This window comes from Actinomycetota bacterium (assembly GCA_040754375.1).
Lineage (GTDB): Bacteria > Actinomycetota > Acidimicrobiia > Acidimicrobiales > AC-14 > JBFMCT01.
The window spans coordinates 56,791-112,826 of the sequence record JBFMCT010000005.1; the positions used below are offsets into that span (position 1 = coordinate 56,791).

61 protein-coding genes (2 of these 61 only partly in view) are annotated in these 56,036 nt (G+C 72.5%); 32 read left to right on the top strand and 29 right to left on the bottom strand.

All coding sequences use genetic code 11. From position 1 onward, the window contains the following. From ccsA to AB1673_03815, 11 genes are all read left to right on the top strand, one after another. A protein-coding gene (gene ccsA, locus AB1673_03765) for a cytochrome c biogenesis protein CcsA (GenBank protein ID MEW6153096.1) crosses the window boundary here: on the top strand, positions 1-788 show its 3' portion. 10 nt of this gene lie to the left of the window's left edge; 788 of the gene's 798 nt are visible here — the last part of the coding sequence; its start codon lies off the left edge, out of view; the stop codon is at positions 786-788. Between the two features lie 25 nt (positions 789-813). Then, positions 814-957 carry a hypothetical protein gene (locus tag AB1673_03770; GenBank protein MEW6153097.1) on the top strand — a complete coding sequence of 48 codons (144 nt, stop codon included), beginning with the start codon at positions 814-816 and terminating at the stop codon, positions 955-957. Beyond that, positions 954-1,388: a cytochrome c maturation protein CcmE gene (locus AB1673_03775; protein ID MEW6153098.1), complete on the top strand. Its 435-nt coding sequence runs from the start codon at positions 954-956 to the stop codon at positions 1,386-1,388. The genes AB1673_03770 and AB1673_03775 overlap by 4 nt, the downstream gene beginning before the upstream one ends. Further along, positions 1,385-3,478, top strand: coding sequence for a heme lyase CcmF/NrfE family subunit (locus AB1673_03780; protein ID MEW6153099.1), 2,094 nt, complete (start codon positions 1,385-1,387; stop codon positions 3,476-3,478). Before AB1673_03775 ends, AB1673_03780 begins: the two co-directional genes overlap by 4 nt. Next, positions 3,475-3,939: a cytochrome c-type biogenesis protein CcmH gene (locus AB1673_03785; GenBank protein MEW6153100.1), complete on the top strand. Its 465-nt coding sequence runs from the start codon at positions 3,475-3,477 to the stop codon at positions 3,937-3,939. The genes AB1673_03780 and AB1673_03785 overlap by 4 nt, the downstream gene beginning before the upstream one ends. Next, positions 3,936-4,673 carry a hypothetical protein gene (locus AB1673_03790; GenBank protein ID MEW6153101.1) on the top strand — a complete coding sequence of 246 codons (738 nt, stop codon included), beginning with the start codon at positions 3,936-3,938 and terminating at the stop codon, positions 4,671-4,673. The genes AB1673_03785 and AB1673_03790 overlap by 4 nt, the downstream gene beginning before the upstream one ends. A gap of 15 nt (positions 4,674-4,688) precedes the next feature. After that, entirely contained in the window at positions 4,689-4,937 is a 249-nt protein-coding gene (locus AB1673_03795) for a GlsB/YeaQ/YmgE family stress response membrane protein (protein ID MEW6153102.1), read from the top strand. Between the two features lie 121 nt (positions 4,938-5,058). Continuing rightward, positions 5,059-6,966, top strand: coding sequence for a metallophosphoesterase (locus AB1673_03800; GenBank protein MEW6153103.1), 1,908 nt, complete (start codon positions 5,059-5,061; stop codon positions 6,964-6,966). Continuing rightward, on the top strand, positions 6,963-9,395 hold the full coding sequence (locus AB1673_03805; GenBank protein MEW6153104.1) for a GMC family oxidoreductase: 2,433 nt from the start codon (positions 6,963-6,965) through the stop codon (positions 9,393-9,395). Before AB1673_03800 ends, AB1673_03805 begins: the two co-directional genes overlap by 4 nt. Before the next feature lie 2 nt (positions 9,396-9,397). Beyond that, positions 9,398-11,215: a metallophosphoesterase gene (locus AB1673_03810; protein MEW6153105.1), complete on the top strand. Its 1,818-nt coding sequence runs from the start codon at positions 9,398-9,400 to the stop codon at positions 11,213-11,215. Next, positions 11,212-12,261 carry an alpha/beta fold hydrolase gene (locus AB1673_03815; GenBank protein MEW6153106.1) on the top strand — a complete coding sequence of 350 codons (1,050 nt, stop codon included), beginning with the start codon at positions 11,212-11,214 and terminating at the stop codon, positions 12,259-12,261. Before AB1673_03810 ends, AB1673_03815 begins: the two co-directional genes overlap by 4 nt. On the opposite strand, the gene AB1673_03820 is transcribed toward AB1673_03815, so the two are convergent. Together AB1673_03820 and AB1673_03825 are read right to left on the bottom strand one after the other, a co-directional pair. Beyond that, positions 12,254-13,027, bottom strand: a complete 774-nt coding sequence (locus tag AB1673_03820; protein MEW6153107.1) for a polyphosphate polymerase domain-containing protein — start codon at positions 13,025-13,027, stop codon at positions 12,254-12,256. The genes AB1673_03815 and AB1673_03820 overlap by 8 nt on opposite strands. Continuing rightward, a complete protein-coding gene (locus AB1673_03825) occupies positions 13,024-13,692 on the bottom strand; it encodes a DUF4956 domain-containing protein (protein MEW6153108.1) in 669 nt (222 codons plus the stop codon). The genes AB1673_03820 and AB1673_03825 overlap by 4 nt, the downstream gene beginning before the upstream one ends. A 152-nt stretch (positions 13,693-13,844) precedes the next feature. Here AB1673_03825 and AB1673_03830 point away from each other — a divergent pair, with 152 nt between their 5' ends. After that, a complete protein-coding gene (locus tag AB1673_03830) occupies positions 13,845-15,296 on the top strand; it encodes a CotH kinase family protein (protein MEW6153109.1) in 1,452 nt (483 codons plus the stop codon). An 8-nt stretch (positions 15,297-15,304) separates the two neighbouring features. Here AB1673_03830 and AB1673_03835 read toward each other — a convergent pair whose 3' ends face one another. Then, positions 15,305-15,847: a nuclear transport factor 2 family protein gene (locus AB1673_03835; protein ID MEW6153110.1), complete on the bottom strand. Its 543-nt coding sequence runs from the start codon at positions 15,845-15,847 to the stop codon at positions 15,305-15,307. Between the two features lie 69 nt (positions 15,848-15,916). Between AB1673_03835 and AB1673_03840 the strand changes: the two genes are divergently transcribed. The 7 genes from AB1673_03840 (at position 15,917) to AB1673_03870 (ending at position 21,016) form a co-directional block, all read left to right on the top strand. Further along, the gene (locus tag AB1673_03840; protein MEW6153111.1) at positions 15,917-16,570 is read left to right on the top strand and encodes a hypothetical protein; all 654 of its coding nucleotides are present in this window, start codon (positions 15,917-15,919) and stop codon (positions 16,568-16,570) included. Between the two features lie 194 nt (positions 16,571-16,764). Continuing rightward, positions 16,765-17,703 (top strand): ATP-binding cassette domain-containing protein, encoded by a 939-nt coding sequence (locus tag AB1673_03845; GenBank protein ID MEW6153112.1) that lies wholly within the window; start codon positions 16,765-16,767, stop codon positions 17,701-17,703. Beyond that, the gene (locus AB1673_03850; GenBank protein MEW6153113.1) at positions 17,700-18,488 is read left to right on the top strand and encodes an ABC transporter permease subunit; all 789 of its coding nucleotides are present in this window, start codon (positions 17,700-17,702) and stop codon (positions 18,486-18,488) included. Before AB1673_03845 ends, AB1673_03850 begins: the two co-directional genes overlap by 4 nt. Before the next feature lie 21 nt (positions 18,489-18,509). Continuing rightward, positions 18,510-19,655, top strand: a complete 1,146-nt coding sequence (locus AB1673_03855; protein MEW6153114.1) for a sensor histidine kinase — start codon at positions 18,510-18,512, stop codon at positions 19,653-19,655. Beyond that, positions 19,652-20,338, top strand: a complete 687-nt coding sequence (locus tag AB1673_03860) for a response regulator transcription factor (protein ID MEW6153115.1) — start codon at positions 19,652-19,654, stop codon at positions 20,336-20,338. Before AB1673_03855 ends, AB1673_03860 begins: the two co-directional genes overlap by 4 nt. 70 nt (positions 20,339-20,408) lie before the next feature. Continuing rightward, positions 20,409-20,627, top strand: coding sequence for an AbrB/MazE/SpoVT family DNA-binding domain-containing protein (locus tag AB1673_03865; protein ID MEW6153116.1), 219 nt, complete (start codon positions 20,409-20,411; stop codon positions 20,625-20,627). Then, positions 20,624-21,016: a type II toxin-antitoxin system VapC family toxin gene (locus tag AB1673_03870; GenBank protein MEW6153117.1), complete on the top strand. Its 393-nt coding sequence runs from the start codon at positions 20,624-20,626 to the stop codon at positions 21,014-21,016. Before AB1673_03865 ends, AB1673_03870 begins: the two co-directional genes overlap by 4 nt. 88 nt (positions 21,017-21,104) lie before the next feature. On the opposite strand, the gene AB1673_03875 is transcribed toward AB1673_03870, so the two are convergent. From AB1673_03875 to AB1673_03890, 4 genes are read right to left on the bottom strand one after another with little or no spacing between them, the layout of a single operon-like run. Next, the gene (locus AB1673_03875; protein MEW6153118.1) at positions 21,105-22,541 is read right to left on the bottom strand and encodes a dyp-type peroxidase; all 1,437 of its coding nucleotides are present in this window, start codon (positions 22,539-22,541) and stop codon (positions 21,105-21,107) included. Beyond that, on the bottom strand, positions 22,538-23,149 hold the full coding sequence (locus tag AB1673_03880; protein ID MEW6153119.1) for a hypothetical protein: 612 nt from the start codon (positions 23,147-23,149) through the stop codon (positions 22,538-22,540). The genes AB1673_03875 and AB1673_03880 overlap by 4 nt, the downstream gene beginning before the upstream one ends. After that, entirely contained in the window at positions 23,146-23,763 is a 618-nt protein-coding gene (locus AB1673_03885; GenBank protein MEW6153120.1) for a hypothetical protein, read from the bottom strand. Before AB1673_03885 ends, AB1673_03880 begins: the two co-directional genes overlap by 4 nt. Positions 23,764-23,787: 24 nt before the next feature. Next, positions 23,788-25,368 carry an amidase family protein gene (locus tag AB1673_03890; GenBank protein MEW6153121.1) on the bottom strand — a complete coding sequence of 527 codons (1,581 nt, stop codon included), beginning with the start codon at positions 25,366-25,368 and terminating at the stop codon, positions 23,788-23,790. A 94-nt stretch (positions 25,369-25,462) separates the two neighbouring features. On the opposite strand from AB1673_03890, the gene AB1673_03895 reads away from it, so the two are divergent. Both AB1673_03895 and AB1673_03900 read left to right on the top strand, forming a co-directional pair. Next, positions 25,463-26,908 (top strand): hypothetical protein, encoded by a 1,446-nt coding sequence (locus AB1673_03895; GenBank protein ID MEW6153122.1) that lies wholly within the window; start codon positions 25,463-25,465, stop codon positions 26,906-26,908. Positions 26,909-26,918: 10 nt separating this feature from the next. Next, positions 26,919-27,836 carry an alpha/beta hydrolase gene (locus AB1673_03900; protein MEW6153123.1) on the top strand — a complete coding sequence of 306 codons (918 nt, stop codon included), beginning with the start codon at positions 26,919-26,921 and terminating at the stop codon, positions 27,834-27,836. A gap of 129 nt (positions 27,837-27,965) precedes the next feature. On the opposite strand, the gene AB1673_03905 is transcribed toward AB1673_03900, so the two are convergent. Continuing rightward, complete coding sequence (locus tag AB1673_03905) at positions 27,966-28,460, bottom strand: hypothetical protein (protein ID MEW6153124.1); 495 nt, start codon at positions 28,458-28,460, stop codon at positions 27,966-27,968. Between the two features lie 283 nt (positions 28,461-28,743). On the opposite strand from AB1673_03905, the gene AB1673_03910 reads away from it, so the two are divergent. Beyond that, complete coding sequence (locus AB1673_03910; GenBank protein ID MEW6153125.1) at positions 28,744-29,748, top strand: hypothetical protein; 1,005 nt, start codon at positions 28,744-28,746, stop codon at positions 29,746-29,748. Then, complete coding sequence (locus AB1673_03915; GenBank protein ID MEW6153126.1) at positions 29,738-30,919, top strand: S8 family serine peptidase; 1,182 nt, start codon at positions 29,738-29,740, stop codon at positions 30,917-30,919. The genes AB1673_03910 and AB1673_03915 overlap by 11 nt, the downstream gene beginning before the upstream one ends. Positions 30,920-31,028: 109 nt before the next feature. Here the strand turns inward: AB1673_03915 and AB1673_03920 are convergent, their stop codons facing one another. Beyond that, entirely contained in the window at positions 31,029-31,667 is a 639-nt protein-coding gene (locus AB1673_03920; GenBank protein MEW6153127.1) for a sortase, read from the bottom strand. 27 nt (positions 31,668-31,694) lie between these two features. Next, positions 31,695-32,015 carry a hypothetical protein gene (locus AB1673_03925; protein ID MEW6153128.1) on the bottom strand — a complete coding sequence of 107 codons (321 nt, stop codon included), beginning with the start codon at positions 32,013-32,015 and terminating at the stop codon, positions 31,695-31,697. A 105-nt stretch (positions 32,016-32,120) separates the two neighbouring features. Between AB1673_03925 and AB1673_03930 the strand changes: the two genes are divergently transcribed. Further along, positions 32,121-33,740, top strand: a complete 1,620-nt coding sequence (locus tag AB1673_03930) for a PQQ-dependent sugar dehydrogenase (GenBank protein MEW6153129.1) — start codon at positions 32,121-32,123, stop codon at positions 33,738-33,740. On the opposite strand, the gene AB1673_03935 is transcribed toward AB1673_03930, so the two are convergent. The 6 genes from AB1673_03935 to AB1673_03960 form a co-directional block, all read right to left on the bottom strand. Then, a complete protein-coding gene (locus tag AB1673_03935) occupies positions 33,727-36,165 on the bottom strand; it encodes an AMP-binding protein (GenBank protein ID MEW6153130.1) in 2,439 nt (812 codons plus the stop codon). The genes AB1673_03930 and AB1673_03935 overlap by 14 nt on opposite strands. A gap of 10 nt (positions 36,166-36,175) precedes the next feature. Continuing rightward, positions 36,176-36,787 carry a VOC family protein gene (locus AB1673_03940; GenBank protein ID MEW6153131.1) on the bottom strand — a complete coding sequence of 204 codons (612 nt, stop codon included), beginning with the start codon at positions 36,785-36,787 and terminating at the stop codon, positions 36,176-36,178. Positions 36,788-36,797: 10 nt separating this feature from the next. Beyond that, positions 36,798-37,943, bottom strand: coding sequence for a cysteine desulfurase family protein (locus AB1673_03945; protein ID MEW6153132.1), 1,146 nt, complete (start codon positions 37,941-37,943; stop codon positions 36,798-36,800). 56 nt (positions 37,944-37,999) lie between these two features. After that, the gene (locus tag AB1673_03950; protein ID MEW6153133.1) at positions 38,000-38,239 is read right to left on the bottom strand and encodes a hypothetical protein; all 240 of its coding nucleotides are present in this window, start codon (positions 38,237-38,239) and stop codon (positions 38,000-38,002) included. Further along, a complete protein-coding gene (locus AB1673_03955) occupies positions 38,240-38,875 on the bottom strand; it encodes a TNT domain-containing protein (GenBank protein ID MEW6153134.1) in 636 nt (211 codons plus the stop codon). It lies immediately after the preceding gene. Positions 38,876-38,952: 77 nt separating this feature from the next. Then, positions 38,953-39,687, bottom strand: coding sequence for a helix-turn-helix domain-containing protein (locus tag AB1673_03960; GenBank protein ID MEW6153135.1), 735 nt, complete (start codon positions 39,685-39,687; stop codon positions 38,953-38,955). 46 nt (positions 39,688-39,733) lie between these two features. On the opposite strand from AB1673_03960, the gene AB1673_03965 reads away from it, so the two are divergent. Genes AB1673_03965 through AB1673_03990 form a run of 6 tightly spaced genes read left to right on the top strand, consistent with a single transcriptional unit; the run spans position 39,734 to position 45,761 of the window. Beyond that, positions 39,734-40,876, top strand: coding sequence for an Mrp/NBP35 family ATP-binding protein (locus tag AB1673_03965; protein ID MEW6153136.1), 1,143 nt, complete (start codon positions 39,734-39,736; stop codon positions 40,874-40,876). A 27-nt stretch (positions 40,877-40,903) separates the two neighbouring features. Next, positions 40,904-41,824 (top strand): prolipoprotein diacylglyceryl transferase, encoded by a 921-nt coding sequence (locus AB1673_03970; GenBank protein ID MEW6153137.1) that lies wholly within the window; start codon positions 40,904-40,906, stop codon positions 41,822-41,824. Further along, positions 41,821-42,057 (top strand): DUF3107 domain-containing protein, encoded by a 237-nt coding sequence (locus AB1673_03975; protein ID MEW6153138.1) that lies wholly within the window; start codon positions 41,821-41,823, stop codon positions 42,055-42,057. Before AB1673_03970 ends, AB1673_03975 begins: the two co-directional genes overlap by 4 nt. A 49-nt stretch (positions 42,058-42,106) precedes the next feature. Then, positions 42,107-43,060 (top strand): ArsA-related P-loop ATPase, encoded by a 954-nt coding sequence (locus tag AB1673_03980; protein MEW6153139.1) that lies wholly within the window; start codon positions 42,107-42,109, stop codon positions 43,058-43,060. 1 nt (position 43,061) lies between these two features. Continuing rightward, on the top strand, positions 43,062-44,219 hold the full coding sequence (locus AB1673_03985) for an ArsA-related P-loop ATPase (protein ID MEW6153140.1): 1,158 nt from the start codon (positions 43,062-43,064) through the stop codon (positions 44,217-44,219). A 57-nt stretch (positions 44,220-44,276) separates the two neighbouring features. Continuing rightward, on the top strand, positions 44,277-45,761 hold the full coding sequence (locus tag AB1673_03990; GenBank protein MEW6153141.1) for a histidine kinase N-terminal domain-containing protein: 1,485 nt from the start codon (positions 44,277-44,279) through the stop codon (positions 45,759-45,761). Between the two features lie 78 nt (positions 45,762-45,839). Here AB1673_03990 and AB1673_03995 read toward each other — a convergent pair whose 3' ends face one another. The 5 genes from AB1673_03995 to AB1673_04015 form a co-directional block, all read right to left on the bottom strand. Further along, positions 45,840-46,130, bottom strand: coding sequence for a WhiB family transcriptional regulator (locus AB1673_03995; GenBank protein MEW6153142.1), 291 nt, complete (start codon positions 46,128-46,130; stop codon positions 45,840-45,842). Between the two features lie 180 nt (positions 46,131-46,310). Continuing rightward, complete coding sequence (locus AB1673_04000) at positions 46,311-47,237, bottom strand: diacylglycerol kinase family protein (protein MEW6153143.1); 927 nt, start codon at positions 47,235-47,237, stop codon at positions 46,311-46,313. A gap of 49 nt (positions 47,238-47,286) precedes the next feature. After that, positions 47,287-48,033 (bottom strand): SigB/SigF/SigG family RNA polymerase sigma factor, encoded by a 747-nt coding sequence (locus AB1673_04005; GenBank protein MEW6153144.1) that lies wholly within the window; start codon positions 48,031-48,033, stop codon positions 47,287-47,289. A 9-nt stretch (positions 48,034-48,042) separates the two neighbouring features. Further along, positions 48,043-48,423 carry a hypothetical protein gene (locus tag AB1673_04010; GenBank protein MEW6153145.1) on the bottom strand — a complete coding sequence of 127 codons (381 nt, stop codon included), beginning with the start codon at positions 48,421-48,423 and terminating at the stop codon, positions 48,043-48,045. 82 nt (positions 48,424-48,505) lie between these two features. Further along, positions 48,506-49,780, bottom strand: coding sequence for a Clp protease N-terminal domain-containing protein (locus AB1673_04015; GenBank protein ID MEW6153146.1), 1,275 nt, complete (start codon positions 49,778-49,780; stop codon positions 48,506-48,508). 51 nt (positions 49,781-49,831) lie between these two features. On the opposite strand from AB1673_04015, the gene AB1673_04020 reads away from it, so the two are divergent. Then, positions 49,832-50,176, top strand: a complete 345-nt coding sequence (locus AB1673_04020) for a helix-turn-helix domain-containing protein (GenBank protein ID MEW6153147.1) — start codon at positions 49,832-49,834, stop codon at positions 50,174-50,176. Positions 50,177-50,250: 74 nt separating this feature from the next. Here the strand turns inward: AB1673_04020 and AB1673_04025 are convergent, their stop codons facing one another. From AB1673_04025 to AB1673_04040, 4 genes are read right to left on the bottom strand one after another with little or no spacing between them, the layout of a single operon-like run. Beyond that, on the bottom strand, positions 50,251-51,294 hold the full coding sequence (locus AB1673_04025; GenBank protein MEW6153148.1) for a hypothetical protein: 1,044 nt from the start codon (positions 51,292-51,294) through the stop codon (positions 50,251-50,253). Beyond that, entirely contained in the window at positions 51,279-51,974 is a 696-nt protein-coding gene (locus AB1673_04030; protein MEW6153149.1) for an SCO1664 family protein, read from the bottom strand. The genes AB1673_04025 and AB1673_04030 overlap by 16 nt, the downstream gene beginning before the upstream one ends. Beyond that, a complete protein-coding gene (locus AB1673_04035) occupies positions 51,971-52,471 on the bottom strand; it encodes a DUF3090 family protein (GenBank protein MEW6153150.1) in 501 nt (166 codons plus the stop codon). Before AB1673_04035 ends, AB1673_04030 begins: the two co-directional genes overlap by 4 nt. After that, entirely contained in the window at positions 52,468-53,112 is a 645-nt protein-coding gene (locus AB1673_04040) for a histidine phosphatase family protein (protein ID MEW6153151.1), read from the bottom strand. Before AB1673_04040 ends, AB1673_04035 begins: the two co-directional genes overlap by 4 nt. A 28-nt stretch (positions 53,113-53,140) precedes the next feature. Between AB1673_04040 and AB1673_04045 the strand changes: the two genes are divergently transcribed. Next, complete coding sequence (locus AB1673_04045; GenBank protein MEW6153152.1) at positions 53,141-53,824, top strand: uracil-DNA glycosylase; 684 nt, start codon at positions 53,141-53,143, stop codon at positions 53,822-53,824. Here AB1673_04045 and AB1673_04050 read toward each other — a convergent pair whose 3' ends face one another. The 4 genes in view from AB1673_04050 to fdhD are tightly spaced (at most 24 nt apart) and all read right to left on the bottom strand, a layout consistent with a single transcriptional unit that may run on beyond the window. Beyond that, a complete protein-coding gene (locus AB1673_04050) occupies positions 53,825-55,003 on the bottom strand; it encodes a Coenzyme F420 hydrogenase/dehydrogenase, beta subunit C-terminal domain (protein ID MEW6153153.1) in 1,179 nt (392 codons plus the stop codon). Between the two features lie 24 nt (positions 55,004-55,027). Beyond that, the gene (locus AB1673_04055) at positions 55,028-55,306 is read right to left on the bottom strand and encodes a DUF6457 domain-containing protein (GenBank protein MEW6153154.1); all 279 of its coding nucleotides are present in this window, start codon (positions 55,304-55,306) and stop codon (positions 55,028-55,030) included. Between the two features lie 24 nt (positions 55,307-55,330). Next, the gene (locus AB1673_04060) at positions 55,331-55,954 is read right to left on the bottom strand and encodes an NTP transferase domain-containing protein (GenBank protein MEW6153155.1); all 624 of its coding nucleotides are present in this window, start codon (positions 55,952-55,954) and stop codon (positions 55,331-55,333) included. Beyond that, a protein-coding gene (fdhD, locus tag AB1673_04065) for a formate dehydrogenase accessory sulfurtransferase FdhD (GenBank protein ID MEW6153156.1) crosses the window boundary here: on the bottom strand, positions 55,951-56,036 show its 3' end. Its footprint extends 781 nt past the window's final position; 86 of the gene's 867 nt are visible here — the last part of the coding sequence; its start codon lies off the right edge, out of view — the gene reads right to left on this strand; the stop codon is at positions 55,951-55,953. Before fdhD ends, AB1673_04060 begins: the two co-directional genes overlap by 4 nt.

Consider the following 56,036-nt stretch of genomic DNA (forward strand, 5'->3'; position numbering starts at 1 on the left):
TCGGTACCCGTGCCCTCGGATGGATGGCCGGCGTCATGCTGGCCCTGGTCGCCGTTCTGGGCCTGGTGGTCACACCGCCCGATGTCGTGCAGCGCGACGCCGTGCGCCTGCTCTACATCCACGTGCCCACGGCCTGGCTGGCCATGTACCTCTCGTTCGGGGTCACCACCGTGGCCAGCGCCCTCTACCTGTGGAAGCGCACCCGCCGGCCTTTCTGGGACACGCTGGCCGGCGCCTCGGCCGAGATCGGCCTCGTCTTCATCGGCCTGACGCTGGTCACGGGCTCGATCTGGGGCCGCACCACCTGGGGCGTGTGGTGGACGTGGGACGCCCGCCTCACCAGCACGGCTGTCCTGTTCGTGACCTACCTCGGTTACCTGGCCGTCAGGCGCATCCCCGGCGACCCCCTGGTGCGCAGCCGCCGAGCGGCCATCGTGGCCTTGGCCGCCTTTCTCAACGTCCCCCTGGTCCACCAGTCGGTCGAGTGGTGGCGCACTCTCCACCAGCCGGCTTCGATCCTCGACCAGCGCCGCCTGGGCGACCCCCAGATCCAGGGTTCGATGCTGGCCACCCTGCTGCTGGCCGTGCTGGCCTTCACGCTCCTCTACGGTTGGCTGCTGGTCCATCGGTTCCGGCTGGCCTCCACCGAGGAACAGGTGGAATCGGCCCAGCTCGACGAGGCCCTGGCCGAACGGCGGGCCGAGGCCAACGCGGCCGACGCCGGACCGGGAGCCGGCGACCTGGGTGCCAGCCAGCTGGACGCGCCCGTGGGGGAGCGGTCGTCATGACCGGCCCGGGAGGAGGGCCCAACCAGTGACCCACGCGGCTTACGTCTACGCCGGTTACATCGTCACGGCCGGCACCCTGGGGGCTTACGCCGCCTGGGTGATCGCCAAGACCCGGCGCGCCCGGCGCTACACCACGGGCGGGGACCGGTCCGGGAGCCCGCCCCGGTGAGCGCGGCGGCCCGCAGCACCAAGAGGCTGTGGCTGGCCGGCGCGGTGGTGGCCGTGGCCCTGGGGTTCCTGCTCGTGCAGGGACTGGGCAACGCCACGTTGTACTTCCGCACGGCCGACGAGGCCGTGGCCCAGCGCGACAGCCTGGGTGAGCGGCGCTTCCGCCTCCAGGGCACGGTGGTGGCCGGGAGCGTGGACACCCGGGGCAACCAGGTGCTGTTCGACGTGACGGCCAACGACGTGACGGTGCCCATCGTCCACCAGGGTGACCCGCCCGAGCTGTTCCAGCCGGGCATCCCCGTCGTGCTCGAAGGCCGCTTTCAAGGTGAGCACTTCGCCAGCGACCGGATCCTGGTCAAGCACACCGAGACCTATGTGGCCGACAACCCGGCCCGGGTGACCTCCTCCTCGGTCCCCTTCCCCGACCGGTGAGCGCCGTCGCCGGGGCGGGGGCCGTGGCCCTGGCCCTGGCCTCGTCGGTGCTGGGCATGGTGACGCTGGCCATCGGCCTGCGCCGCAACGACGCCCGCCTGCTGCGGGGGGCGCAGCGCTACGTGTGGATGGTGCTGGCCGGGGCCGTTCTGGCCACCTTGGCCATGCAGTACGCCCTGCTCACCCACGACTTCTCCCTGCAGTACGTGGCCGACAACGGCAGCCGGGCCACCCCGCTGCTCTACCAGGTCACCACCATGTGGTCGGCCCTCGAGGGTTCGATCCTGCTGTGGGGGTTGGTGCTGGCCGGTTACCTGGCGGTCATGGCCCACCGCTTCCGCGACCGGGCAGCCGACCCCATGGTGGCCTGGGCCACGCTGTTCGGCCTGGCCGTGGCCGTCTTCTTCTTCGCCCTCATGGCCGGCCCCGCCAACCCCTTCCAGGTGGTGGCCGGCGAGGTGCCCCTCGACGGCCCCGGTCCCAACCCCCTGTTGCAGAACCACCCCCTGGTCGCCTTCCACCCGCCCATGCTCTACCTGGGTTACGTGGGTTTCACCGTGCCCTTCGCCTTGGCCCTGGCCGCCCTGGCCACGGGCCGCATGGGTGAGGGCTGGCTGGTCGAGGCCCGGCGCTGGACGCTGTTCGCCTGGGGCTTTCTCACGGCCGGCATCATCCTGGGCGCGTGGTGGTCCTACGAGGTGCTGGGGTGGGGCGGCTACTGGGCGTGGGACCCGGTCGAGAACGCTTCCCTGCTCCCGTGGCTGACGGCCACCGCCTACCTGCACTCGGTGATGGTCCAGGAACGGCGGGGCATGTTGCGGGTCTGGAACCTGTCGTTGCTGGTGGCCACCTTCTCGCTCACGATCCTGGGCACGTTCCTCACCCGTTCGGGGGTCCTCGAGTCGGTCCACGCCTTCACCGAGTCACCCATCGGGCCGTGGATCCTGGCCTTCTTCGGGGTGGTCGTGGCCGTGTCGATCGGGCTCATCGGCTGGCGGGGCGACCGCCTGCGCTCGCCCGGGGCCATCGACTCGCCCATCTCCCGCGAGGGCGCCTTCTTGGCCAACAACCTCGGCTTCGCGGCGTTCACGTTCGTCGTGCTGCTGGGGACGGTCTTCCCGCTGCTGGCCGAGGCCGTCAACGGTGAACTGCTGTCGGTGGGCTCGCCTTACTTCAACCGCATGACCGCCCCCATAGGGCTCACCCTGCTGTTCCTGATGGCGGTGGCCCCCGTGCTCCCGTGGCGCAAGGCCTCGGGGGAGGTGCTGCACCACCGCCTGGTGGCGCCCGCGTGGACGGCGACGGCCGTCGTGGTCGTGTGCGTGGCCGCCGGGGTGAGGGGCCTGGGCCCCCTGGCCGCCTTCGGCCTGGGGACTTTCGCGGGCACGACGGCCGTGCGCCAGCTCGGTCTGGCCGTGCGGGCCGCCCGCCGCCAGGGGACGCGGCTGGGCCGGGCCTTCATCGGCCGCACCAACGGGGGCATGATCGTCCACCTGGGGGTGGTGGTCATAGGCATCGCCTTCGCGGCCAGCTCGTCCTACGGCGAGAGCCGCCAGTTCCGGCTGGCCCCCGGCCAGTCGGCCACGCTGTCGGGTTACACCCTGACCTACCTGGGCCTGCAGACCGTCGAGCGGGCCAACCACACCAGCACCCAGGCCCGTGTCCAGATCGACGGGGGCAAGGTCTACGCCCCCAGCCTCAACCAGTACCCGTTCGCCACCCAGGCCATCGGTACCCCGTCGGTGCGCAATGGCCTGCGCGAGGACGTCTACCTCACCCTGGTGGCTGCCCCCGACGACCCCGCGAGCCCGGCCGTGATCGGCGTGAGGGTGCAGCCCCTGGTCGTGTGGCTGTGGATCGGCGGGGGGATCATGGCCCTGGGCACCCTGCTGGCGGCCTGGCCCGCGGGCCGCCGCCGGCGCCTGGAGGTGGCCGAAGGCCCGACCGAGGTCGACCCCGAACCCGCCCTGGCGGCGGGCACGGTCGAGCCCGCGACGGCCACAGCCGGCCCAGCGGCCGGGGGCGAGCCCGAAGCCCAGCCGGGGGCCGAACCCGCGGGGCCGGGGCGGCCGGCGGCGGTGCCGCGGTGAGCGTCGGACGGCGCCGGGCGTTGGGCCTGTCGTGGGGGGCCATGGCCATGGTGCTGGTCGTCGCTCTGGCCGTGGGCAGCCAGGGAGGTTCGGCGCCCCCGACCGACGCCGAGCGGGCCCAGAGCATCTCCGAGGTTGTCCGTTGCCCGACCTGCCGCAGCCAGTCGATAGCGGACTCCGATGCCCCGGCCGCCCGCCAGGGCCGAGACGAGATCCTGCGCCTGGTGGGTGAGGGACTCTCCGACGCCGAGGTCAAGCAGTGGTTCGTCGACCGGTTCGGCACCGACATCCTGCTCGACCCCCCCAAGCGGGGGGTGAGCGCCCTGGTGTGGGCCCTGCCCGTCGTCTCGCTGGGGGCCGCCGCGGCTGGCCTGGTGGTCGCCTTCAAGCGGTGGCGGCCGGGGCACCGCCGGGTCAGCGACTCCGACCGGGCGCTCGTCGAGCGGGCGTTGGACCAGTGAGCGACCGGTCCGACCTGGAGGAGGAGCGCCAGTTCCTGCTGGAGTCGTTGCGTGACCTCGACCGCGAGCGCCAAGCGGGCGAGATCGACGAGGCCGACTACCAGTCCCTGCGCGACGACTACACCTCCCGGGCCGCCGAGGTGCTGCGCGCCCTCGAGGCCCACGGCGACCGGCCCGACGACCGGCCCGTTCGGGGCGCCACCCGCCACTCGACCTCCCGCCGGGCGTTGGCCCTGGGGCTGATCGCGGCCTTCGTACTGGTGGCCGGGGCCAGCGTCTTCATGGTGGCTGCCGACCGCCAGCCCGGTGCACCCATCACCGGGTCCCTGCCTGAGACGCCCGCCCAGAAGCTGGCCCTGGCCCACGAGCTGGAGGCCCGAGGCGAGGCCCTGGAGGCCCTCAAGCTCTACGACTCGGTCCTCGAGGAGGACCCGGCCAACGTCGAGGCCCTCACCTACCGGGGCTGGCTGCTCAAGCTGGCGGGCCTGGCCGACGAGGCCCAGGCGTCCTTCGAACGGGCGATGGCCATCGACCCCCGCTACCCGGACGTGCGCTTCTTCTACGGCATGCTGCTCTACCAGGACCGCGACGACCCGGCGGCGGCCGTCGTCGAGTTCGAGACCTTCCTGGCCTCGAGCCCCCCACCGGGCACGGCCGAGGCCGTCCAGGGTGTGCTCGACCGCGCCCGCTCCGATGCCGATGCCCGGTCGGCGACGACAACCACCGCCCCATAGGGCAAGACTGGCCGGATGGGATTCATATCTGTCCTCATCTCCACGGTCATCGTCGGGCTGGTCGTGGGCGCGCTGGGCCGGCTGGCTCTTCCCGGCCCCAACCCCATGACCATCGGCATGACGATCCTGGTGGGTATCGGAGGCGCCTTCGTCGGGGGTCTGGTGGCATCTCTTCTGGGAGCCGAGGCCGGGATCACCCTGATCCTGCAGGTGGCCGCGGCGGCGGGCATCGTCTACCTGATGGAGCGCCGCCGCCGGGCGTAGGGCCCGGGGGGCCGCTCACCCTCGGTGGCGAGCGTGGCTACGCTGGCCGGTGCCCTGACGGGGAACCAGCCGGTGTGGCCCGGGCGGGGACCGAGAGGTGGTTATGGAGCCTTCCGAGCAGTTGCGCCCCAGAGACCTGGCCATTCCCGCGGCCGTACCGCCCCCCCGGCCGCGCCACCTCGACGACCTCCGCTTCCGGCCCCAGCCCGCCACTCGGTGGTTCAGCCCGGGCGTGCTGGCCCAGTCGGGCCTGCGGGTGGCCCTGTCGGGGGCGTTCGGGCAGTTCCTCGACAAGCGCGAGCTCCAGGCGTCGGTGGAGGCCGGGCCCCTCTCGTTCGGGGTGGCGCCTACCCCCGCGCCCCACTCCGCGGCCGCGAGCGACGAGCTCTGGGTCGACTTCATCGCCGACACGGGCGACGGGTTCGGCGCCACCTACACGGTGGCCTGGCTCTCGGCCCAGCACGAGCTGCGTTTCCCGGGGGTCGACCAGCCGTTGCCCCGGGCCGACGTGGTGGTGCTGGGCGGGGACGAGGTCTACCCGGTGGGCGACGCCGAGACCTACGAGCAGCGCTTCGTGGGGCCGTTCCGGGCCGCCCTGCCGTGGACGTGGGAGCCCCACCCCGAGCTGTTCGCCCTGGCCGGCAACCACGACTGGTACGACGGGCTGACGGCCTTCATGCGGATCTTCTGCCAGCGCAAGTGGGTAGGGGGCCGCCAGACCCGCCAGACCCGGAGCTACTTCGCTGTCGAGCTGCCCCACCGTTGGTGGCTTTGGGGCATCGACATCCAGCTCGACTCCTACATCGACGAACCTCAGCTCCGCTACTTCGAGGACGCCGTCAAGCGCATGCGCCCCGGCGACCGGGTGGTCCTGTGCACGGCCGAGCCCAGTTGGCTAGACGCCAGCCCCAGCTCGCGGGGGCGCAAGAACCTGGCCTTCCTGGAGAACCGGCTGATCCGCCCTAGCGGGGCCCGGCTGATGCTCACCCTCTCGGGCGACCTCCACCACTACTCGCACTATGTGGGCGAGGACGCCTCGCACAAGGTCACGGCCGGCGGCGGCGGGGCCTTCCTGCACCCGACGCACACCCTGGCCCCCGAGATCGAGACCCAGATCGACCCGGCCGACGAGAAGACCCGGCGGCGCTTCACCCGCACGGCCTGTTACCCCGACCAGGTGACCAGCCGGCGGCTGGCGTGGGGGGCGGTCTCGCTGCCGGTGCGCAACCCGTCGTTCATGGTGGTGCCGGCCGTCGTCTACGTGCTGCTGGCGTGGTCGAGCCAGTTCTCCCTGCGGGCCTTCGGCGGGCCGGGCGAGCCTGGTGAGATAAGCCGGGCGGCGCCGGGCTACGGCTGGGTCGACGTGGTCTTGGGCCTCGTTCGCAACCCCCTCTCGATCCTGCTCGTCCTCGCCTTCGCGGGCGGGCTCATCGCCTTTGCCAAACCACCCAAGCGATGGCCCGACAACCCCCACCGGCTGGCCGCCAAGATCGTGATGGGCACCGTCCACCTGGCGCTGCATCTGGCCCTGGTGGTCGTGCTCGGCCTGCTGGCCGTCAAGGTGGCGTCGGCCCTGTTCGACCGGGGGGCGTGGTTCACGGCCACGCTGCTGGTGCTCATGGGCGCCTTCGGGGGCTTCTTCGGGGGGCTGGCCACGGGGCTCTACCTGGCCGTGGCCAACGCCGTGCCCGGCACCGACGCCCACTCCAACGAGGCCTTCTCGGCCATGCGCCTGACCAGCTACAAGAACTTCCTGCGGCTTCACTTCGACGCCGCGGGCGTTCTCCACGTCTACCCCGTCGGGGTACGCCGAGCCCATAAGGACTGGGTGCTCGACCCCGACAACGCCGACGCCGAGGCGCCCTGGCTGGCGCCCGACGGCGACCCCCCGGTCGCCCATCTCATCGAACGGCCGTTCTCGATCGACGGGCGAACGGGCGGGCCGGTGGTGCCTCCGCCCCGGGACGACGACCGCCAACCACAGGTCCTGCCGCTCAAGAAGCCAGGGTCGGGGAGTATGGAGACGTGAGCGACACCCACTTCGACACGATCGTGGTCGGTTCCGGGTTCGGCGGGTCGGTGACCGCCTACCGGCTGGCCGAGGCCGGCCAGCGGGTCTGCCTTCTGGAGCGGGGCAAGTCCTACCCGCCCGAGTCATTCGCCCGCCGGCCCCATGAGATGGCCCGCAATTTCTGGGACCCGAGCCGGGGCTACCAGGGCCTGTTCGACGTGTGGAGCTTCCGGGGGATCGAGGCCCTGATCGCCAGCGGTCTCGGCGGCGGATCGCTGATCTACGCCAACGTTCTGCTGCGCAAGGACGAGCGCTGGTTCGTGCACGAGAGCCCGGTGGGCAAGGGCTACGAGAACTGGCCCATCAGCCGGGCCGACCTCGACCCCCACTACGACGCCGTGGAGTCGATGATGGGCGCCACCCGCTTCCCCTTCGGCCAGCCCGGGTTCGACACCCACAAGACCCAGGCCCTGAAGGACGCGGCCGCCACGTTGGACCTGGAGTGGGCGCTCCCACCCCTGGCCGTTAGCTTCTCGCCCCGGCCCGGCGAACCTCCCGTCATCGCCGAGCCCGTGGCCCCGGCCCCCTACGGCAACGTCCACGGCAAGCTGCGCACCACGTGCCGGCTGTGCGGCGAGTGCGACCTGGGCTGCAACTACGGCAGCAAGAACACCCTCGACCACAACTACATCTCCGCCGCCTGCCACCACGGGGCCGAGGTCCGCACCCGCTCGGAGGTCAAGCGCATCGGCCGCCGGCCCGAGGGCGGTTACACGGTCAGCTACGTCGAGCACCGGCCCGATCGCGAGGGTGTGGCCACCGACACGTCCAAGCTGCCCCAGACCACGATCACCGCCGACCGGCTCGTGCTGAGCGCCGGCACCCTGGGCAGCCCCTACCTGCTGCTTCGCAACCGCTCGGCCTTTCCCAACCTGTCCAAGGCGCTGGGCAGCCGCTTCTGCGGCAACGGTGACCTGCTGAGCTTCGTCATCAACGCCACCGAGGAGGACGGCGGCCGCCGGGTGCCGCGCAACATCGAAGGCAGCCGGGGGCCGGTCATCACCAGCTATCTGCGGGTGCCCGACCAGGTCGACGGCGGGACCGGTCGGGGCTACTACGTGGAAGACGCCGGCTACCCGGCGTGGCTCGACTGGGTGGTCGAGACCGCCACCCTGCCCCGGACGGTCTCGAGGGTGGTCCGCTTCGCCGGCCGCCGGGTACTCCACCACCTGACCCGTAGCCCCCGCAGCGACCTCAGCGCCGAGATCGGGTACCTGGTGGGCCCGTGCACCCTGTCGTCCACCTCGATGCCCCTACTGGGCATGGGCCGAGACGTGCCCGACGGGGTCATGAAGCTGCGCCGGGGGTACCTCGACATCGACTGGTCGACCAAGACCTCCCAGGACTACTTCGAGCGGGTCCGGGGCACCATGGAAGGCATCGCCTCAGCTCTCGGTGCCGACTTCAAGGACAGCTTCTTGTGGTGGCTCAAGCGGGTCATCACCGTCCACCCCCTGGGCGGCTGCCCCATGGGCCGCCACGAGGGCGAGGGCGTGGTCGACCAGTGGGGCGAGGTCTTCGGTTACCCCGGCCTGTACGTGGCCGACGGGTCGGTGATGCCCGGCCCCGTCGGGCCCAACCCCTCGCTGACGATCGCCGCCTTCGCCGACCGCATGGCCACCCGCATCCTCGAGTCGGCCCCGCCCGCCCGCCGACCTGTCCACCCGCCCGTCCCGGTCCCGGTCCCCGAGCCGGAGCCGGCGCCTCCAGGCCCGGAGCCCGCCCCCGAGCCCGGCGACGGCGCGACCACCTCGTTGGAGTTCACCGAGGAGATGAAGGGCCACGTCACCTTCGGGGAGACCGACTTCGAAAAGGGCGCCAAGCAGGGCCGCAAGGACCGCAACTTCTTCATGTTCCGCCTGACGATCGTGCTTGATGACGTGAACGCCTTCCTGGCCGACCCCGACCGCCAGGCCCGGGCCGGGGGCTGGGTGTCGTGCGAGGCCCTGGGCGGCCGGCGGCCCGTAGACCGGGGCACCTTCAACCTGTTCGTCGACACCGAGGACCCCGACCTGAAGAAGATGCTCTACCGGCTGTGGTTCACCGACGGCAGCGGCCACCCCCTCACGATGACGGGGTTCAAGCTGGTCAAGGACGACCCCGGCTTCGACCTGTGGTCGGACACGACGACGCTCTACGTCCGGCTGCTGGCCGGCCACGTCGAGCCCGACGGCGACGGGGCCGCCGAGGTCGTGGCGTCGGGCATCATCACCATCTACCTGAAGGACTTCGCCCGCCAGCTCACCACCTTCCGCACCCGGGGCGGCAGCCTGTCCGACCGAGCCACCGCCCTGGCCCGCTTCGGCAAGCTGTTCCTGGGCGATCTGTGGGACGTGTACGGCGGGCGGGCCAGCGATAGCGCCGGCGACAGTGACGTGAGGGCCTAGCCATGTCCGAAGGTCCCCCGCCCCGCCCGCAGTCGATGGCGGACACCGAGATCGGCTTCGTGCCCCAGCCGATGGTGTGCTGGCTCTCGCCCAAGGGCCTGGCCACCACCGGGATGCAGGTGCTGCTGTCGGGGATCTTCGGCTCGTACTCCGACAAGCGCGAGCTACAGGCTGCCCTCCAGCGCTGCGACGCCTTCGACCACTCCGAGGGTGAGGAGATCTGGATCGACTACATCTCCGACCTGGGCGACGGCTTCGAGCCCACCTATCACATGGCCCACCTGCTGGCCCAGGAAGAGCTGGCGGTCGAGAGGGCCGACGGCGGCGACGAGGGGGAGGTCCGCCTGCCGGCGGGCGAGATCCTGGTCATGGGGGGCGACCAGGTCTACCCCACGGCGTCCAAGGTCGAGTACGAGAACCGGCTGATCGGGCCCTACCGGGCGGCGCTGCCGTGGAGCTACCGCGGGCGCCACCTCTATGCCATCCCCGGCAACCACGACTGGTACGACGGGCTGACCTCGTTCATCCGGGTGTTCTGCCAGAACGACTGGATCGGCGGATGGAAGACCGAGCAGCCCCGCAGCTACTTCGCCCTGCAGCTGCCGCACCGGTGGTGGCTGTGGGGCATCGACATCCAGTTCGACAACTACATCGACGAGCCCCAGCTCCGTTACTTCAGCGACATCGTGGGGTCTCGGCTCCAGCCCGGCGACTCGATAATCCTCTGTTCGGCCAAGCCGAGCTGGGTCAAATGCCAGCTTGACCAGCCGGAGGCCTTCGTCAACCTCGACTACTTCGCACGCAAGGTGATCAGCCGGCGCGGCGCCGAGGTGCGGCTCTACCTGACGGGCGACACCCACCACTACGCCCACTACGAGCCGGTGGACCACGACGGCCCTCACTTCTTCACCGCCGGCGGCGGCGGGGCCTACCTGTCGGCCACCCACCACCTGCCTGACGAGCTCGAGCTGCCGCCGCCCGCGTCGCGCGACCCGGGCAAGACGGCCCCCTCGTCCCGGTTCCGGCTCAAGGCTGCCTTTCCGGAGAAGAAGGCTTCCAGCCGGATGCGCAAGGGCGTGCTCGACCTCCCCATCCAGAACGTCAGCTTCTGGGCGCTGGTCGCGGCCCTGCACATCACCTTCGGCTGGCTGGTGGCCTCCACCCTGCGGGGCGGCGGGATCAGCATCGCCGACCGGCTCCAGGCCCTGTCGCTGCACGGCCTGGCTGACGTGTTGTTCCGCAGCACCCTGGGTGTCGGGGCGCTGATCCTCCTGGTCATAGGGCTGACCACCTTCACCCAGAAGGAATCCCCCCTGAAACGGTGGCTGCTGGGCGGGGCGCACGCCCTCGTCCAGTTCGCGGTGATCGTGGCCACCATGAGGGTGGCGTCGCTCCTGCTCGCCGACCTGGAGGGCGTGGCCTTCTGGGTGCCGTTCTTCGCCTTCATCGGCGTCATCGGCGGCTTCGTCGGCAGCCTGCTGACCGGCTTCTACCTCTACGTGGCCGACGGCTTCGGCTGCAACAGCAACGAGCTGTTCGCGGCCCAGCGCATCGTCGACTACAAGAACTTCCTGCGCCTGCGGGTCTCGGCCGAGGGCGTTACGGTCCACCCTGTCGGGGTCGACAAGACATGCCGGTCGTGGGCCGTGAAGACCGACGGCGAACGCCACCAGCCCTGGTTCGAGCCAGACGGCCCTTACCACCCGCCCCGGCTCATCGAGGAACCCGTACTCGTCCGGCCGGCGACGCCCCCCGGCACACCCCCGTCCCCGCCCCCGTCCCCGTCGGCTTCCTCGTCACAGGAGGCTTCGCACCCATGACCGACTCTTCGACCACAAGGGGCACGTCCCGCCCGCTGCGGCTGGGCGACCCCGAGGTCCACGCCGTCCGCACACCTGACAACGTCGAGCTGAGGCTCACCCGCCACAAGGGTGGGCCCAAGGGCCCGGTGATCCTGGCCCCCGGGTATGGGACCTCGACGCTGGCCCTGGCCACCCCCACGGTGGAGACCAACTTTCCCGAGTACCTCTACGAGCGGGGCTACGACGTGTGGCTGTTCGACTACCGGGCCAGCCCGGTGCTGCCCTCGGCCGCCACCCAGTACTCGGCCGACGAGATCGCCACCCACGACTGGCCCACGGCCGTGAAGGCGGTGATCGACGCCTCGGGGGCGGGCTCGGTGCAGGTCGGGGCCCACTGCATCGGCTCGATGACCCTCAACATGGCCCTGGCCGCGGGGATGAAGGGGGTGCGGTCGGCCATCAGCTCCCAGGTGGCCCTCCACCCCAAGGTGGTGCCCATGGTGCGGGCCAAGGCCGTGCTGCGACTGGCCACCCTGCTCAAGCTGGTGGGGGCCAAGACCCTGAGCAGCAACTACTCAGGGTCTGCGGGCCACCGGGCCATGGACCTGGCCATGCACCTGTGGCCCACCCACGAGCGCTGCGACAGCCCCGTGTGCCGGCGCATCCTCTTCCTCTACGGCGAGGTCTTCCGCCACGACTACCTCAACGACGAGACCCACGCCACCGTGCCCGAGATGTTCGGCATCGCCAACCTCACGTTCTTCGAGCACGTGAGCCGCATCTGCGCCGCCGGCCGGGTGGTCGACGCCCAGGGCGAGGACACCTACCTGTCCCACGTGGACAACATGGACCTGCCCATCACCTGGGTCCACGGGGAGCGCAACAACTTCTTCCCGCCCGTGGGCACCAAGATGACCTACGACCTGCTGAGCAAGGTAAACGGCCCCGACCTCTACCGGCGGGTCGTCGTGCCCGGCTACGCCCACATGGACTTCTTCATCGGCCGCGACGCCCACCGCGACATCTTCCCCCTCCTCCACGAAGACATGGAGCGGTTCAACTGAGGACGTGAACGGTGCGGGCCCAGCGGTTGGCCGGCAGCGACGGGAACAGGGCGGCGAGCCCGGTCGCGTACTTGCTGATCGCCACCGGCCGGCGACCCATCGCCCACAGCACCCGGTCGGCGGGGGATCGGCCCAGCGCCGACTTGGTTTCGACGACGACGGCGCCGGGGGCGGCCACTGACTCGCCACCGGGCGACCGGCACGTCAGGCCGGAGTCGATCGTGAGCCGGTAGCCGGCGTCGAGGTCCACGAGCGTCGCCCGCTGGTAGGTGGTCACCAGGGTCGGTCCCAGGGCGGCTGCCAACCCGGCCCCCACCGCGTGCTCGGACAGGAACGCCAAAGCCGCCGGCCCGAGCCGGTCCTTCTCCGCCGCCGGGTGTGGGGTGCGGTGCTTCACGGTTTCGCCCCTCCCGCCCGCCAACTTCACTTCGAGCACGCACGACCCGCTGTCGAGGTATGTCCGGGCTCGCACCTTGAACCGCCGGCGCCGGCCATGGGCCGCTCCCCGGTACGAGGCCAGGTCGGGGGTGTCGAAGTAGACCGACTCGTAGGAGAACGACCGCCGGCCGTCGATCTCGAGGGCGGCGACACCGCTGGGCAGGGCCGCCACCAGTTCCGCGACCTCGCCAGCGCATAGGACGTACTTGCGGTCGGTGCGGTCGAGCAACGGGGCCCCGGCCAGCACCTGGTCGAGCGTCACCGGACCGAGGGCGGCGGTGGCGGCCAGTACGGGCCCGGTGGCCGGTCCCGCAACGCTCGGGTTCACAACGACCGGGCCTGGTGGTGCGCAGGGGGGCCGTCGAGAGTGTCGAGGTTGTGCCGGCGGTCACGCCCGTGGAGGGAGCGCCCGGCCCGGGCCCCGCCGGCTGGGCTCTTCGTCCCGGTTGGCGCACGGAAGCGCACGTCTACCACGGTCAGGTCGCGAACCAGGTCGACGTGGGTCACGACCGCCCTCCGGACGGGCGCCCCGACCATGGCCTCGATCACGGCGACGACCTGGGCCTCGTCGGTGTAGGCCGAGTCGAGGGTCATCGTCTGGCGGCGCCACCGCTCGAGCACGCGAGGGTGGTCGGCGATGGTCACCGTCGCGACGACGAGGGTGATCAGGGCCGGGGCGACCCAACGGGGCTGGGGCCCGAAGCCGGCCACCAGGCCCATCGTGAGCGAGGCGAAGTAGTAGGCGACCTCCTCGTGGGCGATCTCCGACGACCGCAGGCGGATCAGCGACAGCACCCCGAACAGCCCGAGCCCGAGCCCGAGCCCGAACCCGACCTCGGCGGTGGCGAGCACCCCGGTGACGGCCACCACCCCGACGTTGAGGCCGACGAAGGCCAGAGGCATGTCCGGTCGCCGGTGGCGCCGGAAGTAGACCCCGTAGGCCAGCACGGTGATGGCCACCAGGTCGAAGGCGATGATGAGCGGGTCGAGCATCGTCGGCTTACCTCCTCGGTCGGGCACTTTCTAGGTGGCGGTCCTCGGAGTTCCCTATGAACGGGCCGGGAAGTTGCCGCTGACGGGGGTCTCATGGCCAGTTCCCAGGCTGCTGCGATGGGCCTCCGAGGGCGGCGCGGTGGGATCTGACCATGACCAGCCCTCTGTTCCCTGGTGCACGACCTGGTGGGCTTCCCGCTCCTGCCCGCTTGCGGTGGCCCGCCTGGATCGCCGTCCCCACGCTGGCGGTGACCCTGGCCGGGGCGTGTAGCCCGGTGAAGGTCAGCCCGGCGTCGTCACCAGGAGTGGTGGCCGACCGGGCGGTCGTCGCCACCGGCGACCTTTTCGACGCGTCGACGGTGCGGGACATCGACGTCGTGTTCGACGCCGGCGACTACGGGGCCATGGTCGAGGCCTACTCGGCCACCGGCGACAAGAAGTGGGTCGAGGCCACCGTGACCATCGACGGCGTCACCTTCGAGCGAGCCGGCATGCGTCTCAAGGGCAACTCGTCGCTGCGGGGCCTCACCCGGGCGGGCCGGGCGGCTGCCGGGGAGGAGGCTGGGACCGCAGGACCGGCTGAACCGAGCACGCTGCCTTGGCTCATCCGACTCGACCGCAATGTCGCCGGCCAGAACTACGGGGGCATCAGCGAACTGGTCGTGAGGGCCAACGGCAGCCGGACGTCGCTCAACGAGGCCGTGGCCCTCGAACTGATCGGGTTGGCGGGGGTGCCAACCCAGCGGGCGGTGGCGGCCCGCTTTAGCGTGAACGGCTCTGGCGAAGTGCTGCGCCTGGTGGTCGAGCACCCCGACGACACGTGGCGGGACGCGTCGTTCGGCGGCGACGGCGTCCTCTACAAGGCCGAGAGCACCGGCGACTACAGCTACCGGGGCACCGACCCGGCGGCCTACGAGAACGTGTTCGACCAGGAGACGGGCAGCGAGGACGACCTCGGGCCGCTGATCGCGTTCTTGGACTTCGTCAACAACAGCTCGGACGCAGCGTTCGCCTCCGAGCTCGACCGCCACCTCGACGTGGCCGGGTTCGCCCGCTACCTGGCCGTGCAGGAACTGGTCGCCAACTGGGACGACATCGACGGGCCGGGCAACAATTCCTATCTCCACTACGACCCTGCTACCGGGCGTATGTCGGTCGTCTCGTGGGACCTCAACCTCGCCTTCGGCGTGTCCCCGGGCGGCGGGGGCGGCGGGGCTGGCCCCGGCGCGGCGGGCCCCGGCGGGGGCGGGGCCGGTCCTGGCGGGGAACCTGGCATCGGTCTTGGCCCTGGCCCGGGAGCCGGTGGTCCCGGTGGACGCGGGCCGGCCGGCCCTGGCGCCGGGGCGCCGGGGGGTCGCGGGGGCGGGCCGGGCGGGCGTTCGAACGTGCTGGTGCAGCGGTTCATGGCCACCTCCCCGTTCCTGGCCCTTTACCAGCAGGCGGTGGCCGAACTGAGGGCCGAGCTCTACGGCGACGGCACCGCCTCGGCGGTGCTGGACAGGTGGGTATCGGTTCTGTCCTCAGGTGCTGGCGACCTGGTGACGGCCGAGGTCGTGACCGCCGAGGCGGCGGCGATCTCCGCCTACTTCCGCCCCACGGTCTGAACCAGGTGTCAGTGCGGTTCGGTGGGGGCGGTGTAGCCGCCGAAAGCCCGTTTCATGGTGCGGGTCGCGCCCAGGGCGATGCGGGGGAGCGACGCCACGATCTTGCCGTAGCGCTTCTGGCGGGCGAACAGCTTGGGGGCCGACGCCCACCAGATGTCGTTGATCATCTGCTGGTCCCACTCGAACAGCCAGTACTCGTGGATCTTGCCGCCGCCCACCCGCAGCAGGCCGGTGGCCCGGCCCGGGAGCCACTTGCCGGCGACCACCTTGATCCGGTAGCTGAGCACCACGGCGTCGTAGCTGCCGTCGGGGGTGGAGGCCAGCGCCCGCAGCTTGCCGTCGAACAGTTCCTGGCCGAGGCTGGTGACGGTTTCGTAGAGGCCGCACACCTCCTCGACGCCGTGGTAGTCACCCGACAGGTAGTGCTGGCCCGGGTAGTGGAAGACGGCGTCGTCGGCGATGATGGGCCGCAGCAAGGGAATGTTGCCGGTGATGGTGGCCTCCCAGTACTGGCGGAGGACCTCTTCGTTGGAAGGGCTGTTGTCGCTCACGGTGGCCTTTCCTCTCGTCCCGCAACGATCCCCGGCAGCCTACCCAGCCCAGCCGGTAGCCTCCCCTGGGTGAGCGCCGCCCGCCGGCCCCGCGACCGGACGACCGCCGTCGTAGTGGCCTTCATCGTGGCCAAGAGCGTTCTGGCCAGCCGCCAGGCCAAAGACCTGGTCGAGCGCCGCCTGGGGGCCCGGGCCCGCAACGGTCTCTACCGGCCCCTCTACATCCTGTTCTCGGGGGTGGGGGCGGTGCTGATCGTGCGCAAGGTGTACCAGGGGCCCCACCGGGTGCTCTACGAGGTGCGCCCGCCGTTCTCGTGGCTCATGCGAGCCGGCCAGGCGGCGTGCGTGGTGGCCACCATGGAGGCCACCCGGGTCATCGGCCCGGGTTTCTTCGGGGCGCCTCAGCTCAAGGCCTTCGTGGGCGGGGGCGACCCCGTCGCCGAACCCGAGGCCCAGGGGCCGGGCCTCGAACCCGACGGGGAGCTGTCGAGCCGCACCGTCTTCGGCCTGACCCGCCACCCCAACAACTGGTTCCCGACCTCGATCTTCCTGCTGGAACCGAAGATGACCGACAAGCGGGCCGCGTTCTGCGCGCTGGTGGCCCTGCACGGCCTGGTGGGCTCGGTCCACGAGGAGTACCGCCTGAAGCGGGCCTACGGCGACGCCCCTTACCGGCGGTACATGGGCAAGGCCCCCTTCCTCTTCGGCCGCCGCCGCCCCTAGACGGGCGGCACCAGCCTACGAACGACGCGGACCGCGTCGCCGCTGGCCACTCGGGCGCTCTGTCGCGCCCGAGTGGCGTCCCGTACCGCCGTTCCGTGCCAGCAAGCCGTGCAGGGCTGCGTACTGCGTAGGTCGTAGCGGGCGACTGCGCCAGGAGGATTCGCCGAAGGTCGGTCCTTCGTACCGTCGAGGTCGTGATCGAGGTTTCGAGGGTGACGAAGCGCTACGGGCGGACCGTGGCTGTACGGGACCTGTCCTTCATGGTGCATCCCGGACAGGTGACCGGGTTCCTGGGCCCGAACGGGTCGGGGAAGTCGACGACCATGAGGGTGATCCTCGGCCTGGACGGCCCGACCGCGGGTGAGGCTCGGGTCGCCGGTCGCCGGTACATCGACTTCCGTGCGCCCCTGCGCGAAGTCGGGGCCATGCTGGATGGCCGAGCGGTCCACCCCGGACGCACAGCGCATGACCACTTGCTGGCGTTGGCCAGGTCCAACCGCATCCCCAGGGCGCGGGTGGGCGAGGTGCTGGGCACAGTCGGGCTGTCCGACGTCGCTGGTCGCCGGGCCGGGGGGTTCTCGCTGGGGATGAGCCAGCGGCTTGGGATCGCCGCTGCCCTCTTGGGGGATCCTGGCGTGTTGCTCCTCGACGAGCCGGTCAACGGTCTGGACACCGAGGGGATCCGATGGGCCCGCTCTCTGATGAAGGGACTGGCAGCCGAAGGCCGGACGGTGTTCGTGTCGAGTCACCTGATGAGCGAGATGGAGCTGACCGCCGACCGGCTGGTCGTGATCGGCCGGGGACGGCTCGTCGCCGAGGCCACGGTGTCGGACCTCATTGACGCACACTCCATGAAGGCCACCCTGGTGCGCTCACCGGAGGCAGCTCGCTTGCGGGGTGTCCTCGAGCAGGCTGGCGGCGAGGTGGACCTCGAGCCGAGTGGAGGGTGGCGTGTGCGCGGCCTTGACGCGGCCACGGTTGGCGACTTGGCGCTCGCGAACAGGGTGGTCGTGCACGAGCTGCGGCCGCTGCGGTCCTCGCTCGAGGACGTCTACAGCCAGCTCACCGACAGCAGCGTCGAGTACCGCGCCGAACGCGACGGTGAGGCACGCCGGCACGAGGCCCTTCGATGACCACGGTCGCAAGCGCCAGCCGCTTCGGCACGGGCCGCGCCGGCTTCCGGGAAGCGCTGTGGTCCGAGTGGACCAAGCTGGTCACCCTCCGCTCGACTTGGGCCCTGGTTGCCGTACTCGGGCTCGCCCTGCCCGTCTTGTCGGCGATCGTCTCTGCGACCGGCAGCCTGCAGGACGACGACACGATCCTGGGTGCCAGCCTGCTGGGCGGCGCGGTGCTGGCCCAGGTCCTAGCCGCAGTGCTGGGTGCCGGACTGATCACCAGCGAGTTCAAGACCGGGACGGTCCGCGTCACCCTGGCAGCCTGCCCGCGCCGGTTGGTGGTTCTCGGAGCCAAAGCTGCCGTGGCCGCGGCGATGGCGTTCTCGGTCACCCTCGTCTCCGGCGCGGTCGCCTACGGGATCGGGCTCGTGATGCTCGACCAGGACCGGTACGCGACCGGGGACGCCTGGCCCGCACTGGTGGGCGTGGCCATGGCGATCTCGTCGATCGCGGTTCTGGGCGTCGGCATCGGCACCGTCGTGCGCCACTCGGCTGGCGCGGTGGTCGTCGCCATAGGGGTCGTGCTTCTGCCGGGCCTGCTGGCGCCCGTGCTGGGCAGCTGGCGACGCTGGCTCGGCGGGGCTTCGTTGAACGGGGTGATGCAGAAGCTGACGCAGAGCTCAGACGCAACCCACGACGCGGTCGGCAGCCTCGGGGCGTGGCCGTCGATAGGCGTCGTGGCCGCGTACACGATCGGCTTCGTGCTGGCCGCGGTGTCGGTCCTTCGCAACCGCGACACCTGAGCCGGAGGGCTCGTACCGTTGATGGCTGTGCAGCTGGCAGCTCGCTTCCGATCAGCGTCGCCGCGGGCCGTCGATGCTCTCGTCGTGGCCGCGGTGGCGTTCCCGACGTTCATGGACGCGTGGTGGAACGAGCCGGGCACGCGCCAGGCCGACGCTGCCACCTATCTGCTCGCGGCAACTTCGGTCCTGGCCCTGCTGGTCCGTCGCCGTTGGCCCGTGCCGGTCGCCATCGGCTGCGGGGCGTCACTGTCGGGCCTGTACGTGCTCGGCCACCACGGTGAGCTGTTGAACCTGCCGGCGATGGTCTCCCTCTACACCGTCGCCGTGCAGACCGATCGCCGAGCGGCCGTCGTCACGGCGGTGGTCGCGAGCGCGTGGTCGGGGCTGCTCGGGTTCACCAGCGACGACCCCATCGGCGCCCGCGGTGGGTCGCCGGTGCTCGAGATGATCTGGCCACTCGTCCCGCTCGCGCTGGGCGAAGCCGTCCGGTCGCGCCGGCAGCTCGTCGAGTTCGCAGATGCTGAGCGTGAACGTGAGGCGCAACGCCGGGTCGAGGCAGAACGTCTGCGCATGGCCCGCGAGTTCCACGATGTCGTCGCCCACACCATGGCCGCCGTCAACGTGCAGATGGCTGCCGCAGTCGCCGCCTTTGACACCGATCCCGAGACCGCCCGTCGTGCGTTGCACCAGGCCCGCTCCTCCAGCAAGGCGGCCCTCCAGGAGCTGCGAGCGACGGTCGCGCTCAACCGTGACACCGAACCCATGGCGCCCGCACCCACACTCGAACGAGTCCATGAGCTCGTCGAACCGGCACGGGCCGCAGGCATCGAGGTCGCTTTCCGCGACGAGCACGCAAGAGCCGAGCTCTCCGGCGCAGCCGAGCTCGCCGCCTACCGCGTGGTCCAGGAGGCAATCACCAATGTCGTCCGCCACAGCAACGCCCACCACGTCGCCGTCTCGCTCCGCAGCGAGCCGGAGGGCCTCGTCATCGAGATCACCGACGACGGCCCGAGCGCGGCCTCCGGGCCGCCGGTGAACAGCGGCTTCGGGCTCACCGGCATGGCCGAGCGCGTCCACGCCGTCGGTGGCCGCCTCGAGCACGGACCGACCCCCTCAGGCGGCTACCGCGTGCGTGCCCTCCTGCCCACGACGTCGAGCTCGCTATGACCATCCGCGTGCTGCTCGTCGACGATCAGGCAGTGGTTCGCGCGGGGTTGCGGACGCTGCTCCAGATGGCGGCTGACGTGGTCGTCGTGGGCGAAGCCGCCAGCGGCCGTGAAGCGATCGATCTCGCCCGTCGCTACCGGCCCGACATCGTGCTCATGGACATCCGCATGCCGGACCTCGACGGCATCGAAGCGACCCGCGCCATCGTCGCCGACCCCCACCTAGGGGGCGTTCGCGTGCTCGTGCTCACCACTTTCGAGATCGACGACTACGTGTTCGGAGCGCTGCGCGCTGGTGCGAGCGGCTTCCTCCTCAAGGACCTCGACGCCGACGAGCTCCACGGCGCCGTGCGGACCGTCGCCGCCGGCCAGAGCCTGCTCGACCCCGTAGTCACCCGCCGGGTCATCGAGGAGTTCTCCGGTCGCCATGCCCCAGGCCCGATCGCCCCCGAACGCCTCGACGCTCTGACCGACCGCGAACGAGAGGCCGTGCGGCTCGCCGCCCACGGCCTCAGCAACGACGAGATCGCCACCGAGCTCATCATCAGCCCTCTCACGGCCAAGACCCACCTAAACCGCGCCATGACCAAGCTCGGTGCCCGAGGCCGCGCGCAGCTCGTCATCGTCGCCTACGAGACCGGCCTGGCCCGAGTCGGCGATCGCCGTCAAAGCGGTCAACCCTGAGAAGTCGCTCTTGCCAGGGACGCGACCGCGGCGTGGGCAGGAAGTTATACTGATAGGTATGACTCATCGGGTGGGGCCCAAGGGGCAGGTCGTCATTCCGAAGGAACTGCGCGACGAGCTCGGGATCCAACCCGGTGACGAGGTGAGCTTCTGGCGCCATGGGGACCACGTGGCGGTCCGCCCCGCGAGCCAGCGCCGGCCACTTCGCGGCCGGTTCCGAGGCTCGTCATTGGTCGACGATCTCGCCCGCGAGCGCGAAGCCGACCGCCTGCGCGAGTCGGCCTCGTGACGGTCGTGCTCGACTCCTGGGCGGTCCTGCGCTACCTCGAGGACACCGAGCCCGCGGCGGAGTTGGTAGGCGACCTCCTCGGGGTCGAACGACCATTGATGTCGTGGGTCAACCTCGGCGAAGTCCACTACGTCCTCCGGCGCTCCCAGGGTGAGGACGCTGCCACCGAGACCGTACGTGACCTACGCGACGTCATCGAAGTCCGCCTGCCCGACGAGCACCTCGTGCTCGGCGCCGCACGGGTCAAGGCCGACTATCCCATGGCCTACGCCGACGCCTTTGGAGCCGCTCTGTCCATCGCGCAGGACGCAACGCTGTGGACCGGCGATCCCGAGCTCCTTGTTGAAGGTTCGCCCTGGCACTGGCGCGATCTCCGCGGCTCCCCCTGACCAGGTCGCACGAATGTGGACAGCCGGCGGCGACGGTGGAGCGTATTCGTCCCGTCTCCTCCGTGGCCCGACGCCGGCCGCCTGCTGGTCACCCGCCCGCGGCCAGTGCGCGGAGGGCGGACAGGCTCGGCCTGAACAGGTACTCCCCACCCTTGATGACGCTGAACATGGGCTGGGGGGTGAGGATGAACGGGGGCGAACCCTGCACGGTCATCTTGTTGGTGGAGGTGCCGTCGCCGATCAGGAAGTCCTTGTCGGCCCCTGTGTGCAGGCCGTCACCGTCGTCCACCCACAGGGCCTGGATGGTCTCGAAGCCCCGGGCGATGCTGGCCTGGAAGCAGCGGAAGATGAGGCCCCGCTCGACGCCGTCGTCCTCGGTGACGCCGGCCGGCAGGGGCGGGCCGTAGGGCCGGCCCCGGCGGATGATGCGGTGGCGGTTGGAGAGCTTGCCGCCGAACATGCCGTCGTGGTCGCGGGGGTTGGTGCGCCGGATGTGGGCGCCCAAGGGGCATTTCACGCCCTCGGGGTCGTCCTCGTAGAGGAAGTCGTTGACCCGCTCGGGGTCGTTGGCGATGGCCGGGTCGGGCCGGTCGGGGGACAGGCTCAGCGGCGTGCCGTCGGGCCAGCGCCCGACGACCTTGGCGGCCAGCATCTCCGCCCCGCCCGGGTAGTGCCGGGCGGCCTCGGCGAAGTAGCGGCGGAACCCGGCCACGTCCATATGCATCTTGCGGTAGACCTCGAACGTGGCGTTGCGGTCGAAGGGCGGGGCCGGCGCCTCGGGCAGCCCCCCGTCCTCGTCCTCGTAGCCGAGCACGAACTCGCCGGCGCGGATCGAACGCCAACCCCCACCGGGGACGGGCAGGCCGTCTCCCGGGCGGGCGGCCAGCCCCGACCCCCTGATCGCCGGGCGGGCAATGCCGTCGGCGAACCCGAAGTGGTCGTGCCCGCCGGCCAGCAGGTCGGCCCGCTGGTCGTGGACCACCACCACCGCCCCGCCGGTGGCGTCGATGCCGGCGTGGAGCCAGGCGCACCGTTCGTCGAGGGTCTCGTTGTCGACGGCGTGGATATCGACCTTGACGTGGGCCTCGCCCGTGCCCAGCCCTTCGTCCCAGTTCCCGGGGGCGCTGGGGCCGCGGTCACCGAGCCACTGGTGGCGGGCCGCCATACCCTGGCGGAACTCCTCCGGGAAACTGTCCAGCACCCCCTGGTCGACCCCGAGGGCGGCCAGCCCCGTCCATGTGAACGAGATGTTGAGGGTGGTGGCGGGGACCTCCCGCCACGGTTCGGCGGTCGTCACATGTTCGAGCAGGCTGCCCAGCCATCGGCGAGCCCCGGCCGCGTCGGCCACCCGTACGAACACGTAGGCCGCGTCGGTGTGGCTGTAGCCGTTGATCACGTTGCCCTGGATGTCGGCGACCTCGAGTTCGGGCGCCCCGACGTGGGCCCGGTGGGGCAGGTGGGACCGGGCCAGGCCCGGGGGGTTGGCGGGCGAACCGGCTACGCCCCGGGGCTCGTAGCCGTTCACCGCCGCTCGCCCCGGTGGCCGAACTCGGCCAGGAACTCGCGGTGGAGGGTGGCCGTGTCCATGCCCTGGGCCCGGGCCGCGAACTCGGCTACCCGGGTGCGGGCCTCCAGCCCCTGGCGCACGTCACGCACGGTGGCGTCGGGGTAGTGGCCCAGGAAGTAGTGGTTGTCCACCTGGTTGTGGCGCACCCAGCCCCGGAACGCCCTGGCGTCGTCGGTGCCGGGGTAGCCCACGCAGTGGCGCCACAGGGCGTCGGCTTCGGTCGCCATCTCGGCCACCACGTCGTCGAGGAACTCGTCGAGCCCGCCGTCGAAGCTGGCCGTGAATACCAGGTAAGACGACTGGAGGGGCTCGGGCACCTGGGGATCGCCCTGGTAGACGAGCTCGTCGAGCACGTGCACCCGCGAGCAGTGGAGCTGGCGAAGGCGGGCCAGGGGGCTCTGGCCGCCGTCGCCCCACCCCGCCAGCTCGGCGGCCACCGCCTCGGCCTGGCCGGGCGCGATGGCGGCGAACATCGTGAGCCCGTAGGCCTGGCCCGACACGTTGCCGTCGGCGTGGCGCGCCGCCCGCCGCAGTGCCCCCACTGCCCGGGCCAGCGAGAGGCTCATATGTCCACCTGAACGTCGGTGAGGAACCGTTCGTAGGCCGCCCGGAACTGCTCGGGGCCCATTCGTCCGGCGTCGCGGACGAGCTGGTCGAGGCGCTTGCGTACCCGCAGGCCGGAGTCGACCATACGCACGCTGGCGTCGGGGTAGGCGTGGTAGTAGTGGTTGCCGGGCAGGGCGTTGCGGGCGATCCACCGCTTGAGGGGCTCGGCCGGCGGCGGGCCCGGGAAGGCGAACCCCCGGCCCCAGATGACCCTGATGTCGCGGGGGATCACGTAGGCGAAGGCGTCGATGTACTTCTGCCACGGCGTGTCGAAGTTGCTCTCGAAGAACAGGTACTGGTAGCGCAGCTTGTCGGGGACCTGCGGTGGGCCGTTGTCGGCCAGCTTGGAGAACACCGCCCACCGCACGTAGTAGATGAACCGGAACTGCAGGCTGTGGTTGCGGAAGTAGGAGTGGTAGCGCGACGTCCAGATGATGGCCCGCAGGAAGGTCCCCCACCCCGGGCGGACCGGGGTGAGCATGGTCAGCACCCGGGCGCGGCCCAACTGGTGGCCCCGAGGGGGTGCCGTGGGCTCCTCGGCGGGGGACTGGGCGAGCTGGGGGTCAGCTGGCATGGGACCTGACCGACGGTACCGCGCTCAGCACGGCGGGTCGACGGGGTAGTCGGGCTGGGCCCGGAAGTGGTCCTCCAGGGCGGCCATCACCGCCAGTGCGACGTCGTCGCACCAGTGCCAGGCGGCCACCTGCACGCCCACGGGAAGCCCGGCGCTGCCCTTCTCGGCTCGGCCCGCGGCCCGCTGCACCACGTCGAGGCCGCAACTGCGGTCGCTCTCCTCGCCGGGCCGCACCCGGGTGGCGGCCACCACGCCCGCGGGCATACCGAGCACGTTGAAGCGCACCGAGTAGCTGGTGGTGTCGAACAGCAGCCGGCTCTCGCCGTGGTGGAGGGCGGGCACGGCGTGGGGCGGGCAGATGACGGCCTCGAAGCCGCCCTCCCCGAGCGCGTGCAGGAAGCGGTGCTCCCAGCCGTCCCGCTCGGCCGACAGCCGCCAGAACCGGCGGGTGGACAAGCGCTGGGAGGCCATGATCGTGCGGGCCAGGCGCCGCTGCCCGGCGGCCCGCAAGGCGGCTGCCACGGGCGGCTTCAGGCGGTTGGGTACCGCCGCGATCTGGGCCACCATCCGTATACGGCTGTCGACCTTGTTCCCGGCCAGGTGGGGCTTGGCCCAGGCCAGGCCGTCGGCCATGAGGAACGAGAAGTACAGGCGGGCCGCCATCTCCGGCTCGGGAGGGCTGAACGGCTCGACCACCGCGCCGCGCGCCCGTAGGGCGTCGGCCGCTTCGTGGACGGCCCGGCGGATGGCCGGTGACGCCCCCCAGTAACCGTCGTCGTCGAACATGGCCACCCGCAGCCCCTCGACGGCTACCGGACCGGGTTCCCGCCAGGGGACGGGTGGGATGCGAGGGTCGACCCGTTCCTGGCCGGGCTGGGCCAGTACCCGCATGGCCAGGGCTAGGTCTTCGACGTGGCGGGCCATGGGCCCGGGGTCGAGGGCGATCTGGTTGAAGCCCGGGAAGAACAGCTCGGGCGGCGAGTCGAGGTTGGTCAAACGCCACGACGTCGGCCGGAACCCGGAGATGCCGCAGAAGTGGGCCGGGGTGCGGATGCTGCCGCCCACATCGGCGGCCAGGCCCAGGGGCGAGCCACCGGCGGCGATGATGGCGCCCTCCCCACCGCTGCCCCCGCCCGCGGTGCGGTCGAGGGCCCACGGGTTCGCCGTCCGCCCGAACAGGGGGTTGTCGGCCTCCTGGTAGAAGAGGAACTGGGCGACGTTGGTCTTGCCCATGATGACGGCCCCGGCCTCGCGCAGGCGGGCCAGCAGGGGGCCCTCGTGGCGGGCCACCCGGTCGCGACGGTTGGGCAGCCCGAAGGTGGTGGCCAGGCCGGCCACGTCGAACTGCTCCTTGACCGTCATGGGCACGCCCGCCAGCGGCCCGAGGGCCTCGCCCCGGGCGCGGGCGGCGTCCACGGCCATGGCCTCGGAGCGGGCCTCGGGGTAGCGGCGGGCCACGACCGCCCCCAGGCGCCCGTTGACCTCCTCGATACGGGCGATGTGGGCGTCGACGACCTCGAGGGCCGACAGCTCGCCACTGGCCACCGCCGCGGCCATGGCCGTGGCGCTCAGCTTGGTGATGGCCTGACCGCTCGAAGCCGACACTGGCCCGCTCCTACCCTGTAACCGTCGCCCGGCCGCAGCGATGGTAGCGGGGGCTACGCTCGGCCCGACGGACGAGCTAGCGAGGCGGATGCCCATGGACGCCAGAGAAGGACAGGGCCCGGCCGGCGGGCACCCCGGGTTGACCGACCTGTTCGCCTACCCCCTGATGGCCTGCTTGCAAGACCGGCGGACCCGGCGGGTGGCCCGGGGAGTTTCGATCACGGCCGGTGACGCCAGCCACCAGAGCACCAACGCCCCTTCGCCCTTGTCGCCTCTGGAGGAGGCGGTGCTCATCGGGTCGATCGGCGTCACCGGGGCCGTCATGCACGACGGGCCCACCGACTTCGGGGCCCAGAAGGAGCTGGGCAGCCCGTTCCTCAACGTCGTGGCCCGGGCCGCCAGCAGCCCCGACAACGCCCAGGCGACGTCGTTCTTCATGATCAACGACGAGGCCATCTGGCTGATCCGCCGGCTCAAGGGCCGTGAGGCCCTCGACTTGGCCAACAGCGTGCCGCCCCGGTGGGAGGACCGTAGCGAGGACGACTGGCTGGCGGCGGCCGCGGCCGTCAAGCAGAAGGTCCACGACGGGCGCATGGAGTTCCCCCGGGACTGGCCCTACTACCTGGGCTGGAACCGCCAGCACTCCAACGCCCCGGGCACGACCGTGTTCCTGCCCGTGGTCGACAACACCCGCCAGTACATCAACGCCCTGCTGATCCTGGCCTCGGAGCCCAAGGGCATCGCCCCCCTGTTCATCGACGACTACCGCCGGTTCACGCCCCGGGGCGCCATGGAGTGGCTGGCGTGGGCCGCCATGTGGGTGGGCCTGGCGCCCAACATCCCCTACCAGCCCATCGGGGGGGTCAAGCGCGTCCGCCAGGGCTACTTCAGCAAGGACAACCCGATCACCCTCAACGCCGTGGGATCGGCCCGCACCGACCACGAGGCCTTCCTGGCCATGCAGAACCTGCTGCTGGCGGCCGAGGGCCTGCGCCTGGGGGGCTGGGTCCACTCGGGCATCCTGCCGCCCCACATCTGGAAGCGCGACCCTTCCAAAGGCCTGCTGGGCCTGGGCTTTCGCGAGCACGGTCCGGCCAAGCCCGGCCGCTTCGCCCGCTGGCCCCCGGCGCCCGCCTCCCAGCCCAACATCGTGGGCCTCGACGGCGTGCTGGAGGGGCTGTGCCCCCCCTACGTGACGGACATGGACGCGGCCGTCGACCAGGTGCTGGATGACAAGTACGGCCCGGGCGGCGTTTATGGTGACAAGGAGCTGTTCGCCCAGGCCTACAAGGACCAGGCGGCGGCCGACGCTTACCTGCGCAACCAGGCGCCGCACCCTCCGGAGGCGGTGGCCTACACCAAGGAGATCTGCCGTTACCTCTACGAGACCTACGGGCGGTTCCCGGCCCATACCGACGCGTTCTACCTCCCCGGCCTCTGGGTCCAGGTCTCGCGGCTCGAACTGGAGTACTACGAGAAGTTCGCCAACCCGGCCCACTTCCGGCGCCAGGCCGAACGCCCGTCCGTCTGGGGGGAGTGACCGGCGGGGGTTGGCTCTGGCGGTCGTCGGGGCCGTCGGGGCCGTGCTCGCCGTCATGGTGGGCACCGTCTCGCCGGCCGCCGGGCAGGTGACCGTGGAGGTGAACCGGGCCGTTCAGTACGGCGAGGGCAGCGGGGCGCCGCTGCTGCTCGACGCCTACGTGCCGGCGGCCGAGGGGACCGACCGGCGTCCCGCGGTCGTGCTGGTCCACGGGGGCGGAGGGCGTGAGGTGTTCGACCGCGAGGCCCGGTTGATCGCGGCCAAGGGGTGGGTGGCGTTCACCATCGACTACCGCCCGGGGGCGGTCGCGGCCGTCGAGGACATGAGCGTGGCTGTCACCTGGGTACGGGCCAACGCCGACCGCTACCGGGTCGAGCCGGGCCGTATCGCCGCCTTGGGCGAGTCCTTCGGCGGCTACCTGGTGGGGATGGCCGCGGTGGTGGGCCGGGGCGACCGCAGCGAGGGCTCGCGGGTACGGGCCGCGGTGTCGTGGTCGGGCCCCATGGACCTGGCCGCGCTGGCCCGTGAGCAGGGCGAGGCGGCCGTCGCCCCGATGGTGGGGTGCCGGCTGGCCGACTGCCCCGACCTCTACGCCGACCTGTCCCCGATCACCCACGTCGACCCGACCGACGCCCCCCTCTACATGATCAGCGGGACCGGGGAACCGGTGATCCGGGCTCAGGCTACGGCCATGGCCACCCGCATCGAGGACGTCGGGGGCCGCACCCAGCTCCAGGCCGTGGAGGGCTCCCGGACGGCTCTGGAGTACCGCGAGGACGTCTGGGCCCCCACCGAGCTGTTCCTGGAGCGCCAGCTCGTCCCCCAACCGGCCACGTCCATCGGGACGCTGGTGTTCGCCCTGACCATGGCCCTGGTGGCGGCGGGCGCCGTCTACGGCCTCCGCCGGCGGGCCGGCTCCCGGACCTGACCCGGCCGCCACCCCACGAAACCCGCGCGGGAATCGTGGGCGTTTTGCCCACGATTCCCGCGCAGGTTTGGCCGTTTGTGGGGCGGAGTTGTCCTGGGGTTGGCTCAACCTGGCCGGCCGATGTGCCGACTAGGGCAGTAACGGATGTGAAGAAAGCACAGCCGAGCGGCCGACGGCCGTGGCGTACAGCGGCGGCGCCCGCCTCCGCGGCGCAGTCTGACGACAGGAGGACAGGGCGATGGCCGAAGACGGGATGACCGGCAGAGACGGTTCCCCTTCACGATCACAATCCCCGCTGGACCGTCTCCGCGAGGCGGCCGCTCGGATGGCCGAGGCCGACGGCGGTGCGGCCGCGCCCGGACCGGCACGGCCCGCGAACGCGACGTCGGCCGGCGCCGCGGCCAGGCCCACGAAGTCGACCAGGTCGGCCGCAGCCGGCGCTGCCTCCAAGTCGACCAGGTCGGCCGCAGCCAAGTCGGCCGTAGCCAAGTCGGCCGCCGCCCCCAAGTCCGCCGCCGCCAAGTCGACCAGGTCGGCCAAGTCGGCCGCCGCCGCCAAGTCCGCCGCCCCCAAGTCGGCCGCCGCCGGCAGGGTCAGCCGGTCAGCCGCCGCCGCCAAGTCCAACGGGCCGGCGGCAGCCGGTGGTCAGGCCGGGCTCGGCACCCGTGGACGAGCGGGGGCCAGCGACAGGCCGGTCCAGGCTCGAGCGGCTGCTCCCGAAGGCGCCTCCTCTACCGACGCCCGGATCCCTTCCGTACCGCCGGTCTCGCCCCGTCCCATGTTCCGTCCGCTGGGGGCTCCGGCCGAGGCCGGGTCGCCAGGTGGATGGTCGCCCTCCGTCGCTCCTGCCGCCGTGCCGGTCCAGCCGGCCGGGCCGATGCCCTCGTCCGGCCCGGGTTCGCGGGCTGTGGCCTGGGAGCCTCCGCCCCCGTCCGCCCCGCCGCCCTACTATCCGCCCCCGGCGACGCCGCCGTTCGGGGCTACCCCCGGGCCGGCCCCCTCCAACTACGGCGCCCCGCCCGAACGGGGCGGGCGCAAGACGCTCGTCATCGGGCTGGTGGTTGGCGCACTGGCCTTGGCGGGCACGGGCGTGGGCTTCACTCTGGCCAACCGGGCCCCGTCCAAAGCCGAGTACGTGGCGTCCGCCGAGCAGGTGTGCGCTCCGGCCAACGCCGAAGTGGCGGCCGTCACCCGGCCCACGAGTTACCCCGAGCTGGCCTCGGCCACGGGCACGGTGGCTGCCGCCATGGGCACGCAGGCCACCGCCCTGCGCGACCTCGAACGTCCTCGTGACGGCGGTGCCGCGCTCGACGCCGCCCTGGTGTCGCTCGACTCGTCCCGGGCCGCGGTCGAGCGCCTCGGGGCGGCCGCCGGCTCGTCCGACGACGGGGCCACGGTGGCCGCCAGCAACGAGGTGTCGGCCGCCTTTGCGGACGCGTCGACCAAGGCGGCCGCCTTCGGGTTCACGGGCTGCGTGATGGGCATGAAGGCCGGGTTCGACTCGATGGCGGGTGGCAGCCACGGCATCCTCAAGACGGCCTACGTGGCCCGGGCCGAGGGCTTCTGCCGGTCGGCGGCCAGCAGGATGGACGCCGTCCCCTTCCCCACGAGCGCTACCCCGGCCGCCCTGGCCCGGTTCCTCGGCCAGTTCGCGACCATCGCCGACCAACTCCTGGCCGACCTCAAGGGGATCACGGTGCCGCCCGGCGACGAAGCGGCCGTGGCCGACATGCTGGCTGCCCAGGAGCAGGTGAACGCCAAGGGCCACGAGCTGATCGCGGCCGTGAGGGCCGACGACGAAGCCGCCTTCATCGCTGTCGACCGGGACATGGTCCGGCTGGTCACAGCGGCCGATGCCAAGCTCGACGCGTACGGCCTCACGGTTTGCGGTTCCAACTTCGGTGAGTACTGAGCCGGCCTGCCGCCGGCTGGTGGTGGCGGCCGTGGCCCTGGTCACGGCCGTCACCGCCATGAACACGGCCGTTACCGCGGGGGCCAGCGACGACCCGCTCTTCGGCGACCAGTGGTCGCTGGAGCAGATCGGGGCGCCCGCCGCCTGGGCGGCGTCGACTGGCGAGGGTGTGCTGGTGGGCATCGTCGACACCGGCGTTGACGCCAGCCATCCGGACCTGAGGGACAAGATCGAGGCCCAAGTCACGTGCACGGGGGGAACGTGCCGGGAGGGCTCGGCCCGCGACGGCCACGGCCACGGGACGGCCGTGGCCGGTGTGATCGCGGCCAGCACCGGCAACGGCACGGGGATCGCGGGGGTCGCCCCCGGGGCCCGGCTGATCGTGGCCAAGGCCATGGACGACGACGGCCGGGGGGGGACCCTCGACATCAACGCCGCCATCGCCTGGGTAGTCGAGCGAGGGGCCAAGGTCGTGAACCTCAGCCTCGGTGACCCCGACCTGCGGCTGACGTCGCTGATCGGTTCGCCCCTGCGTTCGGGGATCGAGTACGCCTGGAGCCGGGGGGCCATCCCCGTCCTGGCTTCGGGTAACTACGACGACGGCGCGGCCGCCGGAGCGGGCCTCAGCGCCAACTACGGCGACCTCAACGCGGTGGTCGTCGGGGCCACCGACCGCAACGGCCGGGTGCCGAGTTATTCGACTTCGCTGGGCAACGCCAAGTGGGGCGTGGTCGCCCCCGGGGGCAGCGGGCGGGCAGCCGGAGCCGGGGTCCTGTCCACGGCCAGGTCGGGGCGCTACGGCTGGTCCTCGGGAACGTCGCTGGCCGCCCCCCACGTGTCGGGGGCTCTGGCCCTGCTGCTGGCCCAGGGCCTGCCGCCGTCGGTCGCTGTCGAACGGCTGCTGTCGACCGCCGACGGTTCACCGTGCGGCGAGGGATGCCAAGGCCGGCTCCGGGCCGATGCGGCCGTGGCCGTTGCCGCGGCCGGCGAAGTCGTGGCCGCCTCCCCGGACGGCTCGCCGCTGGCCGCCGCGGGTGCGCCCGGCATGGACGGCGCGGGGGGCGGGGGCGGCGCGGGCCGGGCGCCGCTCATCGGGCTGGCCGCCGTCTTGGTGGCGGCCGCCGGGGCGTCCACCGCAGCCACCGCCATCTGGTCTCGCCGCCGGGCCTGATCGCAGCGGCCCCACCGGCTGCCACCCCACGAAACCCGCGCGGGAACCGGGGGCGAAACGCCCACGATTCCCGCGCAGGTCGATGGGAGTGCCGGCTTTACCCAGGTCCTCAGGTGGGGACGGCGGCGGCCCAGACGACGAGGTTGGCCGAGTAGCTGCGGGCCCGGCGGTCGAACGAGCCGTCACACGTGATCAGGCGCAGCTCAGGGCCGGGCGTCGGGCCGTACACGAAGGCCGTGGGAAAGGCGTCCTTCTCGTAGGAGCCCGAGCCCCGTACGACGAACGTGACCGTGCCCTCGGCGTAGTCGACGTGGACGGCGTCGCCCGGATCGAGCTCGCCCAGCCGGTGGAAGACCGATGGCCCGCTCGTCGAATCGAGATGAGCGGCGATCACCGCCGGCCCGGTCGCCCCCGGCCTCGTCCCCAGCGAGTACCAGCCGGCGTCGTCGTAGCCGGGCACCTCCAGGGTGCCGTCGGGGTTGAGGCCCAGGAGGACGAGATCAGCCGAGACCCCGATGGCCGGGGCCCGGACCCGTAGGGGCTGGCCCTCGGGGACGACTACCGCCCAGGACGGCCCGGCCCGACCGAGCACGGCCCCGGGCGCGGGCACGGCCAAAGTGGCGGCCGCCGGTCCCGGGCCCCGGACCATCACCGCAGCCAGGGCGGTACACGCGGCGACGACCGCGGCCACCAGTAGGCCCACGGTCCGGCCGCTGGGCGGCTCCCGGGCGATCCCCAGGTTGGTCAACCCGCCAGGACGAACGCTGGTCGCCGGTTACCCGGCCGCCCGCCGCCGCCAGGCCGCTCCCGCGCCGGCCGCTACGGCCGCCGCCGCGGCTACGCCCGCGGCAGGCGCGAGCAGGCCGGGCCCGGCTTGGGTGGCGGTGCCCCCGCCACCGGTGGCCACCGCACCGATCGGCGCGGCCGGTGCCGGGATGGTCGTGGTGATGGGTTGGGCGGCAGTGGTGGGCACCGGGACGAAGCTCGTCGTCGGGGCCGTCTGCTCGTCGTCGTCACCGCACGCCGCCAAGGCCAGGGCCATCACCGCCGCCGCGGCCGCTGATCCCCACCGGGTGCTCCGTGGAAGGTTGCGCATGTCCGCCTCCTGTTCCCGCAGTTGCTCGGAACCCTACCCGCTGGCGCGGCAGCCGACTCCTGCCCTGGGGGCCGGCTTGGCTGACGCCCGTGGCACACTCGTGCGATGTCGCGAGCGACGGCGGCCCTCTTGGCCGTGTCCCTGGCCGCCGGGCCGGGCGTCTTGGTCCCGACGATGGCGACCGCCATGGCGCCGACTGCCCAGGCGGGCCCGGTCCCCGACGCCCCGCCCCTGCCGGCCGTGCCCGCCGGTTTCCGGGACGATGTCGTGGCATCGGTCGGGGCCCCGACGGCTCTGGCGTTCACGCCCGACGGCCGCATGCTGGTCACGACCCAGGGCGGCACCGTGCGGGTCATAAAGGACCAGACCCTCATGCCCACGGCGGCCCTGGACCTGTCCGGCCAGATCTGCTCCAACTCCGAGCGCGGCCTGCTGGGCGTGGCCGTCGACCCCGAGTTCGCCTCCAACGGCTACGTGTTCCTGTACTACTCGTTCCGCAAGACGGCTGTGTGCGACTCGACCACGGTCAACCGGGTGTCGCGGTTCGTGATGGACGGTGACACCCTGGCCGGTGAGGTCGTGCTCATCGACAACATCCCCTCGCCTGCCGGCAACCACAACGCCGGCGACCTCGACTTCGGCAAGGACGGCCTGCTCTACGCGAGCGTGGGTGACGGCGGTTGCGACTACCCCGGTGGCACTCCCAGCGGCTGTGGCGGCAACAACGACGCCGCCCGCGACGAGCACGCCCTGGTCGGCAAGGTCCTGCGCGTCGACCGCGACGGGGGGGTCCCGGCCACCAACCCGTTCCAGGGCCCGGGCACGGCCCGGTGCCACCAGAGCGGCGTGGTGGCCGCCGGCCTCAAATGCCAGGAGACGTTCGCCTGGGGCCTGCGAAACCCGTTCCGCATGGCCTTCGACCCCAACGACGCCGGCACCCGGTTCTACGTGAACGACGTGGGCCAGTCGACCTGGGAGGAGGTCAACCTGGCCACCGCCGGAGCCGACTACGGGTGGAACGTCCGGGAAGGGCCCTGCGCCCGGGGGTCCACGTCGGACTGCGGGTTGCCGCCTGCCGGGATGGTCAACCCCGTCTACGCCTACGGCCACGGTGACGGCTGCCGCTCGATCACCGGCGGGGCGTTCGTCCCCGACGGGTTGTGGCCGGCCGAGTACCACGGCAAGTACCTGTTCGCCGACTACGTCTGCGGGCGCATCTTCCGCCTCGACCCGGACGGGAGCGGTGGCTTTACCCGGGTCGACTTCGCCACCGGGCTGGGGGGCGGGTCGGCCGTCCACCTGCGCTTCGGGCCCTACCGGTCGACCCAGGCCCTCTACTACACGACCTACGCCGGGGGCGGGCAGGTGCGCCGCATCGCCCGCAGCAGCGACGTGCCGGCCGTCGAGGTCATCGGGTTCACGTGGTACCGCGACGGGGCGGCCTCAGCCTCGGGGCCCTCGCCGACAGCCATTTCGCTCTACGGCACGGGCCTGAAGGCCTCGACCGCCTACCGGCTGGTGACGGCCCCTCCCGAGGCCGAGGCCCACCTGACGTGCAGCCGCAACCTCCAGGCCGTGAACGCGACAGTGCGGATGTCGAGCAGCACCGGGTTCATCCCCGTCACCGGCGGGCCGGTCGGCCGGCCACCCGGGACGTGGAACGTGTGCTGGCGGTCGATCGACGGCACGTCGGCCAGCGCCCCGGTCTCGTTCACGGTGGGCTAGTGGGGGGGGCGGACCGGCGGTCGAGGTCGGCCCACAGAGAAGGGCCGATGGGGTCGGACGCCTCCTCGGCCAGGTGGGCCACCAGGCCGGCCGTACGGGCGATCAGGGCAAAGCCCCGGGCGCTGCCGGGTGGGACGCCCAGGTCGGCCAGGGCCGCCCCCGCGGCCCCCGCCCCGTTGATGGGCAGGGCCCGGCCCGTCGCCTCCGCGTAGGCCGCGGCCACCGCCTCCAGCAGGCGCATGTGGGGCCCGAGCAGCCCTTCTTCCCGGGCGAGTGCGTACAGCCGGGGGACGCGGGGGTCGAGCTGCCGGTGCAGCGGATGGCCCAGCCCCGGGACCCGCTGGCGGGCGTCCAGCCGGGCCGCCACCACCTCCCGGGCCAGCCCGGCCAGCGCCTGGTCATCGGGCCAGTCCCCGCCCTCGGCCTCCCCACGGGCGCCGCCCGCGGCCTCCCCACCCGCCCCACCCGCCCCACCCGCCCCGCCCGCGGCCTCCCCACCCGCCCCACCCGCCCCGCCCGCGGCCTCCCCACCGGCGCCGCCCGCGGCCTCCCCGCCCGCGCCGCCCGCCCCGCCCATCCGGAGGGCGGCGGCCAGCATCTCGGCGGTGTCCCCGGTGGGGCCGAGGAACACGCTGCCCGCGCCCAGCAGGCCGGCGGCCACGGCCGCCTGGGGTGCCTCGGGGGCGCCCGTGTAGGTGAGGCGGGCGGCCATGGCCGAGGGGGTGAGGCCGTGGTCGGCCAGCGACACCAGCACGGCGTCGAGCAGCCGGGTCTGGCCCGGGGCCGGGGCCCGGCGGGTCACGAGCAGGTAGGCCAACTCGGTCAGGGTGAGCTGGCCCATGACCTCGCCCGGCAGGTCCCGCCCGCCCACCGTTATCGACTCGGCGGTGGCCGACCCGATCCACGAGCGGGGCCCGGTCGCCGCACGGGCGTGCGGGCCTTGATCGGCCTCCATGTCGACCTCCTTCTCGGTACGCCCGGTAGGGAGCATGTGCTTGGCCAGCCGGCCGGTGGCGGTGTGGGGCAGGTCGTCCACCACCTCGAAGTAGCGGGGGACCTTGTAGCCGGCCAGCCGGGCCGCCGCGAACTCGCGCAGTCCGGCGATGTCCACCCCGCGCCCCCCGGGGGCGGGCACCACGAAGGCCTTGACGTCCTCCTCCGACAGGGCGGAGGGCACCCCCACGACGGCCGCCTCGGCCACTTCGGGGTGGCGTTCGAGCACGGCCTCGACCTCGGCGGGCGAGAGGTTCTCACCCCGCCGGCGGATCACCTGTTTCTTGCGGCCCACGAACGTGTACGTGCCGTCGTGGTTGTCGGTGACCAGGTCGCCGGTCCGCAGCCAGCCGTCGACCAGCACCTCGGCCGTCTCGGCGGCCATGCCGAAGTAACCGGCCATCACCGCCGGGTTGCGCAGCTCCAGCTCGCCGTCAGCGGCGACGCGGGCCTCGTTGACCCGGCCCAGCACCGGGTGCTGGCGGGGAGCGCCGAGCGTGCCGTAGGGGCGCTGGCCGCGGGGCCAGATGAGCCCGTAGGGGGTCTCGGACAGGGCGTAGCCGCACGTGACCTCCCAGCCGAACCGGCGCTCGATCTCCAGGTGGCGCTCCTTGTCCGGCGAGGGCCCGGTGTAGCAAAGGCGCACCGGGTTGTCGGCGTCGTCGGGCCGGGGGGGCTGGCGCATGAGGATCTCGACCATGGCCCCGATGGCGTTGAACTGGGTGGCCCCGTAGCGGCGGGCGCTGTCGAGGAACCCGCGCGCCGAGAACGACGGCAGGAGCACGAGGCTGGCCCGGGCTGCCATCGACCCCAACACTGAGTAGGCCGGGGCGTTGATGTGGAACAGGGGGAGCGAGGTCATCAGGCGGTCGTCGCCCGTCAGCCCCAGCCACCACGGGAAGCCCTCGGCCGCCATCACGTAAGCCCGGTGGGTCTGCATTACCAACTTGGAGCGGCCGGTCGTGCCCGAGGTGGGGATCATCACGGCCACGTCGCCCGGGCTCACGTCGGCGGGGCCGTCGTCATCGCCCCCGGCGGGCACCCCGAACAAGTCCTCGACGGCCACCACCGCCGTCCCGGCCGTGCCCGGCGTGGGGCCCGACGGCGTCACGACCAGCCGGGGCTCGACCTGGCGGACGAAGCCGGCCAGCTCCTCGTCGGTACCTCGCGGGTTGACCGGCACCTGCACGGCCCCCAGCTCCATGAGGGCCAGCCAGGTGAACACCGTGCGGGGCGTGCTGGGGGCCACCTCCAGCACTCGGTCGCCCGGGCCGACACCCGCCTCCCCCAGGGCGGCGGCCGCGGCCCGCACCTCGGCCAGGGCTTCGGCGTAGGTGTACTGCTCGTCGCCGAAGACCAGCCAGACCTTGCCCGGGGCGTCGGCCACCGCCCGCCGGAAGTGGGCGGCGATCCCTCCCTCGCCGGGCGTCAACTCCCGTTCGTCAATCGCCGGTGGGCAGCTTGTACAGGTCCTTGGTGACCTCGCTGACCAGCGTGGTGCGGGGCGTCCACTCCAGGCGGCCCGTGGCGCGCAGCTCGCGCACTGCCGGCACCGGGTCGGGGTCGGCGAAGAACCGGTCGTCGCCGTAGTCGACGGGCCGACCGGTGGCGTCGGCCGTCCACCACGACGCCTCCAGGGCGATGCCGTTGGGGTCGGTGAAGTAGATCGACCGCAGGGTGCCGTGGTCGACCACGTCGGTCACCTCGCAGTCGTGGGACTTCAGCCTGTCGCGCAGGCGGAGCAGGGCCTCCTCGTCGGCCAGGCCCAGGGCCAAGTGGTCGAACTGGCTGGCCTGCGGGAAGGGGACGCCCGCCGGCTTGGAGAACTGCTCGATGGGCTCGCCGACGTATTCGAAGAAGGCCAGCGCGTTGCCCGGGGCGATGTCGAAGAAGTAGTGCTTGAAGGCCGGCGTGGCGATGGTCATCACCAGCCGGGCACCGAGCACTCCGTGGTAGAAGCGGACGGTGGCGTCCATGTCGGACGTGACCAGGGCGAGGTGGTGGACGCCCCGCCAGTACACGTCATCGGTGGTGGTGTGGTCGGTGGCGGACATGCCCGTAATGCTACGCCCGCGGCCGTCCTTCGGCACCGGCGCGCCCCAGCGAGCGCAGCCGGCCCACCACCGCCGGCAGCGCCCGGGCGAACGCGGCCACGTCCTGCTCGGTGGTCGACCACCCCACCGATACCCGTAGGGACCGGGCCGCGTCCACGCCCATGGCCTCAAGTACCGGGGAGGGCTCCAGCGACTCGGACGAGCACGCGCTGCCGGAGTGGACGGCCACCCCGGCCTGGTCGAGGCCCAGCAGGACGGCCTCGGCCTCCACGCCTTCGACCCCCAGGCACACGATGTGGGGGAGGCGGCCCCCGGGGCTCGTGTCCCCATAGGCCACCACCCCGGGGACGGCCAGGGCGCCAGCCAGGGCGGTGCCGGTCAACTGGAGCTGGCGCTCGGCTTCGGCTTCCAGGCCCCCGGCCGCGATGTGGGCGGCGGCCGCCCCGAACCCGACGATCCCGGCCACGTTCTCCATGCCCGCCCGCCGGCCCCGTTCCTGCTGGCCGCCGACGAGGAGGGGCTCGAGCCGCAGCCCCCGGCGCACGACCAGGGCGCCCACCCCCTGGGGACCGCCCAGCTTGTGGGCCGAGACGGACATGAGGTCGGCCCCGGTGGCCGCGAAGTCGACGGCCACGTGGCCCGCGGCCGCCGCCGCGTCCACGTGGACGAGCACTCCCCGCTCCCGGCACGCCTCCACGACCTCGCGCACGGGTTGGACAGTGCCGACCTCGTGGTTGGCCCACTGGACGTGTACGGCTGCGGTCTCCCCGGGCCGTACGGCCGCGGCCACGGCCGACGGGCTCACCCGGCCCAGCCCGTCGACCGCCACCACCGTCACGTCATGGCGGGCGGCCGCGTCCCGGACGGCCGAGTGCTCCACGGCCGTGACCACCTGATGGGGCCCCCGCCCGGCGGCGCCCCACACGGCGGCCGCGATGGCCTCGGTCGCCCCGCTGGTGAACACCACCTCCCGGGGCCGCGCCCCCAAGAGGTCGCCCACCTGCTGGCGGGCCAGCTCCACCGCGGCCCGGGCCTCATGGCCCTCGTGGTGGGCTCGCCCGGGGTCGGCCGCGAACCCCAGCCACGACCACATGGCCTCGACCACCCCCGGCCGGGCCGGCGATGTCGACGCGTGGTCGAGGTAAGCCCGGCTCACGACCGCGACAGCCGATGCACGGCTTTCAGGTTACGTCCCGCGTCCCGCCCCGCCGGTCAGCGGCTCCCCGTGAGCATGGCGAAGAAGGCGTGGCAGGCCTCGTCCTCGGAGGGGAACCGGCGGGCAACCGTGTGGGCCCCCCGCTCGAACACACCGATCTCCCAGCTGTCCGGCCCCGGGCGCAGGAACAGGAAGTCGGGCGCGGGTGGAACGGGCTCGTGGGTACCGGCGATCTCGTAGATCCCATCGGGCACGCCCGCTCCCACCAGCGCGGCCCGCAAGGCGGCCGTGTCCATTCAGTTGGTGCGATCGAGGTAGCCGTTGTCGACCAGCCACAGCACGCTCAGCGGCGCCGGGGCCCCGGGCAGGAGGCTGGCGTCGAGCTGGTACTGCAGGCCGAGGCCCATCTGCTCGAACCACGGGGCGATGGGCCCGAGGCGTACCGGCAACCGCTTGGCCACCCGGTAGGTGTGGTAGTTGCACGGGTAGGCCGGGTCGAACGTGTTCAGGCTCTGCGGCGGGATGGCCCGCTGCTGGTAGCGGGTCAACCGGGGTGCCAGGAACGACCCGAACTCGCTGCCGAACCGGTCGACCTGGGTGCCGACCGGGAGCGAGCCCGCGACCATCACCGCCCGGTAATAGCCGTCGTCGGGCGGGAAGATGTAGCTCCCGCGGCCGTCGTTGGCCGCCGCGTCCCAATAACGATGGAGGAACTCGGCCGACGACAGGTCGCCGAAGCGCCGCCAGTTGCTGACCATGATGGCCACCGGCCCGGTCGTCGGCAGGTCGGACGGGCCGAGGCGCGGGTCGCCGTCGAGGGGGATGCTGCAGGCGACGACCGCCGCCGCCGTGCCCGCGGCGGCCGGCACGGGGACCGTGGCCAGGCAGAGGACCGCGCCCAGGACCGCTAGTGAATGCCGCAACCGCCTCATGGGGGCCGCCCTCCGTGCCGTGCCGGGGACCGCCCCCTGGCGCTGGTCAGCCTATGCGGGCAGGCAGGCCCGCGCCGCTACACGACTGTGACGCAGATCTGGTCGCCCTGGGGGCGGGAGGCCTCGGTCTCGGGGACGGTCTCGCCGTAGAGGGTGCCGAGCATGCCCTTGATGATGCCCCGGTCGACGGCGCAGATGAACGGGTGCTGGACGGCGGCGTCGCCGAACGGGCACTGCTCGGCGATTATGGCCAGCGAGCCACCCCGGGGCTCGGCGTGGGCCGCGAAGCCGTGGGCCGTGAGGGCGTCGGCCACGGCATGGAGCGAGACCCGGAAGGAGCGGTGGCCGTCACCCGGGGACATGGAGTGGGCCAGGGCCTCGCCGTACTCGATGCCCACCTGCTCGGCCACCTCCTCGGCCGTCTCGGGCGGGAGCAGGCGCAAGGCCCGCACGAGCAGGGTGATGAGCAGGTCGTCGCGGCGGGCCGGGAACTCGAGGCCGGTCTCTTTGGCCGTGGCCCGGTAGCGCTTGGACGGCCGGCCCGCGCCGGAGCCCTCGACCCGCTCGACCCCGACGTCGAGGTAGCCCCCGGCGGCCAGCTTGTCGAGGTGGTGGCGGGCCACGTTGGGGTGCAGCTCGAAGCGCTCGGCCACCTCCCCGGCGGTGACGCCTTGGTCGGCGTGGCGCAGGAACAGGTAGATCTCGCGGCGGGTGGGATCGCCGAAGGCGGCGGTGGCGGCGGCCACCCCGGCCGCGAACTCGTCGGCGGTCAGCGACGCCAGCGGTCTCAGCGGTAGGGGAGCGTCCACCATCTCGATATTGTAACTACGGACGTAGGAGAAATAGGAGCCCCACTGCATGGTCACCCGCGAGCAGGTCATCGACGCACTGCGACCGGTGCAGGACCCCGAGCTCCAGATGAGCGTCGTCGAGCTCGACATGGTCCGCGACGTGAGGATCGACGGGGGCGCCGTGGCCGTCACGATCGCCCTCACGGTGGTCGGCTGCCCGCTGCGGGCCGAGATCGAACGCCGGGTCACCGAAGCCGTGGGCCCGCTGGCGGGCGTCGAGAGCGTGTCGGTCGAGCTGACCGTCATGACCGACGAGGAGCGGGCCCAGGTCAAGCAGAAAGTCCAGGGCGGCCACGGCCAGGCCGGCCACGCTCATCCCCACGGCGGGGGGGAGGGTGCCCCCGAGGTGGTGCTGCCGTTCGCGGACCCGTCGTCCAAGACCCGGGTGCTGGGCCTGTCGTCGGGCAAGGGCGGGGTGGGCAAGTCGTCGGTGAGCGTCAACCTGGCCATTGCCCTGGCCCGGCTCGGCCACGAGGTGGCCATCCTCGACGCCGACGTCTACGGCTTCTCCGTGCCCAAGATGCTGGGCATCGACCACGAGCCGGTGGTCATCGACCAGATGATCGTCCCCCCGGTGGGCCACGGCGTGAAGGTCATCTCCACCGGCTTCTTCGTGCCCGACGACCAGCCCGTGATCTGGCGGGGCCCCATGCTGCACAAGGCCCTCGAGCAGTTCCTCACCGACGTGCTGTGGGGCGAGCCCGACTACCTGCTCATCGACATGCCCCCGGGCACGGGGGACGTGGCCCTGTCGATGGCCAAGTTCATGCCCCGGGCCGAGGTGCTGGTGGTCACCACGCCCCAGCCGGCGGCCCAGCGGGTGGCCCAGCGGTCGGCCTACGCAGCCCGCAAGGTCAACCTGGCGGTGCGGGGCGTGATCGAGAACATGAGCTGGTTCACCGGCGACGACGGCCGGCGCTACGAGATCTTCGGGTCTGGAGGCGGCGAGCTGCTGGCCCAGCAGCTGGGCGTTCCCATGCTGGGCCAGGTGCCCCTGGTCACGGCCCTGCGCGAGGGGGGCGACACCGGGGCCCCGGTCACCGTGACCGACCCCGGCGGGGAGGCTTCCCAGGCGTTCGCGGCCATCGCCAGCCGCATCGGGGAACTGGGCCCGACCCGGGTCTACCGCCCCGAGCTGCGTATCAGTTGAGCCGGCCGAGGCTGTAGAAAGAACTGAATGCTCGGGGCCATCTCCTACACGCCGATCGTCGACATCGACATCGGCCCGCTCACCGTCTCGCCCCACGGGATCGGCATCGCCGTGGGCTTTCTCATCGGCGCCCGGTTCATGCTGCCCCGCTCCCGGGCGCGGGGGATCCCCGACGACCTCGTCTACCCCCTTTTCACACTGGCCGCCATCGGCGCCATCGTCGGCGCCCGGGTGGCCTACGTGATGAACCACTTCAGCTCCTACGAGTCGCCGGCCGACGCCCTGCGGGTGTGGGAGGGGGGCATCTCGCTCATCGGCGGCATGTTCGGGGCGATCTTGTTCGCCATGCCGAAGATCAAGAAGTCGAAGCTCTCGTTCTGGAAGGTGATGGACTCGGCCGCCCCGGGCATGGCGTTGGGGGTCATGGTCGGGCGCATCGGCGACCTGGTGGTGGCCGACCACCTGGGCAAGACCACCGACTTCTTCCTGGGCTACCGGTGCCCGCCCATCGACGTGGCCACCGCTTCGCCGTGCGCCCCGACGGAGTTCGCCTCCCGCACGGTCGGCGCCGTCGTCCACCAGACGGCCCTCTACGACCTGATCTTCGCGGGGATCATCTTGGTGGTCCTGCTCGCCTTCGAGAAGCGAAAGCGGTTCGAGGGGTTCCTGATCATGACGTTCGGGGCCGGCTACGGGATCGCCCGCATTATCGAGGACTTCCTGCGCGAGGACCTGCGCCGGTTCGGCCTCACCGGCAGCCAGTGGGTGGCCATCGCCGTGCTCACCATCGCCTTAGTCAACCTGCTGGTCCTGAGACGGTCGCCCCGCTGGGGCCACTGGGACGAAGGCGGGGACGCGCCGGCCCCCGAAGATCAACCTACGCTGGGGGACGAACAGGCCGAAGCCGCCGAGCCCGCGGTAGTCACAGAGCCAGAGGAGAGAACTTGAACATCCGGATCGGGATGATCTACACGCCCAAGGAGCTGGAGATCGAGCTGGCCGACGACCAGGACGGGCCCAAGATCATCGACCAGGTGACCGAGTCGGTGGGCCAGGAGGCCTCCATGCTCTGGCTGACCGACCGCAAGGGCCGCCGGGTGGGCGTGGCCACCTCCAAGATCGCCTGGGTCGAGGTCGGCCCCGAGGTCGAGGGCCGCAGGGTCGGGTTCAGCGCCCTGTGAGCCGGGCCGGTGAGCCGGTGAGCCTCTGAACCGATGAACTTCTGAGCCGATGAACCTGCTCGACCGCCGGCTGCTGTTCGTCACCGGCAAGGGTGGGGTGGGCAAGAGCACGGTGGCCGCCGCCCTGTCGCTGCTGGCCGCCCAGCACGCCAAGAAGGCGCTGGCCTGCGAGGTCGACGCCAAGGGCGACCTGGCCGCCCTGTTCGAGACGGCCCCTCTCGACTTCGAGCCCCGCCAGATCTTCCCCGGGCTGTCGGGGATGGCCATGCACACCGAGGCCTCCCTCGACGAGTACCTGCGCCTCCAGCTCCGGGTACCGGGTGTGAGCAAGATCGGGCCGCTGGCCAAGGCCTTCGAGTTCGTGGCCACGGCCGCCCCCGGTGTGCGCGAGATCCTCACCGTGGGCAAGCTGGCCCACGAGGTGCGCGAACGCCACTACGACATCGTGGTGGCCGACGCGGCCGCCACCGGCCACGTCGTGGGCCAGCTCACGGCCCCCCAGGCCATCAACTCGCTGGTGCGGGTGGGGGCCATCCGCAACCAGACGGGGTGGGTGCTCGACATCCTCGCCGACCCGGCCCAGACCGCCCTCGTGGTCGTCACCACGCCCGAGGAGATGCCGGTGCGCGAGACGGTCGACCTGGTCCGCCGGGTGCGGGCCGAGACCCCCGTCCACGTGGCCGCCGTCGTGGTCAACCGGGTGCTGCCCGAGCTGTTCAGCCACAGCGACGAAGAGGTGTTCGAGCGGTTGCGGGAACCGGCCGTGGCCCGCAAGCTGGCCCGGGCGGCCAAGGGACGGGTGGGCCAGCTCCAGCCCGTCTTCGACGGCGCCCGCCTGGCCGTGACCCTGCGCCGCAGCCGCACCGGGCACCTGGACATGCTGCGCCGCGAGCTGGGGCCCGACCTCCCCCTGCTCTATGTACCCGAGCTGTTCACCCGCGGTTACGGGCTGCGGACCACCGGGCAGGTGGCCGACGCCCTGGCCGCCGAGCTGGGTTACTGACATGGCCGACGGCGAGCGCACCCTCGAACAGCTCATGGCGGCCAAGGAGATCGTCGTGTGCTGCGGCTCCGGGGGCGTGGGCAAGACCACCACGGCCGCGGCCGCAGCCGCCATGTCGGCCGTCTCGCTGGGGGCCAAGACCCTGGTCCTCACCGTCGACCCAGCCCGGCGGCTGGCCGACGCCCTGGGCGTGGGGGACCTGGGCAACGTCGAGCGCCAGGTGGCGCCCGAGGCCTTCAAGGAGGCCGGCGTCCAACCCCATGGCGAACTGTGGGCCGCCATGCTCGACACCAAGAAGTCCTGGGACGAGCTGGTCGTGCGCCACTCGCCCGACCCGGCCACCGCCGAGCGCATCCTGTCCAACGCCCTCTACCAGAACGTGGCCGGGCGCTTCGTCCAGAGCCACGAGTACATCGCCATGGAGCGCCTCTACGAGGCCCACAGCTCCGGGCGCTACGACCTGATCGTCGTCGACACGCCGCCCACCCGCAACGCCGCCGACTTCCTCCAGGCCCCCGACCGCATGGCCGACTTCTTCGCCAGCCGCCTGCTGCGCTGGCTGACCATGCCCGCCCGGTCCCGGCTGCTGACCCTGGCCAGCCGCCCCTTCTACCAGGTGGCCGACCGCATCCTGGGCTCGCAGTTCCTGGAGGACGTGGCCGAGTTCTTCCTGCTCTTCCAGTCGATGTACGACGGGTTCAGCGAGCGGGCCGAGGCCGTCAAGCGGCTGCTGCACGACCGGCGCACCACGTTCGTGGTCGTGTCCACCCTGGAGCCCGCGCCGCTGCGCGAGGGGGAGGCGTTCCTGCGCGAGCTGGTGGCCCAGAAGTTCCACCCAGGGGCGCTGGTGCTCAACAAGGTGCTGCCCGACTACCTCCGCGACCCCGACCTGGCCGCCCTGGCCGAACGGCTGGCGGGCGACGCCCCGGCCCTGGCCGCCGCCGTGGGGCCCGACGTCGGGCCCCCCGAGGCCGTGGCCCGGGTGCTGGGGGAGGTGGCCGACAGCTACCGCAACTTCTCGGTGGTGGCCAAGCGGGAGGCCGAGCAACGGGCCGAGCTGGGGGCCACGCCCGACGTGGTCGTCTCCGTCCCCTACTTCGACGACGACATCGGCGACCTCGCCGGCCTGCTGCGGCTGGGTCGGTCCCTGTGGGCCTGAGGCCGGTGCTGGGCTATCCCGACGGCTGCCGGCGCCCCCGGTCCCTACCATGGGCCGGTGGCCTCCTTCTCTGAGCTGATCCGCCTGACCGGGCTCGACGAGGCCGCTGCCGCCCACGTCGAGCGTCTCGTCGTGTCGTGGGGTTTCCTGGCCGACCTGTGCTTCGCCGACCTGCTGCTGTTCGTCCCGGTGGCTCCCGTCGGCGACGCTCCTGGGCAGTTCGTGGTGGTGGGCCAGATGCGGCCCACCACCAGCCAGACCCTCTACCGCGACGACCAGGTCGGGCGCCTGGTCGGGCCCGGGGAGCGTCCCGACGTGACCCGGGCCTGGGGCCTGGGCCAGATCATCGACGACGAGGTCAGGTTGGGCGAGGTAGCCAGCGTGCAGTGCATCCCCGTTCGTTGGAAGGACCAGCTGGTGGGCATCCTCACCCGAGAGTCGGCCCCTTCGGTGGGCCGCCGCCCGGGTGAGCTGGAGCGGGTCTACGTCGAGATCTTCGACCGGTTCGCCCGCATGATCGCGGCCGGGGAGTACCCCTTCGAGGCCGACGACACGGGGTCCAACGAGGCCCCCCGGGTCGGTGACGGCGTGGCCCGCCTCGACGCCACCGGCCGGGTCGACTACGCCTCGCCCAACTTTGTGTCCGCCCTGCACCGCATGGGCCTGCACGGCAACGCCCGTGACGCCCGCCTGGCCGAGGTCGGCATGGACGAGTCGGCGGTGCGGGCCGCCTTCGCGATCGGGCTGCCCATCACCGAGGAGATCGAGCGCAACGACGTCGTGCTGCTCGTGCGGTGCATCCCCCTGCTGGAGAGGGGCCGGGTGGCAGGTGCAGTGGTGGCCGTGCGCGATGTGTCCGACCTGCGGCGCCGGGACCGGCTGCTGATCTCCAAGGACGTGACGATCCGCGAGATGCACCACCGGGTCAAGAACAACCTCCAGACCATCTCCTCGCTGTTGCGGCTCCAGGCCCGGCGGCTGGAGTCGGCCGAGGCCCGCCAGGCCATCGAGGACGCGGTGGCCCGCATCCGTTCGATCGCCCTCGTGCACGAGACCCTCTCGTCCACCACCGGAGCCAGCCAGGAGGTCGACTTCGACGAGATCGTCCGACCCCTCGTGCGCCTCGTGGAGGAGGGCCTGCTCTCGCCCGACCGCCACGTGCGCATGATCGTGGAGGGCGAGGCCGGGGCGTTGCGGGCCGAGGTCGCCACCCCGTTGGCCGTGGTGCTGACCGAGTTGCTCCAGAACGCCGTGCGCCACGGGTTCCCCGAGGACCGCTCCCAGGGGACGGTCAGGGTTTGCCTCGACCATGACGCCAGCCGGGTCAGCCTCAAGGTGGTGGACGACGGGGTGGGCCTGGGCGGTGACGGCCGTGGCGGGGCTGACCTGATGGCCGAGATCGACGGTTCCACCAGCCTGGGGCTGACCATCGTGCGTACCCTCGTCAACGAGCTGGGCGGCACCCTCACGGCCAGCAGCGACAACGGCACGACGTTCGAGTTGGCCATCCCCCTGGCCGTGGCCCGCGGTCAGCCCTCCTAACGCCGCCAACCGGTGTGCCAAACGCGCCAGAAATGGCGCGTTCCCGACACCGGTCCGGAGAGGGGGGAGCTCAGCGGGTCAGGAAGCCCGGCGACGGCGGGCCAGCCACGCCTTACGCAGCTTGCGGCGCTCCTCCTCGGAGGTGGCGCCCCATACCCCGGCCTCCTGGTTGGTGGCCAAGGCGAACTCGAGGCACTGGGCCTGGGCGTCGCACGCCCGGCACACGGCCTTGGCTGCTTCGATCTGGTCGATCGCCGGCCCGGTTGTCCCGATAGGAAAGAACAGGTCGGGGTCGGTGTCGCGGCAGGCAGCCCGGTGGCGCCAGTCGTCGACGTCCCAGTCGTAGGTGCGGCTCCAAGTCAGGGCCACGGTTCCCTCCCACGAGTCAAGCTTGCCTGTGAAGACCTGATTGTGAAAACATTCACAAAGTTAGACCCGCAAACCTGATCGGGGCGCTGCGGGGTTCCAAGCTCAAGATTACCCGCGCCCCGCTCACTGCTGCAAGCGGTATGTGTACAAATTCTCTATTCCGGCCTTCACCCTGTGTGTTCAGGGTGCCACGAGCAGGAGCCGGTCGGGCTCCCAGGTGAAGGACAGCTCCTGAGCCTCGCCCAGGTAGTCCCCGTCGGCCTGGTAGGGCACACCCGTGCGGCCCGGGGCGGCGGTGACGGTGACCGCCTTCAGCTCGGGCCGGTAGTCGACGTGGGGGCTGGTGCGCAGCTTGCGCCCCTTGGCCATGGTGGCCCCCAGCAGGGGGAGGAACTTGAACAGCTTGATCGTGCGCAGGGTCACGAGCACGAGGGGGGCGTCGAGGGCGGCGTGCTCGGGGGCCACCTGCAGGGCCCGGGCGCCCAGGTAGGTATAGGGGTTGGAGTTGAGGCAGATGGCGAAGTAACCGTCGTCGAGGACCGGGGCGCCGTCGCTGCCGACCACGGCCAGGTGGGGGTTGCGCCGGTCGTAGCCGCGCGACCAGGTGGCCAGGGCGGCGTAGACGAACACCGCCTGGCCGATCTTGCGCTTGAGCTCGGGCTTCTTCTCGACCTTGGCCACCACCGCGGCGTCGTAGCCGATGCCGACGTGGAACAGGAAGTAGCGGCCGTTGACCAGTCCCAGCCCGATCTGGCGGGGAGGGAGGTCGAGGGCGTCGAGCAACTGGGGAGCCGCCTTCTTGACCTTGCGGGCGAACCCGACCGTCCGGCAGAAGACGTTTGTCGACCCCCCGGGCAAGGGGGCCAGGGCCGTGCCCGTGCCGGCCAGGCCGTTGGCCGCCTCGTTGAGGGTGCCGTCGCCGCCCAGCACGACGACGACCTCGGCCCCCTGCTGGGCCGCCTGGCGGGCCAGCTCGGTGGCGTGGCCCCGGCGGGCCGTCTCCACGACGGTGAGCTCGTGGCGCTGGCCCAGCACCTGCTCGACCACCGCCCGGCGCTTGGGCTTGTAGGCCGAGGCCATGGGGTTGACGATCAGCGTCAGCTTCACGTGCTCACGCGCCTTTCCGGTCGGTGGGCGGCCCTGCGGGGGCCGGGTTTCATAGGGACCCCGCCGAGTCTTCGCGTAGCTGGGCCAGGCTGCGGGCCAGCAGCCGCGACACGTGCATCTGGCTGATGCCCAGGCGGCTGGCGATCTCGGACTGGGTCAGCCCTTGGAAGAAACGCAGGTGGAGGATCATCTGCTCGCGGGGAGCGAAGCGCTCGATGAGCGGGGACAAGGCGGCCCGGTGCTCGCTGTTGACGAGGTTGGGGTCCTCGGCCCCGAGCTGGTGCGACAGGGCGCTCTCGTCCTCGCCCCCCGCGGGCGCGTCGAGGGACGTGAACCGGTAGGCATGGCCCGCTTCTATGGCCTCGACCACTTCTTCCTCGGAGACCTTGGCGGCGTCGGCGATCTCGGGGATCGTGGGCGACCGCCCCATCTCCTGGGAGAGGGTGCTGATCACGCTGCCCAGGCGCAGGTGCAGCTCCTGGACACGGCGAGGCACCCGCACGGCCCAGCCTTTGTCCCGGAAGTGGCGCTTGAGCTCGCCCACGATGGTCGGGGTGGCGTAGGTGGAGAACTCCAGGCCCCGGCCCGGGTCGAAGCGGTCGACGGCCTTGAGCAATCCCAGGGCCGCGACCTGCATGAGGTCGTCGAGCGGTTCGCCCCGGTTGGTGAAGCGGCGGGCCAGGTACTCGGCCAGGCCCATGTGGGCGGTGACCAGCTCGTCGCGCAGGGTGCGGTCGCGCGACTCTGCGTAGGCCTCGAACTTGCGGCGGAGCTCCTCGCGACCGTCGGGCCCCATCGACACCGCTCAGCCCCCCCGGCGGCGCTTGACGAGCCGGAAGGTCGGGCCCTCGAGACCGGGCTCGAGATGGCACTCGTCGGTCACGGCCCCCAGTATCTGCATCGACATCGGTGAAAGCAGCGGCTCGTGGTGGGCGCCGTCGGTGAATTGGCCCTCGCCCTCGACGGCCAGCCCGTCGGGCAGGACCTGGTAGCGGACGGTGATCGTTCCCTCCCGGCCCTCGGGGCCGACCAAGGAGAAGCACAGCTCGTCGATGGCGATACGAAGGTCGTCGACCTCGTCGAAGGTGAACCCCAACCGGCTGGCCACGCCCGCGGCGAGTATGCGCGTCATCCTCAGGTACTCGGGCTGGGCCGGCACCGCCAGGCGTACTTCTCCCCCGTTCACGGTCATCCGACCGTAGTCGCTGGCAGGCTGTGGCCGGACGTTGGCCGCGGACTGGAGCGGGGCCCACCCCGGCCCGGTGCTGCTAGGGGGTCGAGGGGGGGCCGAGGTCGTCGAGGGCGGCGGCCAGCAGGTCGGCGGCCGAGTAGCGCCCCTCGGCGCCGGCCTCGCCCGGCGGGCTGGGGCTGCACGACCAGCCCGTGACCGCGAAGCCCTCGCCCGCCCGGCTGACGGCCACCGAGAGCTCGGCCGCCGGCCCGGTGGCCGCCAGGGCGGGGCCCAGGGCGGCCAGGAGCCAGCCAGCCAGAAAGGCCCGCACGGCTGCCGGGTCGACACCCGGTGCCAGCCAGAACCGGGGGACCAGTCCCTCGGGCCGGCTGGTGACGGCGTAGGTGGCGGCATCGGCCTCGGCCCAGCCCGGGCGCGCCCACTCGCCCGGCGCCCGGGTGAACCCCTCGATCGCTCTCACCGACTCCCCGGCGGCCCCGACGACGGCCTGCCACAGCCGTTCCGACCCGGGCAGCATCGGGCCCCGCAGCACCTCGACTTGGAGCCGGGCGTAGAGGTCGCGCACCCGGGCGGCCAGCGCAGGCTCCTCGAGGCGGACGGTCAGCATGTCGCCCTCGGCCTCCAGGCTGGTGTTGAGCGCCCCCCAGGAGACCGCGGTGTGGTCGGACGTGCCGGCAGTGCCCAGCTCGGCCACCTTGGCCTCCACGGCGTCGCGGGTGACCCCTAGCTCGGCCAGCGCCCGGGCGGCCAGGCTCTGGTCGTCGTCGAGCAGGCCCAGCAGGTAGTGGTGGGAGGCGACGGGCGCCCCCGCGGCCCGGACCGTGGCCCGCTCGGCGACCTGGGCCGCCCCCGGGGTCATGGCCGCCATCGACGCCGCCGGCCGGCGCCAACTGGGGCGCCACCCGGGCCGGCCGGTGGGCGCGGGCAGGCGGGTGGCGACCTCCTGGCGCAGGGCCGCCAGGTCGGCTCCTTGCCCGGCCAGCACCTCGGCGGCCAGCCCTTCGCCCTCGCGCACGAGCCCGAGCAGGATGTGCTCGGCACCGATGTGGCGGTGGCGGAGGGCCAGGGCCTCCCGCAGGGACAGCTCGAGCACCTTCTTGGCCCTGGGCGTGAACGGGATGTGGCAAGTGGGGTGGCTCTCGCCCCGGCCGGCGGCGGCCAGCAGGGCGGCCCGCACGGCTGGGGCGTCGACCCCGACGGCCGCCAGCGTGCTCGCCGCCGGAGAGCCGGGGGCGGCCAGCAGCCCCAGCAGGACGTGTTCGGTGCCGATGTAGTTGTGGCCTAGGCCGCGGGCCTGCTCCTGGGCCAGCACGACCGTGGCCCGGGCCTCGGGGGTGAACCGCTCGAACATGGCCCTATTGTCATACCCCTGTCAAGACCATGGTTGATCTATATTTCTGATATGGACGCGTGGGACGAACTGCTGGAGCTGTCCCGGCTGGAGGCCGGCCTCGGTGCCCAGGACGCCACCTGGGTCACGGTGGCCGAGGCCGAGGAGCGCGCCGGCGTGTCCCGGTCGGCCCTACGGGCCTGGTACCGCAGCGGCGAGCTGCCGTCCCAGGTCGTCGACGGGCCCCACGGCCCCCAGCGCCTGGTCGCCCTCGAAGCCGTCGAGGCCCGCGCCCGCCGCTCCCCCCGCATTGCCCGCAAGCAGGCCCGCTCCGTCGGCCTGGAGGCCGAGGTGGCCTCCCTGCGCGACCGGGTGGCCGCCCTCGAACAGCGCTTGGCCGACCTCGAAAGCGGCTGACGGCCCACCCCGACCCCGGTGCCCGCCCGCCCGGTGCCCGACCGCCAGCCGGCCCGGGCCGCGCGGTAACTGGGTCAGGCTGGGGGGCGGTCGGTGGCCTCGATGGCGAACGACACGCCCCCGGCCGGGCGTTCGGCGGCCAGGCGTAGCGACCACCCGGTGGCCGGCCCGGTCCGGTGCCAGCGGTAGAAGTGCACCTGCCCGAGGTGGGGACCGAGGTCGGGCCAGGCGTCGAGGGCGGCGTCGCCGGCCAGGGCGGCCGCCGCCCACCAGGCCGCGAACCGGCCCTGGGCCATGCCCCGGCGCCGGCCCCGGGCACCCCCACTGGCGCCCGCCCAGGCCATGGTGGCCAGGGCGGGGGCCGCGTCCACGGGGACGAGGACCAGACCGCCGTTGCCATCCCCAGCGACCGCGGCCACGGCGTCGGCCGCGTGGCCCTGCACGGCCACCGCCCGGGCGGTGCCGCCGGACTGGGTGGTCCAGGCCGAGACCAGCTCGACCAGGGCCTCGACGGCCATCGCCTCCGCCGCGGGCGCCGGCCCGCCCGCGCCGGTACCGACCTCGCCCTCGCCCTCGCCCTCGCCCTCGACCTCGCCCTCGCCCTCGATGGAGGTAGGGGCGGGCGCCGCGTCGTCGAAGGTCGCCTCGTAGGCCCGGTAGTGGGCCAGGGGGTAAGCGGGCTCCCACGGCTGGAGGACCAGGGGCAGGTCCACGACATGGGGGTCGACCCGGCCGTCGGAGCGCAGGTCCTCACCCCGCACCACCCGTTCGTGGGCCACGAGGGCGGCCTCGGGGGAGAGCGGCAGGTGCGGGGCCAGCTCGTCCCAGGTGTGGGTGGAGGCCGCCACCTCCGACAACGGCCCCAGGGCGAAGCGACCGGCCCCGGGCTCGACCACCGGGCCGGCCCAGCGCCCAGGGGCCTCCAGGGCCAGCCGGTACTCGGCGTGGCTGGCCGCGGGCCAAAGCTGGCGGCCCCGCTCGAAGGCCGCCCGGCAGCGCCGGCGCAGGTCGGCCAGCCCCTCCCAGTCACGGGTGTCGCAGAAGCCGTCGACCCTCCGGAGCAGCTCGTCGAGGTCGCCCATGTCGACCAGGTCGGCGACGCTCAGATCAGGGGCCACGGGAACGACCTGGCCGAGCGGGCCGGAGGGAAGACGGGGTGGCGCACAAGGTAGGCAGCCCGGGCCACCAGGGCCTCGGCCTCCTCGCCGCTCAGGAAAGGGGCCAGGGGGGCCGGGGCGGCGGTCAGCAGGGCCATGCGGGTGATGGCCTCCATGAGCTCGGGCGGGACGGGCTGGCCTTCGAAGTCCCACATCACGGTGCGCAGCTTGGGGTGGGCGTGCAGGCACAGGCCGTGGTCGATGGCCCAAACCCGGCGCTGGCTGCCCTCGCCCGCCACCAGGCAGTGGCCCGCCTTGCGGTCGCCGTTGTTGACCAGCAGGTCGAAAGCGCAGATGGCCTTCAGCCGGGGGTGGTGTTCGGGACGTTCGAGCAGCGTGAAGTAGTGCTCGTCGAAGTCGGCGTCCACGAAGCGCTGGACCGAACCCGGCCCCAGCGGGCCGTCGCGCTCGACCGTCTCGGGGACCAGGGCCCAGCCCAGCCACTCCGACACCAAGTAGGCGGCCACCTCCCGGCGGTAGAGGCCGGGCGGGTAGTCCCACAAGGGGCGCTCGCCCCGCAGGGGCTTGTACACCGCCCGGGCCTTCTCGTCCCCCAGGCAGAGCTCGACTACGAAGCTGGCGTTGGAGCTCCAGGGCAGGCGGCCGCGCACGGCCATCTCGCCTTCGGAGAGGAGCGTCAACGGCCTCCCAGGTCGCGGTGGCCGTTGAGGCGGACGCACATGTGGCCATCGGGGTCGAGCGGGCCCCCGCACAGGGGGCAGGGGGGACGGCCGGAAGCGACGACCGTCGAGCCGTGGCGGGTGAACGCCGCCATCTGGGCGGTCGTGGCCCTGATCAGGGCACGGGCCGGGGGTTCGTCCTCGTCGACCATCTCCTCGGCGACCAGCAGGAAGCGCTCGTCCTCCTCGTCGTAGGTAACGCCCAGGGACCCGACCACCCACTCGGCCACCACCGGCTCGGCCAGGTCCATGTCCGCGGGAACCGCTTCCACGGCGGGCAGGTCCTCGAGCATCTCGTCGAGGTAGCGGCACAGGGCGGCCACCTGGGCCTTCTCCAGCCGCAGCGACACGACCCCGCCGGGATGGCGCACTTGCAGGTAGAAGACGCGCTGGCCCGGGGGCCCGATCGCGCCGGTGGTGATCAGCTCGACCTCGTGCAGTTCGAACGAGCTGCTCATGACGGCCGCGGGGCCAGCGGGACGGGGACCCAGTTCTGGTGGACGACCATGGGCCCCAGCTCCCCGTAGAAGATGGCCGTGATCGACGCCGGCGAGATCGTTATGCGCTGGAACATGTCGAGGTGGGCGCCGGTGGCGTGCCCGGCCGCGGCCTTGATGGTGTCGGCGTGGGAGACGGCCACCACCGTGGTGCCAGGGTGGGCGGCGACGATCCGCTCGACGGTGGCGACGACCCGGGCCTGCAGCTCGGTGAACGACTCCCCGCCGGGGAACCGGAACCCGCTGGGGTTGCGCTGCACCCGCTGCCAGGCCGGCAGCTTGGCCACCGCCTTGAGCTCCAGTCCCGTCCACTCCCCGATGTCGAGCTCCAGCAGGCCCTTGTCGGGGACCACCTTGAGGCCCCACGCCGCCGCGATAGGAGCGGCCGTCTCCCGGGCGCGCTCGAGGGGCGAGCTGTAAACGGCTTCGACCTTCTTGAGGCCGGCGATGGCGTCAGCCGCGGCCTGGGCCTGGGCCCGGCCCGCGTCTGACAGGTGCAGGCCGCGCGCCCGCCCGGGCAGGACCTTGCCGGTGGTGGGCGTGAGGCCGTGGCGGACGAACAGGATGGTCGTCGACGGGAGGGGGGCAGGACGGCGGGCCATATCGACCGGCCAACCTACCCTGGCGGATGTGGACGACCGGCCCGTGGACCGTCTGGCCGAGCTCACGGACGAGATCGTCGGGTGCCGGGCCTGCCCCCGCCTGGTCGAGTGGCGCGAGCAGGTGGCTGTTGAACGGCGGGCCTCGTTCCGCGACCAGGACTACTGGGGCCGGCCCGTGCCCGGTTTCGGGGACCCCGACGCCGGCCTGCTCGTGGTCGGCCTGGCCCCGGCGGCCCACGGGGGCAACCGCACGGGCCGGGTGTTCACCGGCGACCGTTCGGGGGACTGGCTCTACCGCGCCCTGTGGCGGGCCGGCTTCGCCAACCAGCCGGTGAGCGTGTCGATCGACGACGGGCTGGAGCTGCGGGGCGCTTACGTGGCGGCCGCCGTCCGCTGCGCCCCCCCGGCCAACAAGCCCACGCCTGCCGAGCGGGACCGCTGCCTGCCTTACCTGGCCCGGGAGATGGACGCCCTGGGCGGCGTACGGGTGATCGTGGCCCTGGGCCGGTTCGCCCACGACGCCGTGTGCGCCCTGGCCGGCACGGGCCGCCCCCGGCCCACCTTCGCCCACGGGGCCGAACACGCGCTGCCCGACGGACGGGCCCTGGTCGACTCGTTCCACCCCAGCCAGCAGAACACGTTCACCGGCCGGCTCACCGAACCCGCCTTCGACGCCGTGTTCACCCAGGCCCGTGCCCACTTGTCGCGCTGATCAGCCCTGCTCCGGTCCAGGGGCGGGGTTCTTCTTCTTGGCCTTCTTCTTCTCGGGGGGGATGAGGCGGGGAGCGTCGACCCAGGCCGTCTCGGGCCAGCGCTTGCGCTGGTTGGTCGAGAGCTTGCGCAGCAGGGCGATGGCGCCCGGGTCGTCGTCGCCCGGGCGGCCGATGATCGTGCCGTCCTCGAGCATCTTGACGAGGACCTCGCGGCCCAGGTCGGTGCGCACGATGGTGAGCGTCCAGTCGTTGAACGCACCGATCCCCCCGGTGGCGATGTCGGAGTGCTCGGCCGCGAAGTCGGGGCACATCTTGCAACCCTCACGGGTCCAGGCGTGGCACTCCTTGAGGGGCACCTCGTGGTAGGAGCCGTCGCGCATCCAGACCTGCAGCGCCCCCTTGATGTTCATCTTGGCGATGTCGGGCCGCTTGAGGCCGTAGCGGGCCTCCAGTAGCTCCTCGAAGATGGCGTCGTCGAACGTCTTGGAGCACAGCAGCCCGATGTTGAGGGCGAACCGGCGGGCCACCTTGCCCGCTTTGCGCACGTCCATCACCGGGGGCACCGAGGACTGGCAGCTCATGCCCACCAGGGCCAGCTTCTCGGCGCCCCCGGCCACGGCTTCGTCGTAGGCCATCGTGTTGGCCGAGTAGGTGTAGCGGCTGCCGGCCGCGGCCAGCACCTCCTCGCGGGTGCGGGCCACACCCGGGACGGCCTTCCACGACGTGCCGTCGCCCTCCAGGTAGGACACCAGGGCGGCGTCGATGTAGCCGTGGTCGAGGGCCCAGATGAGGATGGCCGATACCAACCCGCCGTCCTGGCCGAGCCGGTGGACGGTCTCGTCCGATGCCCGGGCCAGGATGATGTCCTTGCTGATCCCGTCGACCTCGTGGCGCTCACGGGGCCGGCCGAACAGGTGGTTGTCGATCTCGGGCTCCCAGGCCCGGAAGCGGGGGCAGGCCCGGGTGCAGGAGGTGCAGCCCTTGTCGCCGTGGCCGCACCCCTGGGGCCCGCCCTCGGCCTCGAGGTGGAACGGCTTGTAGACGCCCTTGTCGTCGTCGTAGCCCAGTACGTCGTAGGGGCAGGCCACCACGCAGCCGGCACAGCCCGTGCACAGGCCCGAGGTGACGACCTCGGAGAACAGATGGGACCAGTGCAGGATCTCGCGCGCGGCGGGCATGACGCCGCCACTGTAGGTGGGCGGTCAGCCGTCCCCGTTCGCCTTCGCTGGCGCCGGCGGCGCTCCGGGCCAGGCCGCGGCCAGGCGCCGGACGGTCTGGGCGTGGCGATCCAGGCCGGCCGCCCCCGGGCCAGCGGCCAGGCCCAGCAGGAAGGCGGTCACGGGCGCGGCCGGGCGGTCGACGGCGTGGGCCACCTCGCGGGCCACATCGAGCAGCAGGTCCCGGGCCGCGGCCAGGTCGGCCGGGCCCTGCACACCCAGTTCCTCGACGACGGCCGCCATCCACCGCTCCAGCTCGTCCATCGGCTCTTTCTAGTGCCTCCGGCGTCAGGACTGGCCGCCGCCCTGCGCCCAGCGGCGGGCGGCGGCCAGGTCGCCGGGTGTGTCGCAGTCGAGCCACGGTGGGGGGCCGTCCGCCGGGCCCAGGCCGCTGACCCTCACGACGGGCCGGGCGGCGGCCAACACCCGGTGGGCCGGCAGGCCGGCGGCCCCCGCCGGGCCGGGCCCGGCCGCCTCCCGCAAGGCGTCCCGCAGCGTCGACGTCGCCCACGCCGAGAGGAGGAACTGGTCGCGCCCCGAGCCGTCGACAGCCAGGGCCACGCCGCCCGAGGGGGGGACGGCGGCCACCAGGTGGGCGACGGCGGCCGCGTCCACGAACGGCAGGTCGGTGGCCAGCACCACCACCCGGCCGGCGGTGACGTGGGCCAGCCCGGCGGCCACGGCCGCCGCCGGCCCACCGCCGGGAGGTTCTTCGTGGACGGCCACCACCTCACGTTCGAGGCCCGCGGGCACGGGCCCGGCCACGACGACCCGGGTGGCGCCCGCTACCGCGGCCACCACCCGGTGAGCCAGGGGGACGCCGTCGACCACGAGGGAGCCCTTGTCGGCGCCGCCCATCCGCCGTCCCCGGCCCCCGGTGAGCACGATGGCGTCGAACTCCGGCAAGCTCATGTGCTGACGCGGTGCGCGCCTGCGTACACGTTCGCCCGCCGGTCGCGGAGGAAGGCCACGAGCGTCAGGCCCAGCTCGTGAG

Coding starts and splice junctions, on each gene's coding strand:
- AB1673_03830 (MEW6153109.1), top strand. CDS start 13,845: ATGACCAGCCCTCTGTTCCCTGGTGCACGACCTGGTGGGCTTCCCGCT.
- AB1673_04050 (MEW6153153.1), bottom strand. CDS start 55,003: ATGCCCGCCGCGCGCGAGATCCTGCACTGGTCCCATCTGTTCTCCGAG.
- AB1673_03795 (MEW6153102.1), top strand. CDS start 4,689: ATGGGATTCATATCTGTCCTCATCTCCACGGTCATCGTCGGGCTGGTC.
- AB1673_03970 (MEW6153137.1), top strand. CDS start 40,904: ATGCTCGGGGCCATCTCCTACACGCCGATCGTCGACATCGACATCGGC.
- AB1673_03895 (MEW6153122.1), top strand. CDS start 25,463: ATGGACGCCAGAGAAGGACAGGGCCCGGCCGGCGGGCACCCCGGGTTG.
- AB1673_03885 (MEW6153120.1), bottom strand. CDS start 23,763: ATGCCAGCTGACCCCCAGCTCGCCCAGTCCCCCGCCGAGGAGCCCACG.
- AB1673_03880 (MEW6153119.1), bottom strand. CDS start 23,149: ATGAGCCTCTCGCTGGCCCGGGCAGTGGGGGCACTGCGGCGGGCGGCG.
- AB1673_03985 (MEW6153140.1), top strand. CDS start 43,062: ATGGCCGACGGCGAGCGCACCCTCGAACAGCTCATGGCGGCCAAGGAG.
- AB1673_03810 (MEW6153105.1), top strand. CDS start 9,398: ATGTCCGAAGGTCCCCCGCCCCGCCCGCAGTCGATGGCGGACACCGAG.
- AB1673_03965 (MEW6153136.1), top strand. CDS start 39,734: ATGGTCACCCGCGAGCAGGTCATCGACGCACTGCGACCGGTGCAGGAC.
- AB1673_04020 (MEW6153147.1), top strand. CDS start 49,832: ATGGACGCGTGGGACGAACTGCTGGAGCTGTCCCGGCTGGAGGCCGGC.
- AB1673_03815 (MEW6153106.1), top strand. CDS start 11,212: ATGACCGACTCTTCGACCACAAGGGGCACGTCCCGCCCGCTGCGGCTG.
- AB1673_04035 (MEW6153150.1), bottom strand. CDS start 52,471: ATGAGCAGCTCGTTCGAACTGCACGAGGTCGAGCTGATCACCACCGGC.
- AB1673_03825 (MEW6153108.1), bottom strand. CDS start 13,692: ATGCTCGACCCGCTCATCATCGCCTTCGACCTGGTGGCCATCACCGTG.
- AB1673_03860 (MEW6153115.1), top strand. CDS start 19,652: ATGACCATCCGCGTGCTGCTCGTCGACGATCAGGCAGTGGTTCGCGCG.
- AB1673_04040 (MEW6153151.1), bottom strand. CDS start 53,112: ATGGCCCGCCGTCCTGCCCCCCTCCCGTCGACGACCATCCTGTTCGTC.
- AB1673_03955 (MEW6153134.1), bottom strand. CDS start 38,875: ATGAGGCGGTTGCGGCATTCACTAGCGGTCCTGGGCGCGGTCCTCTGC.
- AB1673_04015 (MEW6153146.1), bottom strand. CDS start 49,780: ATGTTCGAGCGGTTCACCCCCGAGGCCCGGGCCACGGTCGTGCTGGCC.
- AB1673_03940 (MEW6153131.1), bottom strand. CDS start 36,787: ATGTCCGCCACCGACCACACCACCACCGATGACGTGTACTGGCGGGGC.
- AB1673_03960 (MEW6153135.1), bottom strand. CDS start 39,687: ATGGTGGACGCTCCCCTACCGCTGAGACCGCTGGCGTCGCTGACCGCC.
- AB1673_04060 (MEW6153155.1), bottom strand. CDS start 55,954: ATGAGCTTGCCGGAGTTCGACGCCATCGTGCTCACCGGGGGCCGGGGA.
- AB1673_03925 (MEW6153128.1), bottom strand. CDS start 32,015: ATGCGCAACCTTCCACGGAGCACCCGGTGGGGATCAGCGGCCGCGGCG.
- AB1673_04005 (MEW6153144.1), bottom strand. CDS start 48,033: ATGGGGCCCGACGGTCGCGAGGAGCTCCGCCGCAAGTTCGAGGCCTAC.
- AB1673_03850 (MEW6153113.1), top strand. CDS start 17,700: ATGACCACGGTCGCAAGCGCCAGCCGCTTCGGCACGGGCCGCGCCGGC.
- AB1673_03980 (MEW6153139.1), top strand. CDS start 42,107: ATGAACCTGCTCGACCGCCGGCTGCTGTTCGTCACCGGCAAGGGTGGG.
- AB1673_03930 (MEW6153129.1), top strand. CDS start 32,121: ATGTCGCGAGCGACGGCGGCCCTCTTGGCCGTGTCCCTGGCCGCCGGG.
- AB1673_03855 (MEW6153114.1), top strand. CDS start 18,510: ATGGCTGTGCAGCTGGCAGCTCGCTTCCGATCAGCGTCGCCGCGGGCC.
- AB1673_04055 (MEW6153154.1), bottom strand. CDS start 55,306: ATGGACGAGCTGGAGCGGTGGATGGCGGCCGTCGTCGAGGAACTGGGT.
- AB1673_03950 (MEW6153133.1), bottom strand. CDS start 38,239: ATGGACACGGCCGCCTTGCGGGCCGCGCTGGTGGGAGCGGGCGTGCCC.